Source organism: Gemmatimonadaceae bacterium (assembly GCA_036003045.1).
In the GTDB taxonomy this organism is placed as follows: Bacteria; Gemmatimonadota; Gemmatimonadetes; order Gemmatimonadales; family Gemmatimonadaceae; genus JAQBQB01.
Genome location: DASYSS010000015.1, coordinates 1 through 57,671 on the forward strand (window position 1 = coordinate 1; position 57,671 = coordinate 57,671).

The window sequence follows — 57,671 nt, forward strand, 5'->3', positions numbered from 1 at the left end:
GAGGATTCTGCGCGCGAGATGTCTATTCCCATCGAGCTGACGGTCGAAAAGCGCTACCCAGGAGCGTGGGATTTCACATGCACTCCTCTGGTAGGTCGCGTATCGAAACCGGAACCATAGGCGGCTCGGGGTTCCGGGCGCCGAGCGCCAATGCAGGGGATGTCGCGTCCGCGTTCTCTGTGACTGTATTGTGCCCGAACAGCAGGACAGGGCACACCACAACGAACAAGAGGCCGTATCGTTAAGTCCCTGCGATATGGCCTCGTGTCGTCTGCTGCTGTACGTTGTTTCTACCCTGGGAATGGACTCAAAATCCCCCGGCCTTCGGGCCTTGCGGGTTCGAGTCCCGCCTTGGGCATGTGGTACCATCCAACAGGTGAAAAGCGAAGACGGCGAGCCCTGGCGCGGCTCGCCTTGTTCGTCACGGACATATCCTTTGGCCAATGTATAGTCGGGCGTCGGCGGGCCCGCGCCGACGAACGCGGGCCTAGACCCTTGGCCCTCGCTGCACTCGGTGCTCCAGCCGACGCATCATCCCCACGAAGGTTGCGGCGATCGCGGGCTCGAAATCGACGCCGGCGCGCTTCTCGACGAAATCCAGCACCCGGTCGGCCTCCCACGCGTCCCGGTAGGGACGGTTAGTGCGCAGCGCGTCGTAGACGTCGCATACGTGGACCAGCATGCTCCCCTGGTGGCAGTCGCGGTGATAGTGGCAGCCCGGGTACCCAGAGCCGTCGAGCATGATGTGGTGCTCGTACGCCACCGCCGCGGCCAGATCCAACGCGTGGTCGCTCGTGATGATGATGCGTGCGCCGTCGACGGTGTGGCGCTGCATCACGCAACGCTCTTCGTCGCTGAGCTTGCCCGGCTTGTTCAATATCTCTAATGGCACTCGCACCTTGCCGAGGTCGTGCAGCAGTCCGGCCACGCCGAAGGCGCGCACCTCGCGCGCCGACAGCTCGAGTGACTCGGCGAGCGCCATCGTCAGCACCGCCACGTTGAGCGAGTGCGTCGTCGTGTACTCGTCGAACTGCCGCATCTCGAGCAGCGGCAGCAGCATCTCGCTCTCGGTGTGCATTGCCAGCGACAGCGACCGCACCACCGTCTCGGCCTCGGCGAGCGGCAGCCTCCCGCGCTCGCCAACCTCCTCGTGCATCCACTCGATCGCGGCCGCCTCCTCGTGCAGGGTGACGATCGTCGCCAGCGCGTCGAACGCCCCCGCGGACGCCCGCACCTCGCGCGCTTCACCCCGCACGCCGATCGGCCCGAACTTGATCGTCGTCCTCCGCGTCGTCCGCAACTCTGACGTGTCGATCGCCGTCAGGGCGAGCCGTGCCAGCACCTCCTCCAGGAACTCCACGTAATCGTCGCGCGTGACTTCCGGCTCGAACTCCAGCCGCTGCACGCCCGCGTTGCCGAGCCGCGCCGCCCACTCCCAATCACGCAACTCGCGCAGCGAAAACTGCCCGTAGATGACCTCCTCGCCGAGAAAGGTGAACTGCGGGCGCGCGTCCACGAGCTGCAGCTCGCGCAGCACGTCGAACGAACGATCGACAGCGCGCTCCCGCGCCGGATGCTTCTCCGCGTACAACGCCATCGTCGACAGCGATTGCACGAACGACGTGAGGAACCGAATGGGATCGCTCATGCGGCGCTCGTCGCCGCGTTCGCCTGCCCGCGCGCCGCGGCTCGGTACTGGGCGTCGCGGCTCTTCGTCGCCAGCGCCACCACGCGCGCCGCCGCGGGATCGTTCCGCCATCCGGCGACGATCGCCGTCACGGCCTCCACCGTCTCCGGGGTCGCCGGTAGCAACGATAGCCGTCCGAACAGACGTGACGACTTCACCACGCGCGACACGAGCCAGGCCAGCGTGTCCGCCGTGCGCACTGTCGCGGCCGCGCGAGTGCCGAGCGCGCGGAGCGATGGCGCCAGATCCCCGCGGTCGAGGCGCGCGCGGATGAGCGCGGCGACGTGAGGCGGGCATCGCTCACACGCCGCCGTGAGCCCAAGGTAGGTGATGCGCCCATCGCCGTCGTCGACCGATGCGGCCAGCGCTTCGTCGCGCCCCGGCCCGCCGGCTCTGAGCAGCAGCTTGATCGCCTCGCGCCGCACCTGCGCGTCCTGCGCGGTGAGATAGCGGAGGAGATCGACGCCCTGCGGAAGAACGCCGCTCGGCACCAGGCGGCCGAGCAACGCGATGAGATCCCGCTGCACCACGGCGCCGCCGCTGCGACGATCCAGCTCGGACAGCCGCTTGGCCACGAGCGGCGGCGCCGCATCACCCAGCGCCGCGACGAGATCGTAGACGTGCTCGCGCGAGCGCGCGTCGGCGACCGACGTTGCCACTCCGAGAATCGCCGGGATGGCCTTCACGCCCGCGCGTTCGACGATCCGCTCCGCCGTCGCGAAGTCGATCTTGTCCGCGGTGAGCAGGCGGCGCAGCCCATCGTGCCTGGCCATGTGGTGGACGACGGCGGCCGCGGCCGTCTGATCGGGCGCGTTGTCCACGAGATCGAGCACGAGGCCCGCACGACCGCCTCGCTCGAGCCGCTCCACTGCGCGCCAGAGCGTCGCGCCCACGGCGCCGATCTCCAGCGCCATCTGCACAATGCGCTCGGGCTCGCAATCCGGGGCGAGGTCGGGGACCGACTCGCCGATCGAGGGCGCCGCGCTGCGCGACGCCTCCTCGAGCACAGCGCGGTAGTGGGCGGGATTCGGATCCGCGAGCGTCCACTCGCTCAGGATTCGCATGACCGTGTCGCGAAGACTGCGGTCCGCCATCGCGCGCCGCGCCGTTCCGCCGGACTCGGCGTGCTGCGCCAGCTTCGCGAGGAGACGGACCATCGAGTGCGACACCGTCTGCTTCTCCGTCGTCGCGGCCGCCTGCATCAGGAACACGACGGCCGAGGCGCTCATCCCCCGCGTCGCCTCGAGCAGAAACCTGCGCCGCTGCGCGGCGTCGCCGCCCATGTCGAGCAGCCGCTCGAGTGTCTCCGGCTTGAGCGCGCCGAGCATCTTGGACATTCGCGCCTGGAGCGCCGCCGTCTCGAGCGACACGGCTCCAGAGCCCTGTCCGGCGCCAAATGCCGAGACCTGTGCGGTGGTCAGTTCCTCGGCGATTTGCAGCATGTAACCGACGATGACTTGATCGTACGCTCGTTCGTGCTCGTGCTCGTCGATCGCTTTGGCGACCGCCATCGGCTCGAGCGGTGTCCCGCCGTCCATCTCGCCGGCATGCACGGCCTCGGCCGCGAGGGCCGCGGTGGCGAGACCGACCCAGAGCTGCGCGCCGCGGCCGGCGGAGATCTGCCCTTCGACGGTGTCCGTCTTGTCGCTGTCAAGCAACTCGAGATGGTCGTAGGCGAGCGGAAATGCGTGGATGCGCTTCCAGCGCGTCGGCAGCGAGTCCGGGTCGAGCCCGATCGCGCCGCCGCTTCGCCCCGCGTCGACCGCGAGCGTCGCGAGAAAGTCGGCCAGCTCCGCGCGCTCCACGCCGCGCTCGAACTTGGCCGCGCCGAGGTGGTGGCGATGGAAGCGGTGCGCGAGCTCGTTGAGCAGCGGATGATTCGGATCGGTGGCGACACCCTCGATCACGAGTTGCCGGCGGGCGACGCCGATCGACAGCACCGCGCGTTCGGCGAGCAGCCCGAACAACGCGCGGGCGACGGTGTCGACCGCGCCATTGAGGAGCGGATGACCGGCGGGGTAGATCGCGTGCTTGTGCAGGGCGATCGCGAGCTCGACCAGAAAGTCGCCGAGCTCGCGCGGGAGGACCGCCGGCGCTCCGTGAGGCTCATTGATGCCATGCCCGCGCCTCCCCGCCGGGAGCTGCGCGCCCGCGGGGGCGGTGGGATCGTCATCACCGGCGTCGGCAGCACCGGCGAGGTCTGCTCGGATGAGGGACATGAGCCCCGCGTCGGGTCGGTACCCAATTCTGACGACCGAATCCCTTCATTAGCACGTCGCAAGCGCGTACCGCCTGCGAGAGCCGCCAAATTCAACTCAAAATCCCCGGCCTTCGGGCCCTGAGGGTTCGAGTCCCGCCTTGGGCATTGCAGACACGACGTTATCGTTCACGAGATTCTGCGCCGAGGAATCCCGCATGGACGTTACGATCGCCATTTGTACCTGGAATCAAGCCGGATTGCTCGATCGTACGCTGCGTCGTCTCGCGGAGCTCCGTGTCCCCGACGGACTGACGTGGGAAGTCCTCGTCGTCGACAACAACTGCACCGACGACACACCCACGGTCGTTTCCCGGTACGCCGATCGGCTGCCGGTCACCCGGCTGCTCGAGCCGGTGCAGGGCCTCTCGAACGCGCGCAACTGCGCGCTCAAGCACGCCGCCGGCGACCTCCTGATCTACATCGACGACGACGTGCTCGTCGACGACGACTGGTTGGACGCGTACGCGGTGGCGATCGCGCGATGGCCGAACGCCGCCTATTTCGGCGGCGTCATCGTGCCGAAGTACGAGGGCGAGCTGCCGACATGGTTTCGCGGCCATCACCTGCTTTCGACCAACGTCGGCGAGGCGCACGATCTCGGCGCCACGGAGCGCCAGCTAGGTCCCGGGGAGTTTCCGTGGGGATGCAACATGGCGTTCCGCCGGACGGCGGTGCAGGGATTCACGTTCCGGCCGGAGCTCGGCCGAATCGGCGACGACCGTGCGGCGTGTGAGGACGAGGTCTTTTGCCAGGAGCTGGCCGACGCCGGAATGCACGGCGTGTGGCTTCCCGCCGCCACGATACAGCACATCGTCGGCCCGAAGAGACTCACCCTTCCGTTCGTCCGGCGGAGCTTCATCGGCCGCGGGGTGACCGACGTGCGCATGTCCGGGTGGGACACCGAGGGGGTATCACTCCTCTTCGGCGTTCCGCGCTGGATGCTCCTGCCGGCCGCGAAAGCTCACGCCAGGTATCTCTGGCAGCGTGCCACACGAAACCCGGCGTGGATCGACAGCTACATCGAGGCTGCGCGCTCGTGGGGTGCGCTGAGCGAATACCGCCGATACGCCCGCGAGCGACGGATCCAGCCTTTAACTTGAAGCGATTTTCCGCGCCGCATAGCTTTCCGCGGCTCGGATCGATCCGCACTCACTCAATCGTCAATGGCGTCATACAAGCTCGCGACCGTTCCGTCGGCCGGCGAACGCATCACATACGAACGCGGCGTTCTCAGGGTCCCCGACAACCCGATCATTCCGTACGTCGAGGGCGACGGGACGGGACCAGACATCTGGCGCGCGTCCGTGCGCGTGTTCGACGCGGCGGTCGAGAAGGCCTACGGCGGCCAGCGTCGCGTTTCCTGGATGGAAGTCTTCGCCGGCGAAAAGGCGTTCACCAGCTACAAGGACTGGCTCCCGCAGGAGACCGTGGACGCGATGCAGGACTTCCGCGTCTCGATCAAGGGGCCGCTGACGACGCCGGTCGGCGGCGGCATTCGCTCGCTGAACGTCACCCTGCGGCAGGTGCTCGACCTTTACGCCTGCATCCGTCCCGTGCGTTGGTTCGAGGGCGTCGGAAGCCCGATGAAAGATCCGGGGAAGCTCGACATCGTCGTGTTCCGCGAGAACATCGAAGACGTCTACGCCGGCATCGAGTGGAAGGCCGGATCTCCCGAGGCGGAAAAGCTCCGGAAGTTCATCGAGAGCGAGTTGAAGAAAGAGATCCGCCCAGAGTCGGCGATCGGCATCAAGCCGATGTCGGCGTTCGGCTCGAAACGTCTCGTCGAGATGGCGATCAACTACACGCTGCAGCGCAACCGCCCGTCCGTGACGCTGATGCACAAGGGCAACATCATGAAGTTCACGGAAGGCGCGTTCCGCGATTGGGGCTACGAGGTGGCCCGCGACAAATTCGCCGGGCGTGTCGTGGCCGAAGCTGACCTCGCCAAAGGCGGCGCCAACGCCCGCGCCGACGCGGTCATCATCAAGGACCGCATCGCCGATTCGATGTTCCAGCAGCTGCTCCTGCGCCCCGATGAGTATTCCGTGATCGCGACCCCGAACCTGAACGGCGACTACGTCTCGGACGCCGCGGCGGCCCAGGTGGGCGGACTCGGCATCGCGCCGGGCGGCAACGTCGGCGACGGCGTCGCGGTGTTCGAGGCGACACACGGCACGGCGCCCAAGTACGCGAACCAGGACAAGATCAACCCGGGAAGCGTGGTGCTCTCGGGCGTGATGATGTTCGAATACTTGGGCTGGAACGAAGCGGCCGTGCTCATCACGCGCGGACTCGAAAACGCGATCAAGTCGAAGCGCGTGACCTACGACCTCGCGCGCCAGATGCCGGGATCGACCGAAGTGTCGACGACGGCGTTCGGCGATGAAATCATCAAAGGAATGACCGCGTGACGCCAAATCGGGCGCGAGCGCGAACCGACCTTCGCACGAACCGCGCATGAAACCAATAGTCTCAGGCGCCGCCCCTGATTTTGGAACGCTCGACGTTCCACTCCTCGTCATCGCACTGCCGTCGTCGCCCTCGTTGGCAACGGAGCTCGGCGCCGTCGACGGCGCGACCAACGGCGCGCTTGGCCGCTCGATCGCACGTCGCGACTTTCGCGGCGGGCGAGACGAGACGCTGCACCTCGCGGGCGGCGAGCGCGGGATTCAGCGTGTTCTGCTCGTTGGGCTGGGCACAGCGACCGATCGCCCGGCGGCGCTTCGTCGCGCGGGCGCCATCGCGGCACGCCAGGCCACTCGACTCGGCGTCGGACGACTCGCGTTCTACGCGGGCGCGTTGAACGCGACTGAAGTCGAGGCGGCGGGTGTCGGGCTCGGCGTCGGCGCGTGGGATTTCAAAGAGATGAAGACCGCCCCCCCGGCCGACGAACAGCGCGCGCCGCTCGACGAGGCGGTGATCCTCGCCGCCGACGCGGACGCGCGCACGACGGGCGCGCGCGTCGCGACCGCCCTCGGTGAAGGGCTGGCACTCGCGCGCAAGCTCGGGATGCTGCCCGGCAACGTGTGCACGCCCGACTATCTCGCCGACACCGCGCGCGACATCGCCAAGCGACTTGGCATGCAGACGACCGTGATGGGCCGAGCGGCGATGCAGGAAGCGAAGATGGGCTCCTTCCTCGCCGTCGCGCAGGGGACGACGCAGGAACCGCGGCTCATCATGCTCGAGTATCAGAAGGGGCCGAAGGGAGCGAAGCCGATCGTGCTCGTGGGAAAGGGTCTCTGCTTCGACTCGGGCGGCATCTCGATCAAGCCGGCGCAGGGCATGGAGTGGATGAAGTTCGACATGTGCGGCGCGGCCGGCGTGCTCGGAGCGATGGAAGCGATCGGCCGGTTGGAACTTCCCATCAACGTCGTGGGTCTCATTGGCTCGACGACCAACATGCCGTCGGGCGAGGCAATGAAGCCCGGCGACGTCGTGCAGGCATCGAACGGCAAGTACATCGAGATCATCAACACCGACGCCGAAGGACGGCTCGTGCTCGCCGACGTGCTGGCGTTCGCGAAACGGATGTCGCCCGCGGCGGTGATCGACGCGGCGACGCTGACCGGCGCCTGCGTGATCGCGCTCGGGCACACCGCGACGGGCGTGATGGGCAATCAAGAACCGTTGGTGCAGGAAGTGCTTGACGCGGCCAAGCGCGCCGGTGAACCCGGCTGGCCGCTGCCGCTGTGGGACGAATACAAGGATCTGATCAAGTCCGACGTGGCCGACATCAAGAATTCGGGCGGGCGTCCCGCGGGCACGATCACCGCCGCACTGTTCCTCAAAGAATTCGCCGACGACTATCCATGGGTGCATCTCGACATCGCCGGAACCGCGTACACCGAGTCGGATCTCGGCACGGTGCCGCGCGGGCCGACGGGAGTGCCGGTGGGAACGTTCGTCGAGTTCGTACGAGGGCGCGCACGCTGAGCCGTCTGTTGCGTCGTGTATTGCTGGTCATCGGCCTCGGCCTGTTGGCCGGGGCCGTTTCGCACCGGAGTCTCGGCGCGCAAGTCATCGACACGATCCGGCCGAAAGTGCCCCCGCCGCCGGACAGCTTGCGGCCGCGGCTCCGCACGCGCGCCGACACGGTGCGCGACAGTCTGTTCAGAGTGGACTCGATCCGCCGCGAGCGCGTTCGCGCCGACAGCATCAAGTCGCCGATTGCGCACGCCGAGAGTCCGCCGCCGCTGTCGATCGCACAACGCCTGTACTGGCCGCGCGACTCCTTGTTCGGGACCGGGTCGCTCACCGTCGCCGATTTGCTCGAGCGAGTCGCCGGCGTGTCGACATATCGGGGCGGGTGGCTGCCTCCGCCGCAAGTCGGCTCGTATCTAGGCGACGTGCGGCGCGTGCGCGTCTTTTTCGACGGGCTCGAGCTCAAGTCGATCGACCCGCGAACCGGCGGCGTGCTCGATCTCACGCAGATCAATCTTTGGTCGGCCGAAGACGCGACGGTCGAGCAGACGGCGGACGAGATCCGCGTGTACCTGCGAAGTTGGCGCGTGCGGAACACGCACACGGAAACACGCACCGACGTCAACACGGGCGACCAGCAGACGAATCTCTATCGCGCGTTCCTCGGCACGCGCCTGGACAACGGCGGCGCCTTCCAATTCGGCGCGCAGCAGTACGGCACGACGCCTCCCGCGCAATTCGGCTCGAGCAGCGACCAAGTGGGCATCGTCGTCCGGGCAGGTTGGGCGAAACAGAAATGGAGCGTGGACGCTTTCGGCACCCGAATCGGCCGCCACCGCGGCGTGATTATCAGCGAGGTGTCGCCGAACGTGCAGGGCGACTCGATTCCGCAGACGTCGTCGACGGGAACCGATGCCTACGTGCGGGTCGGCTATGCCGACCCCGACGCCGACAACATGTGGGCGCAGGTCATGGCCGGGACGTCGCGCTACAGGTATACGGGCATTCGCTCGTTCGTGGGATTGCCGGTGACGGCGGCCGAGTCGGCGTTGGTCATCGCGCCGCTCGACACGAGCAAGTTCCTCACGCAGTACGTGGCGACCGCCGGGACGGTGCAGGGGCCGTTTCGCGCGAGCGGTGCGGCGCGCGCGTTCTTTGCCGGCGGACATTCAATCTTCGCCCCGACGGCGCGCGCGAGCTTCACGACGCAGTTCGTGAGCGTGTCGGCCTATGCGGAAGCGAAGAGCGTCGATTCGATCGCGCGCGGAGACGTGACGCTGCGCTTCCAGCCGTTTCCGTTCATCTCGCTGCTCGGAAGCGCGGCCCGATCAATCGACTACCACGTGCCCGCCGGCATCTCGACGACGTACCTGCGCGGCGAAGCAGGGATTCGACTCCACCAACTCTGGCTCATCGGCGGCATCCTGCGGCGCGACAGCGCGCTCCTGGCTCCGGCTCGCGAGTACGACACGAGCTACATCGCGCAGCACGCGCCCGGCGCGACCGGATTCGAGGGCGCGGTTCGCGGACAGCTCTGGGGTCCGCTCGGCGCCGACATGTACGGCATCCGCTGGAACGACTCGACCGGCGCGTACCGGCCGCAGTATCAGACGCGCGCGGAGTTGTACGTGCGGACGAATCTCTCGAACCGTTTCCCGACCAACGATTTCGGGCTCACGGCGGCGATCATTCACGAGTACCGCTCGAACGTCCATTTCCCGTCGCTCGAGTCCACCCAACCCTCGGTCGCCACAGGATTCCGAACGATCTCCCTGCTCCTCGAGATCCGGATCGTCAGCGCTACGATTTCGTGGCAATTCCGGAACATGCTCGGCGAGCGCTACTCCCAGATCGGCGGGTTCGTCATGCCGCGGCAGATGAATTTCTACGGGGTGCGCTGGTCCTTCTCCGATTGACAAATCTTTTTGTCAGTCCGTAGTTTCGCCCCTGCGATATGATAAAGAGCATGACGGGCTTCGGCGCCGCGGACGGCGAGGTCGGCGGAGCGCGTGTCTCTGTCGAGATCCGTTCGGTCAACCACCGCTTTTTCAATCCGTCGATCAAGCTCCCGGCCGAGCTGAGCCGCTGGGAGCCGGAGGTGCGCGAGGCCCTGCGGCGCGGCGTTTCGCGCGGGCACATCGCCGTCACCGCGCGGCTCGCGCGTCACGAATCCGAAGGCACGATCGACGAAGCACGCTTCGGCCAGTACGTCGATCAGATCCGCCGATTGCAGGAGCGCTTCGCGCTCGAGGGCGCGATCGACGCCGCGACGGTTCTGCGATTGCCGCACGTCGTCGCGGCTCCCGCGGACGAAACGGCCGGCAACGCCGAAGAACTGGTGAAGATCGTCGATCGAGCCATGCAGGCGCTCGACGCGATGCGTTCGGTCGAGGGAGCGCGCCTATCCGGCTACGTCGGCGCGCGGCTCGCGGTCATCGAGCAGGCGGTCGATCGGATCGCGGCGCGCGCGCCGCAGCGCCTCGTCGAGCATCGGGAGCGGCTCCGCCAGGCGGTACACGAACTGGCGTCCGGTGTGACGGTCGACGAGCAACGCCTTGCGCAGGAGATCGCCATCATCGCCGACAAGCTGGACGTCTCCGAGGAGATCAGCCGCTTTCACACCCACGTGGCGGCCTTTCGCGCGACGATCGCCGCGCCGCCCGGAGACGGCGTGGGTAAGCGCCTCGGTTTTCTCCTGCAGGAGTTGCTGCGTGAAGCGAACACGACGGGCAGCAAGGCGAATGACGCCGCGATCGTGCAGGATGTCGTCTTGATCAAAGAGGAGCTGGAGAAGATCCGCGAGCAAGCCGAGAACCTCGAGTGAGCCAGGCGGAAGAGAGCGACGGCGACACCGGCGCCTGGGGCCAGGTGATCTTTCCGATCATCCTCTCGTCTCCTTCCGGCGGCGGAAAGACGACGATCGCGCACCGGCTGCTCGCGCGGCGGGTGGACGTTGGATACTCGGTTTCCTGCACCACTCGGGAGCCGCGGACCGGCGAACAGGACGGCGTCGACTATCACTTCCTGACGCGCGACGAATTCGTGGAACGCCGGCGGCTCGGCGAGTTCATCGAGTCCGCCGAGGTGCATGGCAACCTCTACGGCACGCTGCGGCGCGAGATCTCGCGGGTGCTGGCCGGTGGACGGCACGTCATCATGGACATCGACGTGCAGGGCGCCCGGCAGATTCGGGAGAGTTTTCCGGCGGCCGTAAGTGTATTCCTGCTACCGCCTTCGGCCGACGTGCTCTTGGAACGTCTCAGACGCCGCCATACCGAATCCCCCACGCAGCTCCTCGATAGATTACATTCTGCTCTCCACGAGCTCCGGGCCGTCAACGAGTATGACTACGTCGTCGTCAACGACGACCTCGACCAGGCGGTCGCACGCGTCAGCGCGATCGTGGACGCCGAGGTCGTGAGCCGGGAGCGGATTTTTGGATTGCAGCGCAAGGTCGAGCAGCTCGTCGGGCGGCTCGAAGCGGAAGTCCAACGACAGACCACTAGCTAGATCGGAGTTGATCGATGCGGGTTTTCACGCCGGATGAAATCGCGGGTCACGCCGCGAACAAGTACCTGGGAGTTCTCGTCGCCGCGAAGTATGCCCGCGTGCTCAACGAGTTCCCGCGCGACCGTTCGTCGTCGCGCGAAAAGAAGCTCACCACGCGCTCGCTCGAAGAGCTGGCGAAGGGTGACATCGAGTACCACGTCGTCCCGCGGCGACGCGCCGAGTAGTTCCATCCGCCCGTACGCGGGGAGTCGAATCCTCCTCGGGGTGACGGGAGGCATCGCCAGTTACAAATCGGCCTGGCTGGCGCGACTGCTCACGAAAGCGGGCGCCGAAGTCGACGTGGTGATGACGCGCGCCGCGACCGAGTTCGTCGGCGCGATCACGTTCGAAGCTCTCACGGGTAGACCGGTCCACGCCGGCATGTTCGAGCAGGGGCGCGCGCTCGACCACATCGCGCTCGCGCGCAGCGCGACGGCGCTCGTCGTCGCCCCGGCGACCGCCGACTTCCTCGCTCGCGCCGCGACCGGGCAGGCCGACGATCTACTCACGTCCGTGCTGCTCGCCACGAAATCGCCCGTGCTGCTCGTGCCGGCGATGAACGACCACATGTGGGCGCACCCACAAACGAAGCACAACGTGACCCACCTGGCGTCGCTCGGCTATCGAATTCTGAATCCGGACGCGGGCGACCTCGCGGCGGGTGAGGGAACCGGTCCCGGGCGAATGCCGGAACCCGAAACGATTTTCGCGCACGTCGGGAGACTACTCGAGCCGCGCGGGGCCCTCGGCGGCAAACGCGTTCTCGTGACCGCGGGCCCGACGCGCGAAGCGATCGACCCGGTTCGATTCATCTCGAATCACAGCAGCGGCAAGATGGGCGTCGCCCTCGCGTCGGCGGCCTGGCGCCGCGGCGCCGACGTCACGCTCGTCTCCGGTCCGATGAGCGTTGCCGCTCCAACGGCCGTTCAAGTGACGACGGTCGAGTCGACGAACGACATGAAGGTCGCGATCGACGGCGCGCTCCCGTCGACCGACGTGCTGATCATGGCCGCCGCGCCGGCCGATTTTCGTCCGTCGGATCCGGCGCAGGCAAAGATCAAGAAGACCGAGTCGCGCTCGTCGATCGCGCTCGCGCCCACACCCGACATTCTCCAATCGACGCGCGCCAAACGCCGCGGCGACTCGGTCATCGTCGGGTTCGCGCTCGAGACGAACGACGTGCTGGCCAACGGCCGCCGAAAGCTCGAGTCGAAGGATCTCGATCTGATCGTCGTCAACGACGCAACCGAGCCCGGCGCCGGATTCGGCACGGACACGAATCGCGTCACACTCATCTCGCGAGACGGCGTCGAGTCGCGGCTTCCGCTCATGTCGAAAGCCGAAGTGGCCGACGCAATTCTCGACCGCGTGGAGGCCTTGCTCGGTGGACGCTAGAGAACAGCTTCGACGGTACTTGGAGCAGCGCCGCGAGATGGGCGAGACGGAGCTCGTGCTCGATCGCATGACCGTCGACGAAGCGATGCGGCTGCTCGGCGGGACTGCGGGCGGGGCGGGAGCCCGCGCATCAGGAAAGCCGGCCTCGCCGGTTTCGGCCGGGACTCGTGGCGGTGCTGCGGCGCCGGCGGATCCGAGCGACTGGCGGGCGATTCTACGCGCGGGGGAAGAACAGGCGGGTGAACCGGTGGACCGGTGGACCGGTGGACCGGAAAAGCCGGCGGCGAAAACACCCGACGACACTTCGTTTGCGGCACCCGGTTCGGGAAGTGCCGAGCCGCCGGCGGCGCCGATCGTGTCGGTCGCACCCGGAATAACTGTTGGAACGCCGACGAGCGAGTTGTTCGGCGGACCGTTTGCGTCGCTCGAAACGCTCGAGGCACTCACGACCCATGTCGCGTCGTGCACACGATGTCCTCTCCACGCGACGGCGACGAATCCGGTGCCGGGCGAAGGGAATCCCAACGCGGACTTCATGTGCGTCGGCGAGGCACCCGGCGCGACCGAAGATCAAACGGGCCGCCCGTTCGTCGGCGCGGCCGGCCAGTTGCTCACGAAGATCCTCGACGCGATCGGCTTCAAGCGTGAAGACGTCTACATCTGCAACGTCCTCAAACATCGTCCGCCGGGAAACCGTAACCCTCTACCGGACGAAGTAAAGGCCTGTAGTCCGTATCTCATTCGACAGATCGAGCTGATTCGTCCCAAGGTGATTCTCGCACTCGGAACATTCGCCGCGCAGACGCTCTTGAATACGACGCTGTCGATCGGCAAGTTGCGCGGCCAGGTTCACCGCTATTACGGTGTACCGCTCGTGGTCACGTATCACCCTGCCGCGCTTCTCCGGAATCCGGGTTGGAAGCGTCCCACTTGGGAAGATGTCCAGCTCGCCCGTCGAATTCTCGATAGCTCCGGTACACGCGCCGACGCGTGACCCGTACCGCGATCGGCGTCCTCCATATTCGGAGGACGCCGAGCAAGCGGTGCTCTCGGCGATGTTGATCGACCAGGACGCGGTGCTCCGCGCGGTCGAATACGTCGACGATACGATGTTCTACGCCGAGCGCCATCGGCGGATCTTCCGCTCGATGGTCGGCATCGCCGAGCGCGGCGGCGTGGTCGATCCGCTCACGCTCTCCGACGAGTTGCAGCGCCGCGGCGATCTCGAAGGGTCGGGCGGCAAGGACTACATCGGCTTCCTCGTCGACGCGGTGCCGACGGCGGCGAACATCGAGTACCACGCCAAGATCGTCCGCGAGAAGGCGATCCTGCGCCGGCTGATCGAAGTCTCCACGTCGATCGTGACCGAGGCGTTCGACGGTCACGTCACGGCGCGCGAGCTCCTCGACGACGCCGAGTCGAAGATCTTCCAGGTGAGCCAGCAGCAGACACGCGAGGGCTTCACGCGCCTCAAGGAGCTGCTCTGGCCGACGATGGAGCGGATCGAGAAGCTGCACGCCGGCGGCGCGACGGTCACCGGCGTCGCGAGCGGCTTCGGCGATCTCGACGAGTTGACCTCAGGCTTCCAGCCGTCGGACCTCATCATCGTCGCGGCGCGTCCGTCGATGGGAAAGACGGCGTTCACGCTGAACGTCGCGCAACACGCGGCCATCGAGAACAAAGTTCCGGTTGCGCTCTTTTCGCTGGAAATGAGTAAAGAGTCACTCGTGCAGCGCATGCTCACGTCGGAGGCTCGCATCGACGCGCAGCGGCTGCGCAAAGGCTTGCTCCGCGACGACGACTTCCCGCGCCTCGCTCGGGCGGCGGGCATTCTCCAGAACGCGCCGGTATGGATCGACGACACGCCAGGCATGACGCTGCTCGAGATGCGATCCAAGGCTCGGCGCCTCAAGACCGAGTCGGGCATCGGGCTCGTGATCGTCGACTACCTCCAGCTCATGCAGGGCCCGAGCAACTCCGAGAGCCGGCAACAGGAAGTCAGCCAGATCTCGCGCGGATTGAAAGCCCTCGCCAAGGAGCTGAACGTCCCCGTCGTCGCGCTGTCCCAGCTCTCGCGCGCCCCCGAACAGCGCACCGGCGACAACAAGCGCCCCCAGCTCTCCGACCTCCGCGAGTCGGGCGCCATCGAGCAGGACGCCGACCTGATCATGTTCCTGTACCGTCAGGAGTTCTACGACGGCCCGACCGACAAGGACGGCAACTCGCTCGAGGGAAAGGCCGAGGTCATCATCGGCAAGCAGCGCAACGGCCCGACCGGCTTCGTGAATCTGTTCTTTCACAAGCAATACACCCGCTTCGAGAGCTACACTCAGCGGGGCTAGTTGGACTCCCCCCGAGTCCATCGTGGCGCTCGACGGTCCTCGCGCCAATTGGAGCTATACGACACGATACTGCAACGATTACGCGGAAACACCACGGATTCCGCGGAGAAATGCTTTTGGGAACTGCTCGAAGCGCGGCTTTCGCTTTCTCGTCGCGACGCTTCCACCGCCGTGTGTTCTTCCAAGAAGCCTTTGATGTTTCCGCGTAATCCGTGGTTTTTCCGCGAAAATCGTTGCAGTACCGTTTCGTAAAGGCCCGCTCGCCAAACATCCCTCGCCCAGCAGCGATCCTCATCGGTAGTTCCTCGCTAAGCTTCGAACCATGGCCAAGGTGAAGACCGCCTACCGCTGCACCGAGTGCGGAGGCGAGCATTCGAAGTGGCAGGGACGCTGCGACCAGTGCGGCGAGTGGAACACTCTCGTCGAAGAGATTGTTGCGCCGCGCGTCGTCGCCGGAACGGCGAGCGCTCGGCGCGCAGCCGGCGCGCGCGGGTTGGCGGAGGGCGGGAGCGTCGCGGTCGCGCCGCGACTGCGCGACGTGGCTGGATCGCAGACGGATCGGTGGCGGACGAACCTCGACGAGTTCGACTTCGTGCTGGGCGGTGGGATCGTTCCCGGATCGATGATCCTCGTCGGCGGCGAGCCGGGCATCGGAAAGTCCACGCTCCTGCTGCAAGTCGCGGCGCGTCTCGAGCAGTCCGGTCGCCCGGTGCTCTACGCCACCGGCGAAGAATCGGCGCTGCAAGTACGGCTGCGCGCGGATCGGCTTGGCGGAAATGCCGGCGACGTCGCGCTGTTGAGCGAGACGAATCTCGAGACGGTCCTCGCGACCGCCGCGTCGGCGCCGCCGGCGGCGCTCATCGTCGACTCGATTCAGACCGTCTTCACGACCGATCTCGAAGGCGCTCCCGGAAACGTCGGCCAGGTGCGCGAGTGCGCCGCGCGGCTGATGCGCTTCGCCAAAGAGAGCGGCACGACGGTGTTCGTCGTCGGGCACGTGACGAAGGGCGGTGGCATCGCGGGCCCGAAGACGCTCGAGCACATCGTCGACACGGTTCTCTACTTCGAGGGCGAGGGTACGCTCGACCATCGCGTGTTGCGAGCGACGAAAAACCGTTTCGGCAGCGTCGACGAGATCGGCGTCTTCCGCATGACGGAGCAGGGACTCGATCCCGTCGCGAACCCCTCGGAGCTGTTCGTCGGCGACCGCACGCTGACCGCGTCCGGTTCGGCGCTCACCGCGCTCCTGGAAGGATCGCGGCCGGTACTCGTCGAGATTCAGGCGCTCGTGGCGAAGGCGGGATTCGGCACCCCGCAGCGCGTCGCCACCGGCTTCGACGGACGCCGCCTCGCGCTGCTGCTCGCCGTGCTCGACAAACGCGCGGGACTTTCGTTCGCGCAGCTGGACACGTTCGTCAACGTCGTCGGCGGAATTCGATTGCAGGAGCCGGCGGGGGATCTCGCCGTCGCCGTCGCGCTGGCATCGAGCGTGTACGATCGCGCGCTCCCGCGCGACGCTGTCTTCGCGGGCGAGCTTGGACTCGGCGGTGAGGTCCGCGTCGTGTCTCAGGCCGAGCGGCGGATCGCCGAGGCGGCGAACCTGGGGATGCGGCGGATCTACCTCGCCGAGCGCGCCGTGCCGAAGCGGGTGACGAGAGACATCGAGGTCGTCGGCGTGAGAACGATCGGCGACTTGTTTCAGCGTGTGTTTGGATGAGCGGCAATGAGCGGTCACAGGTCCCAGTTCACCGGGGAGACGGTGAGACAACGCGCGACGTCGGCGTGGTCATCGTGGCCGGAGGAAGCAGCAGCCGAACCTCAGGGAAAGAACTGAAGCAATTTCGGTGGGTCGCGGGAAAGCCGGCGTTGCTGCATAGCCTGCAGACGTTCATGGCGCGTCCGGACGTCGTCGGGGTCGTCGTCGTGCTGCCGCGCGACCACGTCGCCGATCCGCCGCCGTGGTTGTTCCAATGCGACGTCGATCGGCTCATGGTCTCGATCGGCGGCGCGACTCGCACCGAGTCCGTGCGCAATGGTCTCGAGGATCTGCCGGACGAGGCGGCGATCGTTCTCGTGCACGACGCCGCGCGTCCCCTCGTCGGCGACGCGACGATCGACCGCGTGGTCGCGTCTGCTCGAGAAGGCGTCAGCGCGATCGCCGCGCTCCCGGTCGTCGACACGCTGAAACAAGTCGACGAGCGGGGAATGATCACGAGTACCGTCGATCGCGAACGGCTCTGGCGCGCCCAGACGCCCCAGGGTTTTCCGCGCGACGTGATCGAGCGCGCGCACCGCCACGCCAAGGCCAACGGGATCACGGCGACCGACGACGCGGCGCTCTGCGAGGCCCTCGGCGCGCCGGTACGAGTCGTGCGCGGGAGCGAGCGCGCCATGAAGATCACCGAGGATGCTGATTTCGATCGCGCGGAGGCGTTCTTTCCGCTCGCCGAATGAGAATCGAGGCACTCTCGGTCCCATTCTGGTCCGCCGACGAAGTCGGAGCGGCCATCAAGCCGGCGCTGGAGCAAATCGCGGCGCGCAAAGTCCTCGCGTATCCGACCGAGACGGTCTACGGGTTCGGCGGCGGCATCGATCGCGACTCGGTCGACGCGTTGGTCCGGCTCAAACAGCGTCCGCCGGGAAAACCCTTTTTGCTGCTCATTTCGGGACCGCAGATGATCGAGCGTCTCGATCTGCGCCTGCCGGCCTACGCGGCGAATTTCGTGACGCGCCACTGGCCTGGGCCGCTGACGCTCGTGCTCGCCGGCGGCGAGCGTCGCGTTCCCGATCGCCTTCGCGGTCCGGAAGGGGGTGTCGCGGTTCGCTGGACGAGTCACGCGGCGATGACCCGGTTGATCCACGCGCACGGCGAGGCGATCACCTCGACGAGCGCCAACCGTCCGGGGGTTCCCCCGGCGATGCGCGCCGCTGAGATTCTCTCGCAATGGAGCGACGCGGTGACACGCGGGGAATTGCGAGTGCTCGACGGCGGCACACTGACGCCATCGAAGCCGTCCACGGTGCTCGATTGTACCGGGCGGCGGCCGCGGGTCATTCGGCCCGGGGCGATCTCGGCGGCGACGCTTCGCGAGAGCGTGCCCAATCTGATCGGAGAAGTGTGAGCGCATGAAGATTCTCTTCGTCTGCACCGGCAATACGTGTCGCAGCCCAATGGCCGAAGCGATCGCGCGGAAGATCGCCATCGAGCGCGGCCTGCTCGACGTCGAAGCGATCAGCGCCGGCACGAGCGCGCAAACAGGTGCGCCGGCCAGCGACGGCGCCTTGCTCGTCGGGATGGAGCGGAACATGGACCTCAGCGCGCACCGGGCACAGACGCTCACGCGCGAGTTGGTGCAGAGCGCCGACCTCGTTCTCGCGATGGGGCCGCACCATCTCGAGCGCGTCGAAGCGCTCGGCGGCAGCGGCCGCGCGTATCTGCTCTCCGACTACGCGTCGCATGGCGCTTCGGTACGTCCAATCAGCGATCCGGTCGGCGCGGAGCTCGACGTCTACCGCGCGACCGCGAACGAGCTCGAAGAGGAGATCCGCCGAGTGCTGGACCGCATCACCGCGGAGCGAGGTAGCGGAGCGGCTTGATGCGGCGTCCACCCGAGCGACTCGTGCTGCTCGGGCATCCGGTCGCCCACTCCCGCTCACCGCAGATGCACAACGCGGCGCTCGCCGCCGCCGGCATCTCCGCGCGATACGAAGCGCTCGACGTCGCCCCGGAGCGCTTTCATTCGACCGTCGTCGATCTGGCTCGCGAAGGCGCGGCCGGCAACGTCACGATTCCGCACAAAGAGCGGATGTACGCCGCGTGCTCGACGCTTTCACCGATCGCGCGGCGCGTCGGCGCGGTGAATACGTGGTGGGTCGGCGACGACGGCGCGCTCTCGGGTGACAACACCGACGTGGGCGGCGTGGACGAAGCGGTTCGCCGGCTGTTCGACGACGCGGCGATTCCACCGAACTTGAAGGTCGGCGTGCTCGGCGCGGGAGGATCGGCCGCCGCGGTCGTCGCCGCCGCCGAATCCTGGCCCTCGGCAACCGTGCGTATCTACAACCGAACCGGCGCGCGCGCCCGCGCGCTCTGCGAACGGTTTGGTGCGTTCGCGCAACCGATCGATGACGCCCGAGCCCTCTCGGATGCCGATCTTCTCGTCAATGCGACGTCCATCGGCATGCGCGACGAGGCTGCTCCGTTCGACGTCGCCGCTCTTCACGACGGAGCGCGCGTCTTCGATCTCGTGTACCGGCGCGGTGAAACGCGGCTCGTGCGCGCGGCGCATGCGCGCGGGCTCGCCGCCGCCGACGGACTGGCGATGCTCGTCGAGCAGGCAGCGCTGGCATTCGAGCGATGGTTTGGCGTAGCACCGGATCGCGCGACGATGCGGCGCGCCGCGGAGAGCGGCTAGCTCCGCACCTCCATCGGCTCGCGGCCGAGGTGAAGCCGGCCGCCGCCGCGATCGCCGATTTCCTGTTGCCGCGCGCGTGCACCGTGTGCGAGCGACCGCTCGCATATGGCGAGCGTGGTCTCGTGTGCGGACGATGTTGGGCGTTGTTGCCGGGGCTGCCATGGCCGCGCTGCGATCGTTGCGGACATCCGACGTACGGCGAATCCTGCCGGTGGTGCGAGCTGCTGCCGCCGTTCGTCCGCGCGGCGCGGAGCGTGGCCTGGGCCGCCGGTCACGTGGGCCTCGGCGTGGTTCACGCGCTCAAGTACGGCGGTTGGCATCGCGTCGCCGGCGAGCTGTCGGCGCGCATGGCTCGATGCGAGTGGCCGCGCGACGTCGTCGAAGAACGCGCCGCCATCATTCCGGTACCGCTCTCCGAGAAGCGTCAGCGGGAGCGCGGGTACAACCAGAGCGAGCGCCTGGCGCGCGGCTTGGCCGACGCGTGGCGAATTCCGCTGTGGAACGACGTCCTCACGCGAACTCGTCACACCGAGACTCAGACGCGTCTTGCGCCGGACGAGCGCTTTCGGAACGTCACGGGCGCCTTCAGCGCGCGGGTGGCGGCGCGCGATGCGCTGCGCGGCGCGCACGTCGTACTCGTCGACGACGTCGTTACGACCGCGGCCACCCTGAACGCGTGCGCGGCGGCGCTCTGCGCCGGGGGGGCAAGAATCGTTAGCTTTGTCACCTTCGGGAGGGCGCCGGCATTGGGCGACCGCTTGTAACCACCACTGAGGGTTCGGAATGGCGATTCGTGTTGGAATCAACGGCTTCGGCCGCATCGGACGACAAGTCCTGCGTGCGGCCTGCCTGCAAGGTGTTGCGGACATCGAGATCGTGGCGGTCAACGACCTCACGGACACGAAAACGCTGGCCCATCTGTTCAAGTACGACTCCGTCCACCGCACCTATCCCGGCGACGTGTGCGCCGAGGATGGTTCGATCAGCGTCGACGGCCGCGAGGTCCAGGTGTTCGCTCACAAGGATCCGGCGGCGCTCCCGTGGAAAGATCTCGGTGTCGAGCTGGTGCTCGAATCGACCGGGCGCTTCACCAACGCCGCCGACGCCAAGAAGCACATCGACGGCGGGGCGAAAAAAGTCATCATTTCCGCGCCGGCCAAGGGCGAGGACCTCACGATCGTGATGGGAGTGAACGAGTCGAAGTACGACTCCGCGAAGCACACGATCATCTCGAACGCGTCGTGCACCACCAACTGCCTCGTTCCGATGGTGAAGGTGGTGAAGGACGCGTTCGGCTTCGTTCGCGGCTCGATGGTCACGATCCACAGCTACACGAACGACCAGCAGGTGCTCGATCTCCCGCACAAGGATCTGCGCCGCGCGCGCGCCGCGGCGATGTCGATCATTCCGACGACCACCGGCGCAGCCAAGGCGACGTCACTCGTTCTGCCCGAGCTCAAGGGCAAGATCGACGGAATCTCCGTCCGCGTTCCGACCCCGGATGTGTCCTTCACGGACCTCGGCGTCGTCGTCGAGAGGCCGGTGACCGTAGCCGAGGTGAACGCCGCATTCAAAGCGGCCGCCGACGGACCGATGAACGGCATCCTCGCGTACACCGAGGAAGAGCTCGTCTCGTCAGACTACATCGGCGATCCGCACTCGTGCATCTTCGACTCGAAGTGCACGAACGTCATCGACGGCTTGCTGCTCAAGGTGCAGGGCTGGTACGACAACGAGTGGGGCTACGCGTCGCGCTGCGTCGATCTGCTCCGGTACGTCGGCGCGCGCCTGTGACGATGAACAAGAAGACGATCCGCGATCTGTCCGACCAAGAAGTGAAAGGCCGGCGCGCGCTCGTCCGCGTCGACTTCAACGTCCCGCTCGAAAAAGGGCGCGTGACCGACGACACGCGCATCCGCGCCGCGCTTCCCACCATCGAAGCGCTGCTCGACCGCGGCGCGCGTGTCGTGCTCTTGTCTCACCTCGGACGACCGAAAGGAAAACCCGAGGCGAAGTACTCGCTCGAGCCGGTCGCTCGCAAGCTCGCCGAGCTGATGCCGAAACAGCATGTCACTTTCATCGAGTCCACGGACACCGACGAGGCGGTGAAGGCGACGCACGATCCCAAGTGTCCCGTCGTCGTGCTCGAGAACACGCGCTTTCTCGACGGCGAAGAAAAGAACGACGAGAACGTTTGCCGCGAGCTCGCCGAACTCGGCGACTTCTTCGTGAACGACGCGTTCGGATCCGCGCATCGGGCGCACGCGTCGACGGAAGGGATCGCCCACTGCCTCCACCCGGCGGTTGCCGGCCTGCTGATGCAACGCGAGCTCGACTATCTCGGCGCCGCGTTGAGCAATCCGGGCCGTCCGTTCGTCGCGGTCCTTGGCGGCGCCAAGATCTCGGGGAAAATCGACGTCATCGAACAGCTGCTGCCGCGCGTCGACCGGCTCGTGATCGGCGGCGCGATGGCGTGCACGTTCTACAAGGCGATGGGACTCGAGGTCGGAAAGTCGCTCGTCGAGAACGATCGCGTGGAGATGGCCAAGGATCTGCTCGACCGCGCCGGCGCGAAGCTGCTGCTCCCGTCGGACGCGCTCGTCGCGACGTCGCTCGACGCAGCGCAATCCGCGCACGCCGTCTCGTACAAGGCGATCCCCGCCGATGAGGCGATGTTCGACATCGGGCCGGAGTCCGCGGGTCAGTTCGCGGGGATCATGGAAGGCGCGAAGACGGTTCTGTGGAACGGACCGATGGGCGTCTTCGAGACCAAACCGTTCGACGCGGGGACGCGTGCGGTCGCCGAGGCGATGGCGACGGCGACGCAACTCGGCGCGACGACGATCGTTGGCGGTGGTGACTCGGCGGCGGCCGTCGCGGGTCTCGGTCTCGAGGCGGCGATGAGCCACGTCTCGACGGGCGGCGGAGCGTCGCTCGAGTTTTTGGAAGGGAAGACGTTGCCCGGAGTCGCCGCGCTCGACGACAGAATCTGAATGCAGCGCCCGGTCTTCGCGGCGAACTGGAAGATGAACCACGGCCCGAGCGCGGCGCGTGCGTTCGTCGCCGAGTTCACCGCGAAATGGTCACCGCATGCCGACCGCACCGTGCTGCTGTTCCCTCCGGCGCTTTCGGTCTCCACGGTGGTCGAGGCGCTTTCGTCGCGGTCGGACATCGGCGTCGGCGTGCAGAACATCTGGACGGAGGACAGGGGCGCGTTCACCGGCGAAAACTCGGCACCGATGGCACGCGACGCGGGCGCGCGATTCGTCCTCGTCGGCCACTCGGAGCGGCGCCACGTCTTCGGCGAGACAGACGAACAGGCCGCGCTCAAATGCGCGGCCGCGGAACGCAGTCAGCTGACGCCAATCCTTTGCGTCGGCGAATTGCTCGAGCAGCGGCAGGCCGGCGAGACCGAGTCCGTCGTGTTGCGCCAGCTGAAGGCGGGACTCGCAAAACTTTCGTCCGCCGCGATCGGATCCATGGCCGTCGCGTACGAGCCGGTCTGGGCGATCGGCACGGGAAAGACGGCGACGCCCGGCGATGCGTCAGTGGTTCACGCCGAGATTCGGAAGGCGCTCGAGACCCGCGTCGGCGCGGCGGCGGGGGCGATTCCCATTCTGTACGGCGGCAGCGTCAGCACGGGGAACGCCGCCGCGCTACTCGCGGCGAAGAATGTGGACGGTCTGCTCGTCGGCGGCGCGAGCCTCAAGGTCGACGACTGGGCGCTCATCTGCGGCACTTGACGCACAGCGCTAAGTGTCGTGATATTTTAGGCTTACACTCCGTCATATCGAGCAGCCGAACATGTTGTACACGTTCCTTCTCATCCTGCTGATCCTCGACAGCGTCCTGCTGGTCGCCGCGATTCTTCTTCAATCGGGCCAGGGCGGCGGCATGGCCGCGTCGTTCGGCGGCGTGAGCAGTTCGGCGAGCTCCTTCATGGGCACGCGCCAAGCCGGCAACCTGCTCACCAAGGCGAGCTGGTGGTGCGGCGGCCTGTTCCTCGGACTGTCATTCCTGCTCGCGATTGCGTCGACTCGCAGCCGCGCACCCAAGTCGGTCCTCGACCAGACGTTCCAACCCGCTCCCGTGACGGCGCCGGCTCCGGTGAATGCACCGGCTGGCGGCGCGAACGCGGTTCCGGGTCTGACGCCCGCGAATCCGGCGCCGACGAATGCCGCACCCGCCGCACCAGGCGGTGCCAAGCCGACGACGACGACTCCCAGCACCAAGACGCCGGCCCCGACGACACCAAAGCCGGCGCCGAAAAAGCCGTGAGCACGCGGTGAAGCGTTCTTCGAGCAACACCCCGGGGTTCCTTCTTCTCGAAGACGGAACCCTTTTTTCTGGTGAGTTGGCCGCGTCAAGTGAAGCGCCGACGGTCGCCGAGGTCGTGTTCACGACCAACATGAGCGGCTACCAGGAGGTGTTCACCGATCCGTCGTATCGCGGGCAGATCGTCGTGATGACCGCGCCCATGATCGGCAACTACGGCGTGAACTCCGACGATCCCGAATCCGCGCGACCGCAGATCGCGGGCGTAGTGGTGCGCGAGCTGTCGCGCAGCTATTCGAATTGGCGCGCCGACGGCGATCTCCTTTCGTGGCTCGAGCGCGCGGGCGTGCCGGCCCTCGAGGGCGTCGATACGCGACGGCTGACGCGGCATCTGCGTAGCGCGGGTGTCATGCGTGGCGTCGTCGCTCGTGGCAGTCAGCCGACTCGCGAAGCATTGCTCGCGCTCGACTCATGTCCGCCGATGGAAGGGCTCGATCTCGCGTCGGTCGTGTCGACGCCGGATCGCTACGACTGGGGCAAGGCCGACGCGCCGTACCACATCGTCGCGTACGACTTCGGCATCAAGCGCAACATCTTGCGGCTCTTCGAGGAGCACGGATGCCGCGTCACGGTCGTGCCGGCGAAGACCTCGGCCGACGAGGCGCTCCAGCTCGAGCCGAACGGCGTCTTTCTATCGAACGGACCGGGAGACCCCGCGGCCGTGGACTACGCACCCGAGACCGTGCGGCAGATCGCCGACTCCGGCGTGCCGATTTTCGGGATCTGCCTGGGGCACCAGATCCTGGGTCTCACCTACGGCGCCCAAACGGTGAAGATGCCGTACGGTCACCGCGGCGGAAATCACCCGGTGAAAGAGCTAGCCACCGGACGGGTCCTCATCACCTCCCAGAACCACGGTTTCGCCGTCGAGGGCTCGAATGCGGGGATCCCGGGGGCCCCGGAGCTCGAATTGACCCACGTCAACTTGAACGACGGGACGGTCGAGGGTCTGCGGCATCGAAACAAGCCCATCTTTGCCGTTCAGTACCACCCCGAGGCGGCACCCGGACCGCACGACGCCAGGCCGCTGTTCGACGAGTTCCTTGAAACGGTCCGTTCCCACGCCGGCCCCGCTACGGGCTCAGGTGGTCCAAACTCTTGACACACAAGAGTTAACGGCGATAAGTTCGGTCTGTCTCCGCCACCCCACGGGCGTCAGCACACCGAGGCTTTTCAATGACCAAAGCCGACCTGGTCGAACGGGTCACAGCCCAGATTTCACGCACCGCTGGGCCGATGATCTCAAAGAAAGATTGTGCTCGAGTCGTGGACGCGTTTCTCGACTCGATCAAGGAAGCACTGCAAGCGCAGAAGAACATTGAAGTTCGCGGCTTCGGAACGTTCAAGATCCGCCACCGCAAGACGCGGATGGCGAGAAATCCGCGGACGGGCTCGCCTGTCGAAGTGTCCGCACGGCCGGTTCCGGTGTTCAAGCCCTCGAAAGAATTGCGCGCGATGGTCGCCGGACTTCCAGTCGACGAGATGGACGCCGACGAAGAGGAAATGACGGAGGCATAAGCACTTCGCTGTGGGGACTTCGCGCGGCTCGACGCAACGATTGCGTCGGGCCGTTGTCGTCTCCGGTCGTTTAGGTCGCTAAGCTACGATATCGGTTTTCTCGTTCGGAGATGCCTGCTCGACAATGACAGTGACCGTGTTGCTCTTCGCGTCGTACGCCGACGCACTCGGTGAGCGCAGAATGCCAATCGATGTCCCGGACAGTTACACCGTCGGGGACGTCGTTCGTCGCGTCCGCGCGATGGCGGGTTCGGCGCGACTACCCGCGGAGCCGATGGTCGCCGTGAACGAGGAGTACGCCAAGTCCGATCGTCGTTTAGCGGCGGGTGACGAGGTGGCCATCATTCCTCCGGTCGCGGGGGGCTGATGCGGAGCGCGATCGTCGATCACGTCATCGATCCCGCGGCGCTGACCGCCGAGGTCGCGCACGACCGAAACGGAGCGACGGTGCTGTTCCTGGGAACGGTCCGCGAGACGAACGACGGGCGCTCGGTCACCGGCATCGAGTACTCTGCCTACCGCTCGATGGCGGAGCGCGAGTTGGCGGCGATCGTCGCCGAGGCGACCGGAGAGTTCGGCACGCCGGACATCGTCGTCGAGCATCGGGTGGGAACGCTCGAAATCGGCGAAGTGAGCGTGGCGATTGCCGTCGCTCATCCTCACCGAGGCGCCGCGTACGATGCGAGCCGCTACGTGATCGAGCAGATCAAGCGGCGCGTGCCGATCTGGAAATGCGAGCATTACGCCGACGGAACGCGCGAGTGGGTCGACCCCACGGCGCGTCGGGCCGTCGCGGAGGCGGCACGCTGATGTCCGCGCAGCGGTCGGTCGACCAGTTCGGGCGGAGCATCGAGTATCTCCGCATCTCCGTCACGGACCGGTGCAACTTCCGGTGCCTTTACTGCATGCCGCAGGAAGGGCTGGCGTGGCTGCCGAAGTCCGACATCCTCTCGTACGAAGAGATTACAGGGATCGTCCGCCAGCTCGCGCCGCTCGGTCTGCGCCGGCTGCGCATCACCGGCGGCGAGCCGACCATCCGCCCACAGATCCACGAGTTGGTTCGCATGCTGCGGGCTGTTCCCGAGATCGAGGACATCGCGATCTCCACGAACGGCGTGCGACTTCCCGAAATTGCTCAGACGCTTCGCGATTGCGGGCTCGACCGGGTGAACATGAGCGTCGACAGCCTGCGTCCGGAGCGGGTCGCGACGATCGCCCGGCGCAACCTCGGGTTTGATCCGGTTCGCTCGGCGCTGGCCGCGCAGGACGCTGGTCTCGACCCGATCAAGTTGAACATGGTCGTGATGCGCGGCATCAATGACGACGAGATTGAAGATCTCGCTCGTCTGACGCTCGAGCATGCGTGGCACGTCCGGTTCATCGAGTTGATGCCGGTCGGCGACATGCGTGAGCTGACCTGGGAGCACATCGTGCCGAGCGACGAGATTCTCGCCCGGCTGAGCGTGGTCGCGCCGCTCACGCCGGCGTCGGGGCCGGCGCGCGGCAACGGTCCCGCGGCCTACTACAGCTGGCCCGGCGCGGCCGGAACGATCGGCGTCATCACACCGATGACGCACACGTACTGCGCGTCGTGCAACAAGGTGCGCCTCACCGCCGACGGCCGTCTTCGCACGTGTCTGTTCGGCGACCACGAAGTGGATTTGCGCACGCCGCTGCGCGCCGGGCAGCCGCTCGAGCCGATCTTCCGCGACGCGCTCGCCAACAAACCGAAGGAGCACGAGCTGCTTCAGATGCGCGTCGGCGGATTGCGCGCGCTCTCGCAAGTCGGCGGCTGAGCGCCGCCGAGCGGGGCGTCTTAACTTTCGTTGTTGGGTACTCACCTCACAGCGAAATCACTCACTGACATGGTCAACAAGATTACGGTCGTCGGCGCCGGGAACGTGGGCGCGACGACCGCGCAGCGTGTGGCGGAGAAAGAGCTGGCGAACACCGTCGTGATGGTCGACGTCGTGGAGGGAATTCCGCAGGGGAAGGGGCTGGACCAGTGGCAGTCGGCGCCGATCGAGGGCTTCGATTCGCGCATCATCGGCACCAACGGCTACGACGAAACGGCCGGCTCGGACGTCGTCATCATCACCGCCGGGATCGCGCGCAAACCGGGCATGTCGCGCGACGACCTGCTCAACACCAACGCCGGCATCGTCAAACAAGTCGCCGAGCAGATCAAGGCGACGTCGCCGAGCGCGATCGTCATCGTCGTCTCGAACCCGCTCGACGTGATGTGCTACGTCGCGAAGGAAGTCACGGGCTTCCCGCGCGAGCGAGTCATCGGGATGGCGGGCGTGCTCGACACGGCGCGCTATCGCGGGTTTCTCGCCGAAGCGCTCGACGTTTCGGTGCGCGACATCCAGGCGATGGTGCTCGGCGGCCACGGCGACACGATGGTGCCGCTCATTTCGTACACGACGGTCAGCGGCATTCCCGTCACGCAGCTCATCGACAAGGCGAAGCTCGACGCGATCGTCGACCGCACGCGCAACGGCGGCGCCGAGATCGTGAAGCACTTGAAGACCGGCTCGGCGTATTACGCGCCATCGGCCGGCGCGGTACAGATGGCCGAGGCGATCGTCAATGACCAGCGCCGCATTCTTCCCTGCGCGGCGTGGCTCGAGGGCGAGTACGGCATGAAGGGGCTCTTCCTGGGCGTGCCGTGCAAGCTCGGACGCGGCGGCCTGCAGAAGGTTATCGAGGTCGAGCTCACCGCCGACGAGCGCACCGCGTTGGCCAAGAGCGCCGAAGCGGTCCGGGAACCGATGCGCACCGTGAAACTGTAGGGTCGTTCAGCCGCCAGCCGGAACGAGATGTCCGTAAGCGCGTTTTATCGTTCGACGATCGGAAAGAAGATCATCATGGGGGTCACGGGGCTGATCGGCATCGGCTTCGTGATCCTCCATGTCGCCGGCAATCTCCAGGCGTTCCAAGGCGCGGCGAAGTTGAATGCGTACAGCGCGATGTTGCACGGGCCGCTCAACGAGTTGTTGTGGGTGTTGCGGATCGTGCTCATCGTCGCCGTCGTCTTGCACGTGATGATGGCGTATCAGCTGACGGTGCGCTCGACGGCCGCGCGGCCCATCGGCTACCAACATCGCGAGCCGCAGGTTTCCACGCTCGCCGCACGCACCATGAAGTGGGGCGGCGTGCTGATCCTCGTCTTCATCGTATTTCACATTCTGCATTTCACGACCGAGACGTTCGACCCGGGACACGCCGCCGGCATGATCGACGTCCGCGGCGACCACGACGTGTACGGCAACATCGTCGCGAGCTTTCACGTGTGGTGGGTCTCGGCGTTCTACCTGGTGGCGATGATCGCCCTCGGACTGCACCTGTATCACGGCGCGTGGAGCTCGGTCCGCACACTCGGCTGGGCGAAATCCTCCGAGCATCCGCTTCGCCGCCGCATCGCGCTCGTCGTCGCGGTGGCCGTCTGGCTCGGCTTCAGCCTTCTGCCGCTCGGCGTCATCGCCGGCGTGATTCATTGAGGCATCGATGGCCGAGCTGAACGCCAAGGTTCCTCCGGGGCCCCTCGAGCGGAAGTGGGAGCGGCACCGCGCGGAGATGAAGCTGGTCAATCCCGCGAACAAGCGGAAACACACCGTGATCGTCGTCGGGTCGGGGCTGGCCGGCGCGTCGGCCGCGGCGTCGTTGAGCGAACTGGGGTACAACGTGCGCTGTTTCTGTTTCCAGGACTCGCCGCGCCGCGCGCATAGCATCGCCGCGCAGGGCGGCATCAACGCGGCCAAGAACTACCAGAACGACGGCGACAGTGTTTTCCGCTTGTTTTACGACACGATCAAGGGCGGCGACTTTCGATCCCGTGAGGCGAACGTGTACCGCCTCGCCGAAGTGAGCGTGAACATCATCGACCAGTGCGTGGCGCAGGGCGTGCCGTTCGCGCGCGAGTACGGTGGGCTGCTCGCCAATCGTTCGTTTGGCGGCGCGCAGGTCTCGCGGACTTTTTACGCCCGCGGCCAGACGGGTCAGCAGCTGTTGCTGGGTGCGTACCAGGCGCTCGAGAAGGAAATCGCCAAAGGCGGCGTGACGATGTTTCCGCGCACGGAGATGCTGGACCTCGTCGTCGTGAATGGTCGGGCGCGCGGCATCGTGACACGCGACATGGTCAGCGGCGCGATCGAGACGCACCTCGCCGACGACGTCATCCTCGGCACGGGCGGATACGGCAACGTCTACTTCCTGTCGACGAACGCGAAGGGATCGAACGTCACCGCGATCTGGCGCGCGTACAAGCGCGGGGCCGCATTCGCGAATCCGTGCTATACGCAGATTCACCCGACGTGCATCCCGGTGAGCGGCGAACATCAGTCGAAGCTGACGCTGATGAGCGAATCGCTGCGCAACGACGGCCGGGTCTGGGTGCCCAAGCGACAGGAAGATTGCGCCAAGCCGCCGAATCAGATTCCCGAATCGGATCGCGACTACTACCTCGAGCGAAAGTATCCGGCGTTCGGCAACCTGTCGCCGCGCGACATCGCGTCGCGCGCCGCGAAAGAAGTCTGCGACGAGGGACGCGGCGTGGGGCCCGGCGGTCGAGGCGTCTACCTCGACTTCGCCGACGCGATCACGCGCCTCGGCCGCAAGACCATCGGGGAGCGCTACGGGAATCTCTTCGAGATGTACCAGCGCATCACCGACGAGAATCCGTACGAAGTACCGATGCGCATCTACCCGGCCGTGCACTACACGATGGGCGGCCTCTGGGTGGACTACAACCTGATGAGCAACGTTCCCGGACTGCACGTGATCGGTGAAGCCAACTTCTCCGACCACGGCGCGAACCGGCTGGGCGCGAGCGCGCTGATGCAGGGGCTGGCCGACGGCTATTTCATCGTGCCGCTGACGATCGGCGACTACCTCGGCTCGACGAAGCTCGAGCGCGTCGCCGAGGACCATCCCGACGTGCGGGCGACGGAGGAGGCGGTTCGCGAACGCACGGCGCGACTGCTCGCGATCAACGGATCGCGTACGGTGATGTCCATTCACCGCGAGCTCGGGAAGCTGATGTGGGAGTACTGCGGCATGTCGCGCGACAAGGCCGGCCTCGCGAAGGCGCTCGTCGAAATTCCGAGGCTGCGCGAGGAGTTCTGGCACGACGTCCGCGTCCCGGGCACGGGCGCGGAGCTCAACCAGTCTCTCGAGTACGCGGGGCGCGTCGCCGACTTCCTCGAGCTCGCGGAGCTCATGTGCCTCGACGCGCTCGATCGCGAGGAGTCGTGCGGCGCGCACTTCCGCGTCGAGCATCAGACGGCGGACGGTGAAGCGCTTCGCAACGACGATGAATTCGCGTACGTGGCGTCGTGGGACTACGCGGGGGCGGGGAAACCGCCCGTGCTGCGCAAGGAGCCGCTCGTGTTCGAGAACGTGCACCTCTCGCAACGTTCGTACAAATAGGAGGCGCGCGTCTTTCCATGCACGTAACTCTCTTCGTGTGGCGGCAGGCCGGCCCCGACGCGTCCGGCGCGATGCAACGCTACGAGACCGACGACGTCAGCCCCGACATGTCGTTCCTCGAGATGCTCGACGTGGTCAACGAAACGCTCGTCGGCAAGGGGGAGCAGCCGATCGCCTTCGATCACGATTGCCGCGAGGGCATCTGCGGCTCGTGCGGCATGATGATCAACGGCGTCGCGCACGGGCCGATGAAGGGCACGGCGACCTGCCAGCTCCACATGCGGAGCTTCGCCGACGGCGCGACGATCCACGTCGAGCCGTGGCGCTCGCGGGCGTTCCCGGTCATCAAGGACCTCGTCGTGAATCGCGCCGCCTTCGACCGGATCATCGCCGCGGGCGGGTTCGTCACGGCGCCGACCGGCGCCGCGCAGGACGCCAACAACATTCTCGTTCCCAAGCACGAGGCCGACGCCGCGATGGACGCCGCGGCCTGCATCGGCTGCGGAGCGTGCGTCGCCGCTTGCCCGAACGGCTCGGCATCCCTGTTCACGGCCGCGAAAATTTCGCATCTTGGGCTCCTCCCGCAGGGCCAACCGGAACGCCGGCGTCGCGCGCTTCGGATGGTGGCACAGATGGACGAGGAAGGCTTCGGGCACTGCACGTTCTACGGCGAATGCCAGGAGGCGTGCCCGAAAGAGATCAGCATCGACACGATCGCGCGGATGAACCGCGATTACATGATCGCCACGATGTCGCACCGCGATGAGCGCGTGCTCGGAGGGACCGGATGACCGTGACGAGAATTCCGTCGGTGCGAGAGTGGACCGAGAGCGCCCGCACCGAACGACCTTAGTCATCGGCGCCGGCCCCGCCGGCCTAACGACCGCGTACCTGCTCGGTAAGGCCGGGCACGACGTGGTCGTCCTCGAGGCGGACCGCGACTACGTCGGCGGCCTTTCGAGAACCGTCGCGTACAAGGGTTTCCGCTTCGACATCGGGGGGCACCGCTTCTTCTCCAAGTCGCCGGAGGTCGAGGCGCTGTGGACCGAGCTTCTCGGCCACGAGATGCTCGAGCGTCCGCGGCTCTCGCGGATCTACTACAACGGCAAGTTCTTCGCGTATCCCGTGCGCGCCGGGAACGCCCTCAGAAACCTCGGCCCGGTCGAGGCGGCGCTGTGCGCGCTCTCGTACCTCAAGGCCAGCCTCTTTCCCGTGAAAGACCCGCGCTCGTTCGAGGACTGGGTCTCGAATCAGTTTGGCTGGCGGCTGTATCGCATGTTCTTCAAGACCTACACCGAGAAGGTGTGGGGCATGAAGTGCAGCGAGATCTCCGCCGACTGGGCGGCGCAGCGCATCAAGGGCCTTTCGATGGCGACGACGATTCGCCGCGCGATATTCCGGCGCGAAAACGGCGACAACTCGGTTCGAACGCTCATCGAGTCGTTCCGCTATCCGCGGCTCGGCCCCGGCATGATGTGGGAGGCCTGCCGCGACGCGATCGTCGCGCAGGGAGGGGGAAACGCGGTGCTCATGGGACGCCGCGTCGTGCGGTGCCGGTTCGACGCCGGCGAAGGCGCTTGGGAAGTCACGGCGCGCACCGACGCCGGCGCCGAGGAGGTATTTCGCGCGAGCGACGTCGTGTCGTCGGCGCCGATGCGCGAGATCGTCGAATCGATCGAACCACCCGCGCCGGCGGCCGCGCGCGAGGCGGCGCGCGGACTGCGATACCGCGACTTCATGGCCGTCGCGTTGATCATGAAAGAGCGGGCGAATCTTCCCGACAACTGGATTTACGTCCACGATCCGTCGGTGCGCGTCGGGCGCATTCAGATTTTCAAATCCTGGTCGCCCGACCTCGTCCCGGACCCGTCGCTCTGCTGTTTCGGTATGGAGTACTTCTGCTTCGAGGGCGACGAGCTTTGGTCGAAGCCCGACGCGGAGGTCATCGCCGCGGCGACGGACGAGTTGGCGCGCATCGGTCTCGGTCGACACGAAGACGTCGTGGACGGTTGCGTGGTCCGCGCTCGGAAGGCGTATCCCGTATACGACGGCGACTACGCGGACCGCGTGGCTCGGATCCGCCGCGAGATTGCTCATTCATATCCCGGGATGCACTTTGTCGGGCGCAACGGGATGCACAAGTACAACAATCAAGATCACGCGATGATGACCGGGATGTTGACGGCGCGAAACATCATCGCGGGCACGACGCTCTACGACGTGTGGGCGGTGAACGAGGAAGCCGAGTACCTGGAAGCAGCCACTCTCGGAGGGGCCACAGGTGAAAGACTCGTTCCGCAAGCGATCCGCGCACGACCGCTCGCCGAGGGAAAAGAGAGCGGCGCAGGGAAGGCGGGCGGCGCGTAAGCGCCGGCGCGACGACGCGGCCGCCTCGCTCGGCGGCGGGTCCACTCTCGCGCGTGCGAGCGCCGCCTTGCTCGCCGTCGCCTGCGTCGCGCCGTTCGCGCTCACGGGAAGTCGTTACCCCGACGAGGTCCTTGCCTACTGGCTGTTCGGTGGACTCGTCGTGGCGGCCGTGTTCGTCGGTGCGGCGCTGACCGGCGGCGACCGCGAGGTCGATCTTCCCGCGTGGGCCGGCCGGGTCCTCACACGCGCACGGCCCGTCGTCTTCGGTGTCATCGTCGCCGCGGCGGCGACGGGGCTCAGTCTCTTCTTCGCTCGATTTGCATTCGAGAAATCGGCGAGCACGCCCGACGAAATCGCCCAGCTCTGGCAGGCGAAGATTCTCATGCACGGGCATCTCTCGCTGCCCGTCGATCCGAACCGCGAGTTTTTTGGATTGGAAACGGTGGTGGACGTCGGCCGATGGTACTCGCAGTTTCCGATCGGCGGACCGCTCGCGATGGTTCCCGGCGCGCTCGTCGGCGCGCCGTGGCTCGTGAATCCGGTGCTCCTCGGCGCCGCGACGCTGCTCCTGTATTGGTTCGCGCGGCGAGCGTACGGCGAGATGCAGGGGCGCGCGATCGCGGCGCTCTTCGTCGCGGCGCCGATGGTGCTCATTCTGGCTGGAACGTGGATGAACCACGTTCCGGTCCTCTGTCTGACGGCGGCGGCGCTCGCGCTGTTGGTCGCGTGGGATGGCGCGACGTCGCCCACGCGCTCCTTGTGGCTGGCCGTCGCCATCGGCGGCGTGCTCGGGCTCATCGCGACCATCCGCCCGCTCGACGCGGTGGCCGTCGCGCTCGCGGTCGGCCTCTTTCAAGTTTCCGTCGCCTGGACGCGGCCCGCGAAGTGGCGCGACGTGCCGGGGCAGATCGGCGGAGGCATTCTCGGCGCGATGCCGTTGCTCGTCGCGAATCACGCGACGACGGGCAGCATGTGGCGATTCGGCTACGACGTGTTGTGGGGAGCGGGACACCGCATGGGCTTTCACGCCGATCCGTACGGAAACACGCACACGCTCGCCCACGGGCTCGATCTGACGACGTCGTATCTCGGCGAATTGAACGTGTTCCTGCTCGCGTGGCCGGTGCCGGCCATGCTGATTCTGATCGTCGCGCTGTTCGCGATGCGTCGACTGTCGCGATGGGACGGGCTGATGCTCGCCGTCGTCGGCATGCAGCTCGCCGCGTACACCGCGTACTGGGGAGAAGGCGAGTTCCTCGGCCCGCGGTTTCTCTACACGGCGATGCCGGCGCTCGTCGTCCTCGTCGCGCGGACGCCGTTCGTGCTCGCCGAACGATTCGATCGCCGGATGTTGCGCGGAACCGTCGGGGCGATATTCGCCTGTCTGGCGATCGCGTGGCTCATCCCGCGGCTGCCGTTCAGCGTGCTCGGCCTCGCGGCGCAGGCGCGTAGCGCGCGACAGACACTCAAGGTGGACATCGCCGGCGCGGTGAAGGAAGCAAACGCGCACCACGCGCTCGTGTTTCTCCGCGAGCCCTTCACGATGCGCCTGGCGCGCCGCCTCTGGGGGATCGGCATGACGCGAAGCGACGCCGCGCAACTCATCGCTCGCAGCGACGCGTGTTCGATCCTCACCGCGCTCCGGCGCGTCGAGGACGACTCGGTCGCGCTCGACACACGCGCAGCGCGCGTCCGTGCGGCGGTCATCCCGCTGCCGCGTTCGCGCGAACCCGAACAACAGGGCTCGAGCGCCGGGCCCCAGGTGCGTCTCGCGTCCCGCGCCTCGCTCACGCCAGAGTGCCAGGCCGAGCTGGATGGAGACCGAAAGTGGGGCGGAGCGCCGTTCGGCCCGGCGCTGCCGCTCGAGGAGATCGGGGCCGACGGCCGCATCGGCGGCGACGTCGTCTATGCGGCCGACCTCGGCGCCCGGAACGAGGCCCTCCGCGCGCGGTTCGGCGACCGACGTTGGTATCGTCTTTCGCTGCACCCGGTGGGGCGCGGGAGACTCCGGGCGACGGTCTCGCCATATTAAAGACCGTCGCGGCGGGTGAGAGCGGGCGTTTCGACGCTCGTGAACCTTTTGCGCGCGCGGCCGTAAGACAGGGAGAACCCCTCGGAACAGGGAGCTTTTCCGTGATGTCATCGACTCGATTCGCCGCCTTGCGCGCCATCGGCTTCGCCGTGGTCGTCTCTTCCGCTGCTGCGCCGGCCCTCGCACAAATGTCCGGTCACGACATGGCCGCCATGGATCACTCCACGGCCGTGTCGTCCAAGGCGCAGAAGGAAATCGCCGGCGTCGCCAAGGCTACCAGCTCGCTCGGCACGTCGGCCGCGGCGACGAGCGCGGGCTACCAGCCGGTGTTCGGCTGGATACCGACGATGGGCGTGCACTGGGTCGACCGGTCGCGCATGGTCAAGGACAAGCAGAGCGACGTCACCGCACCGGACAATCTGATGTTTTCAAGAATCGGCGGAAAAGACTCGCTGGTCGGTGCGGCGTGGGCGTACTTCGCCCCGGTCGCCGATTCGACGCGGCCGCACTTGTTCGACGGCTCGCCGCCGTGGCACGAGCATCAGAACCTCGCGCCGCCGGGACAGACGCTCGTGATGTTGCACGTGTGGTTCGTGCCGTCGCCCGACGGGCCGTTCGCGGGGACGAACCCAAACCTCCCGTTCTGGGCCGCGGGGCTCGACGCGCCCGACGCGTCGCGCATGCGCGATGCTGCGTTCAGCTCGCGCGTGCGTCGCGCGTCGTTGGCGCTGTCCGAGGTGATCGACACGGCCGCGATCTTCGCCAATCTCGAGTCGCGCCCCGCGGTGCGCGCCGTGCTCGTCGCGCGACGCGATTCGGTGCGAGCGCTGATCCCGCAGTTGCTCGCCGCGGAGAAGGCGAAGAATTCAGCGGAATGGGATCGCGTCGCCGAGCGTTTGGCCGCGCAGTGGGACGCGATGCAGACCGCGTACTACGACAGCGCCCTCACGCCGGCGGGAAAGGAGCGGATGGAGCGATTCGTCGCGATGCTCATGGGTCAGCACGGAGAGCGGTAGGCCCGTAAGCCGGTAAGCCGGGAGGCCGGTACGACAGACTCCGGTCCACCGGTCCACCTACAACTTCGGCAGCGTCACTCCGACCTGGCTCTGGTATTTTCCGCCCTTGTCCTTGTACGAGACTTCCGGCTCCTCTTCGCCGCGGAAGAAGAGCACCTGCGCGATGCCTTCGTTCGCGTAGATCTTGGCGGGCAGGGGCGTGGTGTTCGAGATCTCGAGCGTCACAAAGCCTTCCCACTCGGGCTCGAAGGGCGTGACGTTCGTGATGATCCCGCAGCGCGCGTAGGTCGACTTGCCGACCGTGACCGTGAGAATGTTTCGCGGGATCCTGAAATACTCCACCGAGCGCGCCAGTGCGAACGAGTTCGGCGGAACGATGCAGATGTCGCCCTCGAACTCGACGAACGATTTCGGGTCGAACGCCTTGGGATCCACGATCGAGCTCAGGACGTTCGTGAAGATCCTGAACTCGCGCGCCACGCGCATGTCGTAGCCGTACGAGCTGACGCCGTACGAGACGACCCCTTGACGCACCTGACGGCCTTCGAAGGGCTCGATCATGCGGTGCTCGTGGGCCATGCGGGTGATCCAGCGGTCCGACATGATCGTCATCGGGCGGGCATCCGGTCGAAGTGGTTGAGCTCGGGAGTCGTACGGGTCGGGGGTCGGGGAAGCGCGCGGGCAAACACAGCCGCGGCGCGCGGAAGTCTATTCGCGCTCGTTCACCGCGCCAAGCGCGGCGCGCCACGCCACGCCACGCCACGCCACGAAATGCCGAGCAACGTGTCGTGCACGGATGTGCGCGCCGTTGACCCACTCTCAGACGACGGATAACTTTCCGCGGCTGGACTTAGTGAAAGTTTTCACGAAGTGGGAGATCGATGCTTCGTACGTACTTCCCAGTCCTGCTCTTACTCGGCTTCGTCATCGCGAACGCGGTGCTGATGCTGGGCCTCTCCCACCTCACTCTTCGTCCGCGGCCCACTCCGGTCAAGCAGACCCCGTACGAGTCGGGAATGCCGCCCCTCGGCGACGCGCACGAGCGCTTCTCCGTGAAGTTCTACATGGTGGCGGTGCTCTTCATCATCTTCGACATCGAAACGGTCTTCATGATTCCGTGGGGCGCGTACTTCCGCCAACTGTCGTGCACGGTTCCACTCGCCGACAACGCGTGCCCGGCGGGGCACGTCTCGTTGTTCGGCCTCGCTGAGATGATCGTGTTCATGATCATCCTGCTCGTGGGCTTCGTGTACGTGTGGAAGAAAGGAGCGCTGCAATGGGATTGAGTCCGCGTCCCGAACCCAAGTTGATCCAGACCACCAGCGAAGAGCCGTGGGTCACCACGCGTCTGGATGCGTTCATCAACTGGGGTCGTAAAAACTCGCTTTGGCCGATGCCGTTCGGCACCGCGTGCTGCGCGATCGAATTCATGGCGACCGCGGCGAGCAAGTACGACCTCGCGCGATTCGGCATGGAGCGGCAGGCCTTCTCGCCCCGCCAAGCCGACCTCTTGATCTGCGCCGGACGCGTGCCGTTCAAGCTCGCGCCGGTGCTGCGGCGAATCTGGCAGCAGATGCCGCAGCCCAAGTGGTGCATCTCGATGGGCGCGTGCGCGTCGAGCGGGGGCATGTTCGACAACTACGCGGTGGTCCAGGGCATCGACACGATCATCCCGGTCGACGTCTACGTCCCGGGCTGCCCGCCGAGGCCGGAAGGGCTCCTCTACGGCATCATGATGCTGCAGAAGAAAGTGGAAAAGGAGCGCATGGCCGATCGCTCGCTGCGCGACGAGATGGAGCCGGATCCGGAAAGCCAACTGTTCATCGCCCCGTCGGAGATCGACGAGGTGTCCGAGCCGTTCGGCAACTCGGTTCAACAGACGCGATCCGGCCTGTGAGCGGAAACGGTTCCTTCAAGCCGGTCGTGGCTGGAAGCGCGCTCGTCGCCGGAGCGCCCTCGCCGACGACGCCGCGCAAGGTCGCCCGCACCGGCACGCATCCGAATCCGTCGGCCGACGCGGCGCGCGCGCAATTCGGCGACGTCGTCACGCGTGTCGACGTCGTGTGGGGTGAGACGACGGTCGTCGTCGACCAGTCGAGCGTCCACGACGTCATCCAGTGGCTGCACGACGACGAAGGGCAGCGCTACGACTACCTCTCGGACGTCACCGCGGTGGAGTACCGGGATCTCGAGCGGCCGCTCGAAGTCGTGTGGCATCTGCGGTCGCTGCCGTTTCGCCGCTTTCTCCGCGTGAAGGTGGCGATTCCTCGCGGCGCGACGTTGGCCGTGCCCAGCGTGTGGGACGTGTACAAATCCGCCGATTGGCTCGAGCGCGAGTGCTACGACATGTTCGGCATCGAGTTCACCGGCCACCCGGACCTGCGCCGCATCCTGATGTGGGAGCAGTACAAGGAAGGGTATCCGTTGCGAAAGGACTTCCCGCTGCGCGGCCGGTTCAGCCGCTCGGAACAGCTTCGCCAGGCGCTGGCGGCGAACCCGGAAGCGCGCTACTCGAAGGACGAGCTGACCATCGCGCAGGCGCTCGAAGATCTGCCGGCCGACATGCGGCGGCGTCTCACGTCCGGCGAGCGGACGGGCGAGTAAGATGGCGACGACGAAACGCACGATCGACGTCGAGTTGTCGACGACCGGGCTGGACGCGCAGGGTCGCCCGCGCCGCGTCCCGCTCGCCGTGGACGAAGCCGGCAACACCGTCGCGGTGGCCGAGCCGCCCACGATGGAGCCGGATCTCGAGGGTGAGCACATGCTCATCAACATCGGGCCGCAGCACCCCGCGACGCACGGCGTGCTCCGGCTGGTGCTCGAGCTCGACGGCGAGACGGTGGTGCGCTGCATCCCGCACGTCGGCTACCTGCACTGCGGCTTCGAGAAGATCGGCGAGTACCGCCAGTACAATCAGATCATCCCCTGGACGGATCGTGAGGATTATCTGAATTCGCCGGGGAACAACGTCGCCTTCTCCCTCGGCGCGGAGCGGCTCTTCGGCATCGAGATCACCGAGCGGTGCAAGGTTCTGCGGGTCATGGCGTGCGAGCTGTCGCGCATCATGTCGCACCTCGTGTGGCTGGGCACGACCTGCATCGACATCGGCGCATATACGCCGTTTCTGTGGGCGTTCCAACAGCGCGAGAAGATCTACGAGATGCTCGAGGCGTGGATCGGCGCCCGGCTCACGACGACGCTCACGCGCGTCGGCGGCATGGGCGCCGACATCCCGGACAATTGGATCGAGCAGCTCACGGCCTTCACGAAGGAATTCCCGCGCGTCGTCGACGAGATCGACCGCGTCATCACGCGCAACGGCATCTGGGTCGGGCGCACGGTGGGCCTCGGCGTGATGTCGGCCGAGGAAGCGGTCAACTACGGGTTGTCCGGCCCGATGGTCCGCGCATCGGGCGTCGCGTTCGACGTGCGCCGGGATTTCCCGTACCTCGACTACGAGACGTACGACTTCGACGTCCCCGTCGGCACGAACGGCGACGTGTACGACCGCTTCCTGGTTCGCATGGAAGAGCTGCGGCAATCGACGCGGATTCTCACGCAGGCGATCGGCCGGCTTCCGGACGGACCGGTGAACGTGGACGACCACCGCGTCATCCTGCCGCCGAAGAGCAAGGCGACCAGCGACATGGAGTCGATGATCCACCATTTCAAGCAGGTCATGGAAGGCCCGCGTCCGCCGATCGGCGAATGCTACGTCGCGCTCGAGAGCCCGAAGGGAGAGAAGGGGTACTATATGGTCTCTGACGGGACGCCCAAGCCCGTCCGCTGGCGAATCCGTCCCCCGTCGTTCGTGAACCTCTCGGCGATTCCGCGCATGGTCGAGGGGCATCTGCTCTCCGACGTCATCGCGATCAACGCGTCGATCGACATCGTGATGGGGGAGATCGACCGGTGAGCGCCGTGCGGAGTGCGGGGACCAACAGCTCTTCCGCGAGGGCTCTCTCGTGAGTCACGCCCATGCCGAGCAATACGCGCCGGTGTTCACAACCGGCAGCGCGCGGCGGACGGAGCTCGACGAGTTGCTCACGCGCTATCCGACGAAAATGGCGGCGCTTCTGCCGGCGCTGTGGATGGTGCAGCACGAGCGCGGCTGGGTGAGCGACGAGGCGATGGCGGAAGTCGCCTCGGTGCTCGACCTCACGCCTGCCTACGTGAAGGGTGTGGTCACGTTCTACACGATGTACCACCAGCATCCCGTCGGCCGGCACTTCATCCAGATCTGCACGACGTCGCCCTGCAACGTGTGCGGCGCCGAAGCGGTCGTCGACGCGTTTCTCAAGCACACGGGCTGCTTCGAGCTGGGCCAGACGTCGCCCGACGGCAAGTACACGGTGATCGAAGTCGAGTGCCTCGGCGCCTGCGGCTTCGCCACGCCGATCATGATCAACGAGGACTTCATCGAGTCGGTGACTCCGGAGAAGGTGCCGGAGATTCTTTCCGGCCTCGCCTGACGCATGGGATATCCGCACGCACCGCACCGTCGCGAAGCGCTCGTTCTCTCCAAGCATTTCGGGGAGAAGGACGCCGTCACGCTCGCCGGCTGGAAGAAGCGCGGCGGCTACGCGGCGCTCGAAAAGGCGCTCGGCATGCCGCCCGCCGACATCGTGAACGTCGTGAAGGACTCCGGGCTCCGCGGGCGCGGCGGCGCCGGATTCCCGACGGGTCTCAAGTGGTCGTTCATGAAGATCGGCGACGGCAAGCCGCATTACCTCTGCTGCAACGCCGACGAGTCCGAGCCGGGTACGTTCAAGGATCGCGAGATCATGCGGTGGACGCCGCACGCGCTCATCGAAGGCTGCGCGATCGGATCGTACGCGATCGGCGCCGAGACGTGCTACATCTACATCCGCGGCGAATTCACGGAGCCGATCGCGCGCGTCGAGGCGGCACTCAAGGAGTGCTACGACGCCGGCATCCTCGGCAAGAACGCGATGGGCACCGGCAAAACGGTCAACGTCTGGGTGCACCGCGGCGCGGGCGCGTACATCTGCGGTGAAGAGACCGCGCTGATGAATTCGCTCGAGGGAAAGCGCGGCAACCCGCGCATCAAGCCGCCGTTCCCGGCGGTGTCGGGCGTGTTCGCGCAGCCGACGACGATCAACAACGTCGAGACCCTCGCCGCCGTCCCGGCGATTCTCAACAACGGCGCCGCGTGGTACAAGCAGTGGATGCGCGCCGACAACCCGAAGAGCACCGGCACCAAGCTCTACTCGGTGTGCGGCAACATCCAAAAGCCCGGCAACTACGAAGTGCCGATGGGCTTCCCGTTCAAAGAATTCTTGTACGACCTGTGCGGCGGTCCGCCGCCGGGGCGAAAGTTCAAGGCGATCATCCCCGGCGGCATCTCCGTGCCGATCCAGACGGTCGACGAGGCCGAAGCGAGCCTCATGGACTACGAGGGCTTCGTCGCCGAGGGCACGATGCTCGGCTCGGGCGGCGTGATCTGCATCGACGACTCGCAGAATCTCGTGAAGCAGATCGCGCGCGCCGCGCGCTTCTTCGCTCACGAGAGCTGCGCGCAGTGCACGCAGTGCCGCGAAGGCACCGCGTGGACGACCAAGATCCTCGAGCGCATCGTCGCCGGCGAGGGTACGCCCGAAGACCTCGACACATTGCTCTCGATCGCCGACAACATGACGGGTAAGACGATCTGCGTGCTCAGCGACTCGTGCGCGACGCCGGTCGTGTCCGGACTCAAGAAATTCCGCGCCGATTTCGAGGCGCTCATCAAGTCGAAACGGACGATCCTCGTCCCGGCGGTGGCCTAGTGGCAGATACACCTGTGGGCGTAACGCTCACGATCGAGGGACGGCAGGTTACGGTCCCCGCGGGTACGTCCATTCTCGAGGCGGCGAAGCGCGCCGGCGTGCTCGTGCCGCACTACTGCTACCATCCGGGGCTGCCGGTCGCCGGCGTGTGCCGGATGTGCCTCGTCGAGGTCGAAAAAGCGCCCAAGCTCGCGCCGTCGTGCGCGACGGCCGTGGCCGAGGGCAACGTCGTCCACGTCCACTCGGAGAAGTCGATCGAAGCGCGCAAAGGCGTGCTCGAGATGCTCCTCATCAACCATCCGCTCGATTGCCCAATCTGCGATCAGGCGGGTGAGTGCGAGCTGCAGGACTACACGTACATGGAAGGGCGCGGCGAAGGCCGCTACCGCGACCCGAAGCGGTTCAACCCGGTCGAGGATTTCGGCGGCGACGTGATGTACACGCCGAACCGCTGCATCCTCTGCACGCGCTGCGTGCGGTTCATGGAAGACGTGGCCCACGACCCCGTGCTCAACGTGAGCGAGCGCGGCGACCGCGCCGTCATCGGGAAGTTCGAGGGGCAGGACCTCACGCATCCGTGGGCGGGGAACGTCATCGACCTCTGCCCGGTCGGCGCGCTGCTCTCCAAGGATTCGTTGAACAAGGCGCGGTCGTGGGAGCTCGATCGAACGGCATCGGTTTGCCCGAACTGTTCGCAGGGCTGCAACATGATCGTCGAGACGCGCGACAACGTCGTCGTGCGGCTCCGTCCGCGTCCCAACGAGGACGTGAACTCGTACTTCATGTGCGATCACGGCCGGCTCAACTACCGCTGGATGAACCGGCAGGACCGCGTGGACGTGCCGATGGTGCGCCGCGGTGCGGGTGGCGGTCTTTCCGGAATCGACTGGCCGATCGCCATCGCCGAAGCCGCTCGCGCGCTGAAGGGAAAGAAGGCGTTCGTCCTCGCGTCGCCGAATCTCTCGAACGAAGCGCTCTTCCTGCTGTCGAAGCTCGTCAAGGAAACCGGCGGCCGCGGCGTGTTCCGCGTACAGCAGGGCGACGAGGCGCCGCTTCCCGGCGTCGAGGATCTCTCGCTCCGGAAAGATCGCGCGGCGAATGGGCGCGGTGCCGAGCTGCTCGGCTTCAGGCAGAGCGCGACGCCGCTCGCCGACCTCGCGGCCGGCGACGTGCTCGTCGTGGCGGACGAAGAGCTCGTCGGTGCCGACGCGGAGGGCGTCGCGAAGGCGAGCGCGATCGTCGTCGTCTCGACCACGCTCCCGCCGTGGGCGCGTCATCTCGCCGCCGCGGTTCTGCCGATCGCCAACTTCACGGAAGAAGAAGGGACCTTCACGAACCTCCGCGGCCGCGTGCAACGTTTCATGCAGGCGAAGGCCGCGCCGGGCTTCGCCAGGCCGAGCTGGTTCGTGATCGCCGACCTGCTCGCCGCGCTGGGCACGCCCGAGGACTACTCGCTCGCCAGCGACGTGTTCAAGGCGCTCGCCGGCGCGCAGTCCGAGTTCGCGGGAATGTCGTACGACACGCTCGGCTTGCGAGGACGTCAGATCAGCGGCGCCAAGACCGCCGGAGCGAACGCGTGATCGGGTCCTTCCTGTTGCAGGCCGCGACGCAGGCGACGACAGGCGCCAATGGACTGAACGTCCTGCCGGCGCCCGAGGGCGGCGGCGCGTGGTTCCTCGCGACCGTCGTGAAGATTCTCCTCATCTTCACGATTTACATGGTTGGCGTGATGCTCGTGATCTGGGCCGAGCGTCGCATCTGCGCGTTCATTCAGGATCGCCGCGGGCCCAACCGCGTCGGGCCGTTTGGTCTCCTTCAGTCCGTCGCCGACGGCGTGAAGAACATCATGAAGGAGGAGACGTATCCCGGGCAGGCGTATCTGCCGCTCTTCATCTTGGCTCCGGTGATGTCGTTCGTCCCCGCGCTCCTCACGTGGGCCGTCATCCCCTACGGGGCACCCTGGGACTCGAAGTGGGGAACGATCGACACTGCCATCGCGCCGCTCCCGATCGGCTACCTCTTCATTCTCGCGATCTCGTCGCTCGGCGTGTACGGCATCGTGCTCGCCGGGTGGTCGTCGAACAACAAGTACGCGCTGCTCGGCGGGCTGCGGTCGAGCGCGCAGATGATCTCGTACGAGATCTCGATGGGCATGTCGACCATTCCGGTGATCATCCTCGCCGGGAACGTGTCGCTCAGTCAGTTGGTGCAGCAGCAGGCCGGGACGGGGCTCCACTGGAACGCGATCAACACGACGGTCGCGTTCTTCGTGTTCATCGTCGCCGCGTTCGCCGAGACGAACCGCGTGCCGTTCGACCTGCCCGAAGCCGAGTCGGAGCTCGTGGCCGGATACCACTCCGAGTACAGCTCCATGAAGTTCTCGATGTTCTTCATCGCCGAGTACGCGAACGTGATGACGGCGAGCGCGCTGATGTCGGCGCTGTTTTTCGGCGGCTGGGACATACCATTCACAATGTGGGACAACGTCGCGCCCCACACCTTTCTCAAAACGATCGTGACGTTCGGATTCTTCTGGTCGAAGATCCTGTTCTTCGTCTTCGTGTTCATTTGGGTGCGCTGGACGCTGCCGCGCTTCCGCTATGACCAGCTCATGTCGCTCGGCTGGAAGTTCATGCTCCCGACGGTGCTGTCGTACATCGTGATCGTGGCGGCGGCGACGCTCGGGCTGGATGCGGCGGGATTCCATCCGTCGTCGTGGCAGTTCGCCGTCGCGATGTTGGTGCTCAACATCGTGCTGCTCGGGGTGCTGTTCGGCGTGATCGATCGCGGGCGCCTCGTGAGCCCGGCGTACTCGCGGCTCGACAAGCGAAATCTCGACAAGCTGCGCCGCGCGACGTTCGAGCGTGAGCGTTATTCGGACGCGCGCACCGCCGTCGGCGCGGGCGTACACGGAGGAACCGACTGATGGCCATCGGCGTGAAAGTGCTCGAGCGGCCGATCCACCAGACCAGCTACGTCCGCGCCTCGCTGCAAGGCATGGCGCTGACGCTTCGCCACCTGCTGCGGCCGATGTCCGAGAAGGTCACGATCCAGTACCCCGAGGAGAAGTACACCATCTCCCCCCGCTGGCGCGGCACGCACCGGATGCTGACGACGGAAGACGGCAAGGCGAAGTGCGTCGCGTGCGGCCTGTGTCCGACCGTGTGCCCGGCGAACTGCATCAAGCTCGTCCCGGGCGAAGACGAGAACGGCAACCGGTATCCGCTCGTGTTCGAGATCGACGAGTTCCGCTGCATCTTCTGCGGCTACTGTCAGGAGGTCTGCCCGGAAGAAGCGATCCACCTCGGCCGGCACTACGAGAATTCCGAGTACAGCCGCGACGGATTCGTCTACGATCTCGAACGGTTGATGGCGCAAACGCATCCCGTGTCGGAGCTGTGGGACCCGGCCGAGCCCAAGGGCGAGTGATGCTCGTTCCACAGCAAGCACCGTCGATGCCGCACGGAACGTTGTCGTTGCTCTACACGTTCCATTTCTATCTGTTCGGGCTGATCGCGATCGTGTCGGCGCTCTTGTTCGTGACGCGCAAGAGTCCCGTCGCCGCCGCGCTCTGGCTCGTCAACACGATGTTCTGCCTCGCCGCGCTGTTCGTGCTGCTCGACGCGCAGTTCATCGGCGCGCTGCAAGTCATCGTCTATGCCGGCGCGATCATGGTCGTGTTCCTGTTCGTGATCATGCTCCTCAATCTGGGGAAAGCGCCGCCGGCCGACATTCGCGGCATCGGCTGGAAGCTCGCCGCGGGAGCCGTCGGCATCGCGATCGTCGCCGACGTGTTGGCGGTGACCCGCGCCAAAACGCCCGCGCTGCTCACGCTGCCCGCCGGGTTCGAGGCGAATCAGATCGCGACGACCGGCGCCGTGGCGCCGATCGCCCTTCCGTTGTTCAATCAGTATTTGTTGGCGTTCGAGATCACCAGCGTTCTGCTGCTCGCGGCCATCGTCGGCGCCGTGGTCGTTGGACGCCAGCGCGGAGAAGACCTTGCTCGCTGAGGCCCTCTTTTTCTCGGCCGTGTTGTTCGCGATCGGCGTGTTCGGCGTGCTGATTCGCCGGAACGCGATCATCGTGTTCATGTGCGTCGAGCTGATGCTCAACGCCGTGAATCTGTCGTTCGTCGCGTTTGCGCAGTCGTACGGCGCCACCGGCCAGGTGTTCGTGTTCTTCGTCATGACCGTCGCCGCCGCCGAGGCGGCCGTCGGACTGGCGATCATCATCGCGCTCTTCCGCCACCGGCCAACCGTGGACCTCAAGAACATCAACCTCCTCAAGGGCTGATGCACTCGCTCCTTCAAGCGGCGGCCGAGACGGCCCAGGCGACGCACCCGCTCAGTCACACCGCGGCGGCGTGGCTCTGGCTCGTCCCGCTGCTGCCGTTGCTCGGCTTCGCGATCAACGCGCTGCTGTCGATCGTCGCCGCCTACCAGCCGGGACCCGCCGATCCGTCGGCCGCGCACGGCGAGGAGTCGCACGCCGGTCACGGAGAAGGTCACGACGACGCCGGCAAGCACGAGCATCATGCGGTCCCGCGTCACCGCTTCGCCGGCCTCACGAGCCTCGTCGGCCCGGGCGTTCTGATTCTCGCCTTCTTCGTCGCCGTCGCGATCTTCTTCGCGATGCGCGCCGCCGGCGGCGGAGCGATGGAGCACCCCCTCGTCCAGCGCTACTTCTCGTGGATGCCGGTCGGTGACCTGCAGATCGACGCCGCGTTCCAGCTCGACCAGCTGTCGATGCTGATGGTGCTGATCGTGACGGGCGTCGGCGCGCTGATCCACGTGTTCAGCGTCGGCTACATGCGCGACGATCCGGGCTATCCGCGCTACTTCGCCTATTTGAACCTGTTCGTCTTCTTCATGCTGTTGCTGGTGCTCGGCGCGAACTACCCGTTGGTCTTCGTCGGGTGGGAAGGCGTCAGCCTCTGTTCATACCTGCTCATCGGCTTCTGGTTCAGCGACAAGGCGAACGCCGACGCCGGCAAGAAAGCGTTCGTCGTGAACCGCGTCGGCGATTTCGGGTTCCTGGTCGCGATGTTCCTGTTGTTCGCCAACCTCGGCACGCTCGACTTCGTCGGTGTCGGCGAGGCGGCGAAAGGATTGGCGGTCGGCGGCCCGGTCGTGACGGCGATCTGCCTCTTCTTGTTCCTCGGCTGCGCCGGCAAGAGCGCGCAGATCCCGCTCTACATCTGGCTGCCCGACGCGATGGCCGGCCCGACGCCGGTCTCGGCGCTGATCCACGCGGCGACGATGGTGACGGCGGGCGTCTACCTCATCGCGCGCAGCGCGATGCTGTTCTCCCTCGCACCGGTGGCGGAGCTGGTGGTGGTGCTCATCGGCGCGCTGACCGCGATCTTCGCGGCGTCGATCGGCCTCAAGCAGTGGGACATCAAGAAGGTCCTCGCGTATTCGACCGTCTCGCAGCTCGGCTACATGTTCATCGGCGTCGGATCGGGCGCGTACGTGGCGGGCATGTTCCATCTTGCCACGCACGCGTTCTTCAAAGCGCTCCTGTTCCTCGGATCGGGCTCGGTGATCTACGCGATGCACGCCGCGTATCACCACACGGGGAACCACGACGACGCGCAGGACATGCGCAACATGGGCGGCCTGCGGAAGTACATGCCGACCACGTTCATCCTGATGTGGATCGCGACGCTCGCAATCGCCGGCATTCCGCCGCTCGCCGGCTTCTTCTCCAAGGACGAAATCCTCGGCTCGCTGTTCGCGCGTGCCCAAGGATCCACGATCGCGCAGGCGCACCTGTTCGGAATTCCCGGAACGGCTTGGCTCTACGTCGCCTGGGTGCTCGGCCTCAGCGCCGCGCTCATGACCGCGGTCTACATGACGCGCATGATGTTGTACACCTTCCACGGTCCGAACCGCACCGGCGAAGCCGAGCGGCCGCATCTCGCCGAAGCGCCGTGGGTAATGACCGGACCGCTGGTCGTGCTCGCGGTGCTCACGGTCGCCGGCGGGTGGTTGAACCTCCCGGAGTTCGCGCCGCTCGGACCGGTCGGCGGATTGGATCGCTGGCTCGAGCCGGTGGTGGGCGACGCGACCAAGCGCGTGATCGGCGGATCGCCGCCGGTCGCGCCGGGATTGGAGTTGGGCCTCGTCGCGCTGGCCGTGCTGATCGCCGTCGTCGGCATCGTGATCGCGGTGATGCGCTTGAAGCCGGCGACGCTCGTGCCGAAGAGTCGGTCGCCACAGGAAGAGGGCTTCGAGAAGGTGCTCGTCAACAAGTACTACGTCGACGAGATCTACGACACGGCGATCGTGAAGCCGGTCGTCGGCACCTCGCGCGGCCTGCTGTGGCGCGGCGTCGACGCCGGTTTGATCGACGGCCTCGGCGTGAACGGAGCGGGGTACCTGACGCGCTTCGTCGGCTGGGTTGGATCGCAGTTCCAATCGGGACAGCTCGGTACGTACGCGTGGGTGCTGGCCATCGGAGTGCTCGCGGTACTCGGCGCGGTGACCGCGCGTTGATTCGCTTCCAACACCGGACTTCATGCTCGGCTTTCTGACCGCGATCGGCTATCAGCAGTGGGTGCTTCCCGCGCTCCTCGCCATCCCGTTGATGGGCGCGGCGGGGATCTGGGTGCACAGCATCGGACGATCGACCCACGGCGAAGACGAAGTCGCGACGGGCGCGGCCAACGTGCCCCGCATGCTGGCGCTCGTGATGTTCGCGATCGAGTTCGTGGTGTCGCTCGGCCTGTGGTGGAGCTTCGATCCGTCGGCCGCCGGCTGGCAGTCGGTGGTCGATTTCTCGTGGATTCCGTCGTGGGGCATTCGGTTCACGCTCGGCGTGGACGGGATCGCCGTGATGATGATCCTCCTCACGACGTTCATCATGCTGACGGCCGTCGGCGGGAGCTGGACCAGCATCCGCGCGCGGTCGCACAGCTACTATGCGCTCATGCTCATCCTCACGACGGGGATGCTGGGCGTCTTCATGGCGCTCGATCTGTTCCTGTTCTACGTGATGTGGGAAGTGATGCTCATCCCGATGTACTTCATCATCGGCGTGTGGGGCGGCGACCGCCGCGTCTACGCGAGCATCAAGTTCTTCCTGTACACGATGGTCGGCTCGATGCTCATGCTCGCCGCGATCGTGTACCTCGGCTATTCGGCGCGCGACCCGATGACCGGCATCGCGAGCTTCAACTACGACTACGTGCTGCAACACGCCGCCATTACCTCGACGGCGGCGAAATGGCTCTTCGGCGGATTCTTCCTCGCGTTCGCGGTGAAGGTCCCGATGTTCCCGTTCCACACCTGGCTGCCCGACGCGCACGTCGAGGCGCCGACGGCCGGGTCGGTGGTGCTGGCGAGCATCATGCTGAAGCTCGGAACGTTTGGATTCATCCGGCTCGCCGTGCCGCTGTTCCCGACGGCCGCGATGAACCCGACGATCCGGTCGATCATCCTGTCGCTCGCCGTCATCGGCATCGTCTACGGCGCGCTGGTGTCGCTCGTGCAGCCCGACTTCAAGAAGCTGGTCGCCTATTCGTCGGTGAGCCACTTGGGCTTCGTGATGCTCGGCATCTTCGCGCTCACCGTGCAGAGCGTCCAGGGCGCGCTCATGGTGATGATCAACCACGGCATCTCGACCGGCGCGCTGTTCCTTCTCGTCGGCATGATCTACGAGCGGCGGCACACGCGGTTGATCGAGGCGTATGGCGGCATCGCGCGCGTCGTACCGATGTTCGCGGCGATGCTGACGATCGTCACGTTCAGCAGCATCGGCCTTCCCGGCACGAACGGCTTCGTCGGCGAATTCCTCGTGTTGGTCGGCGCGTTCCGCACGCAGCCCATCTTCGCGGTCGTCGCGACGACGGTGGTGATCATTTCCGCCGCGTATCTCCTGTGGGCGATCCAGCGGATCCTCTTCAACCGGCTCGACAAGCCGGAGAACGAGCACATTCCGGATCTCAACCGGCGTGAGCTCGCGATCATGATTCCGCTCGTGGCGGCGATCGTGTGGCTCGGCGTCTACCCGGCCCCTGTGCTCAACCGGATGCAGACTGCCGCGGCGCGCTTCGTGACGCAGGTGGATCGCGGCCGCCAGAGGGAACTGCCCGAGGCGACGCTGGTCGGAGGCAGGGAATGAGCCCGCGCGCGCTCGACGTCTCGATCCCGGCTGAGTTGACGCTCGCGCTGGTGCCCGATCTGATACTGATGGGCGGGGCGATGGTGCTGCTCGTATGGTCGGCGTGGCGGCGCGACAGCGACCGGCATCAGCGCGATATCGGGCTCGCCAGCATCGTTCTGGTCGGCGTGACGATGTTCGCAGTGCTGTGGTTCGCCGCTCGGTTCGTCTCGGTGCCCGGCCCGGGCGTGATCGCGCTCGACAACTTCCGTTGGTTTGCGGACGTCGTCATCCTGCTCGGCACGCTGTTCACGATCGCGCTGAGCATGGACGACAACATGCGCTCGGGCATCACCGCCGCCGAGACGCACGTGCTCGTGCTGCTCGCGTCGTCGGGCATGATGCTGTTGGTCGCCGCGCGCGACCTGATGATCGTCTTCCTCGGCATCGAGCTGATGTCGATCTCCGTCTACGCGCTGTCGGGCATCAACCGCCGGAGCGAGCGCTCGGCCGAGGGCGCGCTCAAGTACTTCCTGCTCGGCGCGTTCTCGACGGCGTTTCTCCTCTACGGAATCGCGCTCATCTACGGCGCGACCGGAACGACGAGCCTCGTGACGATCGCCGAGCGTACGGTGCAGTACGACTTGATCCACAGCCCGTTGCTCGTCGCGGGAATCGCGTTGATGCTGGTCGGCTTCGGCTTCAAGGTCGCCACCGTGCCGTTCCACATGTGGGCGCCGGACGTGTACGACGGCGCCCCCACGGCGATCACGGCGTACATGGCGGCGACGGTGAAAGCGGCGGCGTTCGTCGCGTTCCTGCGCGTCTGGCTCGAGGCATTCCCGACGAGCTTCGCGACTTGGCAGCCCGCCGTCGCCGGGCTGGCGATCGCCACGATGATCATCGGCAACGCGATCGGCATCGTGCAGAAGAACCTCAAACGAATGCTCGCCTACTCGAGCATCGGCCACGCGGGATATCTCCTCGTCGCGCTCGCGTCCGGCACGTTCCAAGGTTCGTCGGCGATGCTGTTCTATCTCTTCGTCTACACACTGGCGACGTTCGGCGCCTTTGCCGTCGTCGTGACGCTGACGCGCGAAGGGCAGGGCACCGTGATGCTCGACGACCTCTCGGGGCTGTACAGCGTGAGCCCCGGTCTGTCGGTGTGCATGGCCGTGCTGATGCTCGCGCTGATGGGCTTCCCGATCTTCGGCGGCGCGGGGTTCTTCGCCAAGTGGTACGTGCTCCAGGCGGCACTCCAGGCACCGACGAAGCAGACGACGCTCGCCGTCGTGCTCGTGCTGACGACCGTGGTCTCGGCGGGCTACTACATGTACGTCGTCATGCTGATGTTCATGCGGCCGCGCCCCGACAACGTGCCGGCACCGGAGCGGCCGGGCGGGCTCACGCGCGTGGTCCTCGGACTCAGTGTCGGACTGATCTTGTTGTTCGGGTTCTTTCCCGAGCAGGCGATCGCGATCGCGCGGCTCGCCCGCCCCCGAGTGGAGATGGTGCCGCAAACTTCGTCGACCGCGCCGCCGGCTCACGACTTGCCCGCGGGCTCCGGCTCGATCCGATGAACGACGGGGCCGCAATACGGCCCCGTTCTATTTTGTAGCATGGCCATCGCCCCCGGGATCTTTCGACAGTACGACATTCGCGGCATCGTCGATCGCGATCTCACCACCGAAGTCGCGCACGCCCTCGGCGGCGCATACGCGGCGTATCTCGCCGAGCATCAGGTGAGAGGCGCCGTCGCCGTCGGATGTGACAACCGGCCGAGCGGCGCGAGTCTACGCGACGCCCTTGTCGAAGGGCTCACGAGAGCCGGGGTGGACGTCGTGGACATCGGCGTCGTGCCAACTCCGCTCAACTACTGGGCGCTCAACAAGCTTCCCGTCGTCGGCGGCATCCAGATCACCGGGTCACACAATCCGCCCGAGTACAACGGCTTCAAGCTGTCGGTCGGAACCGGCTCGCTGCACGGTGACGAAATTCAGCATCTCTATGTGCTGACGCAACGGCCGGCTCCCGCGGCGGCACGGCGGGGCACCCTACGCCAAGAGCCGGTCATCGACCGATACGTCGACGACATCGTTCAGAGAATCGGAAAGCTCTCGCGCCCCATTCGCGCGGTGTACGACTGTGGCAACGGAGCGGGCGCGCTCGTCGCGCCGCAGCTTTTGTCGCGGCTTGGGCTGGCGCCGGGAAGCCGCGGTCTCTTCTGCGAGAGTGACGGGACCTTTCCGAACCACCATCCCGATCCGACCGTCCCCGAGAATCTCGAGGATCTGATCCGCGCCGTGAAAGAGGATGGCGCCGAGATCGGCATCGCGTTCGACGGCGACGCGGACCGCATCGGAGTCGTCGACGGCAACGGCGGCATCGTCTGGGGCGACCGGATTCTGATCCTCTACGCCCGCGACGTGTTGAAGCGGACGGGCCCGGGCCAGCCGATCATCTTCGACGTGAAGTGTTCGCAGTCGCTCTCCGACGCCGTCGCGAAAGCCGGCGGCAAACCGCTGATGTGGAAGACCGGACACTCGCTCATCAAGGACAAGATGCGCGAGACGCACGCCCCGGTCGCCGGCGAGATGTCCGGCCACATGTTCTTCAGCGAGGGGTTTTACGGCCACGACGACGCGCTCTATGGCGCCGCGCGGCTTCTGAGAATCCTCGCGGATTCGAAGCAGACCGTCGCGCAGGCGCTGGCCGACGTGCCGGAGCTGGTCGCGACGCCGGAGATTCGCATCGAGGTGCCCGAGGAGCTCAAGTTCGGCCTCGTCGACCGCGCGGTCGAGCATTTCCGCGCCAAGCACGACGTGATCGACGTGGACGGCGTGCGTGTGCTCTTCGGCGACGGCTGGGGACTGATTCGCGCGTCGAACACGCAGCCGGTCATCGTGGCGCGCTACGAGGCGGCGAACGCGGAGCGGCTCGCGGCGATCCGCGGCGAGATGGAGGGGTGGCTGCGCGCCCAAGGCGTGCACGTCTGACATGACGACGCGGCGCTGGTTCGTGGCGGTGCTGGGCGCGGTCGCGATCCTGCTGCTCGCCGGCCGCGCGCTGTCGGCGATCTACGCCGACTATCAGTGGTACGAGGCGCTCGGCGCGGGTGCGCTGTGGCGCCTGCGCACCGGAGCCATCGCCGCGATCGACGCGGGCGCGTTCGCCGCGACGGCGATCTTCGCGTACGTGAATTTCTACGCGGTGCGGCACTCGGTCGTGTCGCTCGTGTTTCCGCGCCGGGTCGGCAATTTGGAGATCGGCGAGGAGGTGCCGGGCAGGTATTTGATCGCCGCCGCCGCCATTCTCGCCGTTCTCATCGGGGTGCTGCTCCTGCCGTCGGGAGAAAGCTGGACGTCGGCGATTCTCGCCCGCTCCGGCCAACTGTTTGGGGAACCGGAGCCGAATTTCCGAACCGACCTCGGATTCTTCGTCTACTGGCTTCCGTTCGAGAACACGCTTTGGGACTGGGCGTTCGTCGGCGTCGCCGTCATCGGCCTCGCGGTGATCTTGCTCTACGCGTTGACGCCGAGCCTTCGCTTTCAACGCGGCACGGTCCACATGACCGGCTACGTGAAGCGCCATCTCACGGTGCTCGCCGGCGTTTTGCTCCTCCTCGCCGCGTGGAGCTTCCGTCTCGACATGTACGCGCTCGTCACGTCGGGCACGGGGCCGGAGGGTCTCTTCGGATTCGTCGACGACAAGGTCGGCGTGACGGGAGATCTCGTGTTGGCGCTGGCGACGCTCGGCGCGGCCGCCGTCGTCATCTGGGGCGGATTCGCGGGGCAATTTCGTCTGGCCGGGGTCGCCGTGCTCACGATCGTCGTGCTCGGATTGCTCGTGCACGAGGTCGCGCCGTTTGCGGTGGACCACGTCGGACCCGACGCCTATCGGCGCGGCCGCGACGCCGACTACGTGAGCACTCGCGCCGCGTTCACCAAACGCGCGTTCGGCATCGACTCGATCGTCCTCGACTCGGCGCACGTATACCCGACGCTCGCCGCGGCGTTACCGTGGGTGCCGGTCTGGGACGCCCCGTCGCTCAATCGCGCGATCGACCTCAATCGTCCCGACGACGCAAGCTCGGCAATCGGCTGGCGGACGTCGCCGCAGGGACTCGTGGCGAACGTCGTGAGCGCGCCGCCGTCCGGTGCGTCGCCGCATGCACCGTGGACCGCGGCACGCGTGCTCGCCGCCGACGCCGACGAGCGGGGAGCGCCGATGCGCGTCGCGGGAAGCGGCGCGTCGGCGACGGACGACAGCCCGCTCGACTTGCCGATCGTTTTTCCCGGCGCGTCGCCGATGGCCGTCGTGTCGGACTCGCTCACGCACACGACCGGCGTCGCGCTCGACACGTTCCTCGCGCGCCTGACCGCGGCATGGTCGCTTCAGAATTTGCGAATACTGTCGCGCGACGTCGCGCAGCCTCACCCCACACTGATCACGCACCGCGACATCCGCGACCGGCTTCACCGCTATGCGCCCTTCTTCTTTCAGGGCCGGCGGGTCGCGCCCCTCCTCTCGGGCGACACACTGTACTGGGCAGTGGATCTCTATTCGGCGACGGCGGACTATCCGCTCAGCCGCCGCGTCCAGATCGGCACCGACGAGTTCAGCTATTTGCACCACGCGGCGACCGCCGTAGTTCAGGCGTCGACGGGGGAAGTCATCCTCGTGCGCGATTCGGTGCTCGACCCGGTCGCGTCGACCTGGGTTCATCTGCTCCCGTCGATGTTCACGACGTGGCAGTCGCTTTCGCCGGGACTGCGCTCGCTCCTCGGCCCGCCGCTCGACGGTCTCTACGCGCGCGCGACGTCGTTCGGCTGGTACGGACCGGGGCCCGGTATCGGACGACGCGTTCCGCTGTTGAACGGCGCCGACAGCGCGCTCGCCGGCGACGAAGTGCCGATCGCGCTTCGCGGAGGCAGCTCGACCGCCGTGGCGCTCCCGCTGGTGGACGAGAACGATCGGTTGCGCGGATTGATCATCGGGCTCGGCGGAGCATCCGACGCCATGCTCTGGTATCCGCTGCCGATGGCCGGCCCGCGGTGGGGAGCGGTGCTCGACCGACTTCGCTCGGTGGACAGCGCGGGCAACACGGGGCGCGACGGCACCGTGGAGAGCGGCCGTGTCCGCGTCGTGCCCGTGCGATCCGGCATCGCGTTCCTTCAACCGTCGTATCGTTGGCGCGGTCAAAGCGCGCCGTCGATCGGCCGCGTCGCGTTGTTGTCCGACGACACGGCGCGCTCGGTCGCGCCGCCGTTCGGGCTCGTGCCGCCGGTGCCCGCTTTGCCCGCCACGGCGTCGCCGGAAGTGAAGAGCAGCGCGAGCGCGCTCTACGCGGCGATGCGCGACGCGCTCCGCCGAGGTGATTGGGTCGCCTTTGGCCACGCCTTTGATGCCCTGGGCAGATTGCTCGCGCCGGAGAAGCGCAAGTGAACGGACTGGCGCCAAAGGCAGGGAGCCGCGTCGCGGTCGTCGCGCTCGGCGGCAACGCCCTCGCGCCGGCCGGTGAGACGGCGACCATCTACAATCAGTTTCGGCATACGCGCGAAAGCCTCGCGCCAATCGTCGAGCTGATCCACGACGGTTGGAACGTGTGCGTGGTCCACGGCAACGGTCCACAAGTCGGCGACGAGATGGTGCGCAACGAGGCGGCACGCGAGGAGGCAAGCCCGCTGCCGCTCGGTGTCCTCGTCGCCGCGACCGCGGGCTGGATCGGCTACATGATCCAGCAGTCGCTGGAGAACGCATTGATGCGCGAGCCCGGCGCGCCGCGCATCGCGCGAAGCGTGGCAACCGTGATCACGCAGGTGCAGGTCGATCCGAACGATCCCGCGCTCAGGCATCCCACGAAGTTCATCGGTCACGCGCTTTCGCCCGAGCGGGTGACAGAGCTCGAGCACGAGGGCTACGTGATCAAGGCGGACGGGCACGGCAACCATCGACGTGTCGTAGGCAGCCCGGTACCGCTCGGCATTCGCGAGTTGGACGTCATCCGCACGCTGGTGGACGCGGGAACCCCGGTCGTGGCGTGCGGCGGCGGCGGCGCGCCCGTGTATCGGCATCCGACGCTCGGTTGGGAGGGAATCGACGCCGTCGTCGACAAGGACCTCGTGGCCGCGGTGTTGGCTCGCGACCTGGGCGCCGCCCTCCTCCTGATTCTCACCGACGTCGAGGCGGTGTACGCCGACTGGGGTACGCCGCGCCAGCGGCCGGTCGCGACGCTCACCGCCGACGAAGCGAGCAACATGGACCGGCAGAAGGCTTTCGGCGAGGGAAGTATGGCGCCGAAGATACGTGCGGCGATTGATTTCGTGCGCCGCACCGACGCCGCGCGGTCCGCAGAACCTCCGCGCGCGATCATCACGTCGCTGGCGCGCGGACGGGAGGCGGTGCACGGCGAAGCGGGAACCACGATCACGGCATAACGACACGACGCATACGGAGAACGCGTGAACATTCACGAGTATCAGGCGAAAGAGCTGCTGCGAAAGGAGGGCGTGCCGATTCCGCCGGGCGAAGTCGCGCGGAGCGCGGCCGACGCCGAGGCGATCGCGCGCAAATTCGGCACGACGGTGGTGGTGAAGGCGCAGGTCCACGCCGGCGGCCGCGGAAAGGCGGGCGGTGTGAAGCTCGCCAAGACTCCCGAGGAGACGCGCGAGATCGCGAGCAAAATCCTCGGCATGCAAATCAAAGGACTCACCGTCGAGCAGGTGCTCGTCACGCCGGCCGCGGACATCGCGACCGAAGCGTATGCCGGCATCATTCTCGACCGTGCGTCGAAGAAGCCAGTTTTCATGGTGAGCCCGGCCGGCGGCATCGACATCGAGGAAGTCGCCGCCAAGACGCCGGACAAGATCCTCAAGCTCCCGATCGATACACGGTACGGATTGCAGCCGTACCAGGCCAGCCGACTCGGCTTCTTCCTCTATAACGACGTCAAGCAAGTGCGCGCGGCGGGGAAGATCATGCAGCAGCTCTACGCCGCATTCATGAAGAACGGATGCTCGCTGGCCGAGATCAATCCACTCGTCACGACGCCCGCCCCGGCGGGCGACGTCGTCGCACTCGACGCGAAGATGGTGATCGACGACAACGAGCTCGATCGGCATCCCGAGATCGCCGCGTTGCGCGACGAGAGCGCCGAAGCGCCGAGTGAAGTGCTGGCGCGCAACGCGAACCTCACGTTCATCAAGCTCGACGGCGACGTCGGCTGTGTCGTGAACGGCGCCGGGCTGGCGATGGCGACGATGGACTTGGTGAAGTACTACGGCGGCGATCCGGCCAACTTCCTCGACATCGGCGGCTCGTCGAATCCCGAGAAAGTCGTGAACGCGCTCAAGATCATCACGGCTGACAAGAACGTGAAAGCGATTCTGTTCAATATTTTCGGCGGTATCACGCGCACGGATGACGTGGCGAACGGCATCGTGACCGCCACGAAACAGAATCCGCTCAAGGTGCCGCTGGTCATCCGCCTCACCGGAACGAACGAAG

The 57,671-nt window shown here is 66.5% G+C and carries 53 protein-coding genes (1 of these 53 running past the window's edge); 50 read left to right on the forward strand and 3 right to left on the reverse strand.

All coding sequences use genetic code 11. The features are described from left to right. Nucleotides 1–487: 487 nt before the first annotated feature. The gene (locus VGQ44_01815; GenBank protein ID HEV8445518.1) at nucleotides 488–1,648 is read right to left on the reverse strand and encodes an HD domain-containing phosphohydrolase; all 1,161 of its coding nucleotides are present in this window, start codon (nucleotides 1,646–1,648) and stop codon (nucleotides 488–490) included. Next, nucleotides 1,645–3,906, reverse strand: a complete 2,262-nt coding sequence (locus tag VGQ44_01820; GenBank protein ID HEV8445519.1) for a hypothetical protein — start codon at nucleotides 3,904–3,906, stop codon at nucleotides 1,645–1,647. Before VGQ44_01820 ends, VGQ44_01815 begins: the two co-directional genes overlap by 4 nt. A gap of 196 nt (nucleotides 3,907–4,102) precedes the next feature. Between VGQ44_01820 and VGQ44_01825 the strand changes: the two genes are divergently transcribed. The 32 genes from VGQ44_01825 to VGQ44_01980 all read left to right on the forward strand — a co-directional run bounded on the left by VGQ44_01825 (nucleotide 4,103) and on the right by VGQ44_01980 (nucleotide 36,270). Next, the gene (locus VGQ44_01825; protein HEV8445520.1) at nucleotides 4,103–5,047 is read left to right on the forward strand and encodes a glycosyltransferase; all 945 of its coding nucleotides are present in this window, start codon (nucleotides 4,103–4,105) and stop codon (nucleotides 5,045–5,047) included. A 63-nt stretch (nucleotides 5,048–5,110) separates the two neighbouring features. Then, nucleotides 5,111–6,358 carry an isocitrate dehydrogenase (NADP(+)) gene (gene icd, locus VGQ44_01830; protein ID HEV8445521.1) on the forward strand — a complete coding sequence of 416 codons (1,248 nt, stop codon included), beginning with the start codon at nucleotides 5,111–5,113 and terminating at the stop codon, nucleotides 6,356–6,358. Between the two features lie 46 nt (nucleotides 6,359–6,404). Further along, entirely contained in the window at nucleotides 6,405–7,883 is a 1,479-nt protein-coding gene (locus tag VGQ44_01835) for a leucyl aminopeptidase (protein ID HEV8445522.1), read from the forward strand. A gap of 8 nt (nucleotides 7,884–7,891) precedes the next feature. Beyond that, nucleotides 7,892–9,787 (forward strand): hypothetical protein, encoded by a 1,896-nt coding sequence (locus VGQ44_01840; GenBank protein ID HEV8445523.1) that lies wholly within the window; start codon nucleotides 7,892–7,894, stop codon nucleotides 9,785–9,787. Between the two features lie 50 nt (nucleotides 9,788–9,837). Then, nucleotides 9,838–10,695, forward strand: a complete 858-nt coding sequence (locus tag VGQ44_01845) for a YicC/YloC family endoribonuclease (protein ID HEV8445524.1) — start codon at nucleotides 9,838–9,840, stop codon at nucleotides 10,693–10,695. Beyond that, a complete protein-coding gene (gene gmk / locus VGQ44_01850) occupies nucleotides 10,692–11,381 on the forward strand; it encodes a guanylate kinase (GenBank protein ID HEV8445525.1) in 690 nt (229 codons plus the stop codon). Before VGQ44_01845 ends, gmk begins: the two co-directional genes overlap by 4 nt. A 14-nt stretch (nucleotides 11,382–11,395) precedes the next feature. Further along, nucleotides 11,396–11,605: a DNA-directed RNA polymerase subunit omega gene (locus VGQ44_01855; protein HEV8445526.1), complete on the forward strand. Its 210-nt coding sequence runs from the start codon at nucleotides 11,396–11,398 to the stop codon at nucleotides 11,603–11,605. Continuing rightward, nucleotides 11,562–12,815: a bifunctional phosphopantothenoylcysteine decarboxylase/phosphopantothenate--cysteine ligase CoaBC gene (coaBC, locus tag VGQ44_01860; protein ID HEV8445527.1), complete on the forward strand. Its 1,254-nt coding sequence runs from the start codon at nucleotides 11,562–11,564 to the stop codon at nucleotides 12,813–12,815. The genes VGQ44_01855 and coaBC overlap by 44 nt, the downstream gene beginning before the upstream one ends. Further along, nucleotides 12,805–13,809 (forward strand): uracil-DNA glycosylase, encoded by a 1,005-nt coding sequence (locus tag VGQ44_01865; protein ID HEV8445528.1) that lies wholly within the window; start codon nucleotides 12,805–12,807, stop codon nucleotides 13,807–13,809. The genes coaBC and VGQ44_01865 overlap by 11 nt, the downstream gene beginning before the upstream one ends. Then, nucleotides 13,754–15,157, forward strand: coding sequence for a replicative DNA helicase (gene dnaB, locus VGQ44_01870; GenBank protein HEV8445529.1), 1,404 nt, complete (start codon nucleotides 13,754–13,756; stop codon nucleotides 15,155–15,157). The genes VGQ44_01865 and dnaB overlap by 56 nt, the downstream gene beginning before the upstream one ends. Before the next feature lie 322 nt (nucleotides 15,158–15,479). Further along, complete coding sequence (gene radA / locus VGQ44_01875) at nucleotides 15,480–16,874, forward strand: DNA repair protein RadA (GenBank protein ID HEV8445530.1); 1,395 nt, start codon at nucleotides 15,480–15,482, stop codon at nucleotides 16,872–16,874. Continuing rightward, the gene (ispD, locus tag VGQ44_01880; GenBank protein ID HEV8445531.1) at nucleotides 16,871–17,611 is read left to right on the forward strand and encodes a 2-C-methyl-D-erythritol 4-phosphate cytidylyltransferase; all 741 of its coding nucleotides are present in this window, start codon (nucleotides 16,871–16,873) and stop codon (nucleotides 17,609–17,611) included. The genes radA and ispD overlap by 4 nt, the downstream gene beginning before the upstream one ends. After that, nucleotides 17,608–18,279: an L-threonylcarbamoyladenylate synthase gene (locus VGQ44_01885; GenBank protein HEV8445532.1), complete on the forward strand. Its 672-nt coding sequence runs from the start codon at nucleotides 17,608–17,610 to the stop codon at nucleotides 18,277–18,279. The genes ispD and VGQ44_01885 overlap by 4 nt, the downstream gene beginning before the upstream one ends. A gap of 4 nt (nucleotides 18,280–18,283) precedes the next feature. Then, a complete protein-coding gene (locus VGQ44_01890) occupies nucleotides 18,284–18,754 on the forward strand; it encodes a low molecular weight protein arginine phosphatase (protein HEV8445533.1) in 471 nt (156 codons plus the stop codon). Beyond that, nucleotides 18,754–19,572, forward strand: coding sequence for a shikimate dehydrogenase (gene aroE / locus VGQ44_01895; protein HEV8445534.1), 819 nt, complete (start codon nucleotides 18,754–18,756; stop codon nucleotides 19,570–19,572). Before VGQ44_01890 ends, aroE begins: the two co-directional genes overlap by 1 nt. Continuing rightward, nucleotides 19,515–20,336 carry a double zinc ribbon domain-containing protein gene (locus VGQ44_01900; protein ID HEV8445535.1) on the forward strand — a complete coding sequence of 274 codons (822 nt, stop codon included), beginning with the start codon at nucleotides 19,515–19,517 and terminating at the stop codon, nucleotides 20,334–20,336. The genes aroE and VGQ44_01900 overlap by 58 nt, the downstream gene beginning before the upstream one ends. 19 nt (nucleotides 20,337–20,355) lie before the next feature. Next, nucleotides 20,356–21,366, forward strand: a complete 1,011-nt coding sequence (gap, locus tag VGQ44_01905) for a type I glyceraldehyde-3-phosphate dehydrogenase (GenBank protein HEV8445536.1) — start codon at nucleotides 20,356–20,358, stop codon at nucleotides 21,364–21,366. Nucleotides 21,367–21,368: 2 nt separating this feature from the next. Then, a complete protein-coding gene (locus VGQ44_01910; GenBank protein HEV8445537.1) occupies nucleotides 21,369–22,565 on the forward strand; it encodes a phosphoglycerate kinase in 1,197 nt (398 codons plus the stop codon). Beyond that, on the forward strand, nucleotides 22,566–23,315 hold the full coding sequence (tpiA, locus tag VGQ44_01915) for a triose-phosphate isomerase (protein ID HEV8445538.1): 750 nt from the start codon (nucleotides 22,566–22,568) through the stop codon (nucleotides 23,313–23,315). Nucleotides 23,316–23,376: 61 nt separating this feature from the next. Next, the gene (secG, locus tag VGQ44_01920; GenBank protein HEV8445539.1) at nucleotides 23,377–23,850 is read left to right on the forward strand and encodes a preprotein translocase subunit SecG; all 474 of its coding nucleotides are present in this window, start codon (nucleotides 23,377–23,379) and stop codon (nucleotides 23,848–23,850) included. A 7-nt stretch (nucleotides 23,851–23,857) separates the two neighbouring features. Beyond that, nucleotides 23,858–25,009, forward strand: a complete 1,152-nt coding sequence (gene carA, locus VGQ44_01925) for a glutamine-hydrolyzing carbamoyl-phosphate synthase small subunit (protein HEV8445540.1) — start codon at nucleotides 23,858–23,860, stop codon at nucleotides 25,007–25,009. A gap of 74 nt (nucleotides 25,010–25,083) precedes the next feature. Next, nucleotides 25,084–25,425, forward strand: coding sequence for an HU family DNA-binding protein (locus tag VGQ44_01930; protein ID HEV8445541.1), 342 nt, complete (start codon nucleotides 25,084–25,086; stop codon nucleotides 25,423–25,425). Nucleotides 25,426–25,549: 124 nt separating this feature from the next. Beyond that, on the forward strand, nucleotides 25,550–25,792 hold the full coding sequence (locus VGQ44_01935; GenBank protein ID HEV8445542.1) for a MoaD/ThiS family protein: 243 nt from the start codon (nucleotides 25,550–25,552) through the stop codon (nucleotides 25,790–25,792). Then, entirely contained in the window at nucleotides 25,792–26,235 is a 444-nt protein-coding gene (locus VGQ44_01940; protein HEV8445543.1) for a molybdenum cofactor biosynthesis protein MoaE, read from the forward strand. Before VGQ44_01935 ends, VGQ44_01940 begins: the two co-directional genes overlap by 1 nt. Then, nucleotides 26,235–27,221 (forward strand): GTP 3',8-cyclase MoaA, encoded by a 987-nt coding sequence (moaA, locus tag VGQ44_01945; protein ID HEV8445544.1) that lies wholly within the window; start codon nucleotides 26,235–26,237, stop codon nucleotides 27,219–27,221. The genes VGQ44_01940 and moaA overlap by 1 nt, the downstream gene beginning before the upstream one ends. Before the next feature lie 69 nt (nucleotides 27,222–27,290). After that, entirely contained in the window at nucleotides 27,291–28,220 is a 930-nt protein-coding gene (mdh, locus tag VGQ44_01950; GenBank protein HEV8445545.1) for a malate dehydrogenase, read from the forward strand. Between the two features lie 27 nt (nucleotides 28,221–28,247). Next, nucleotides 28,248–28,928: a succinate dehydrogenase cytochrome b subunit gene (locus VGQ44_01955; GenBank protein ID HEV8445546.1), complete on the forward strand. Its 681-nt coding sequence runs from the start codon at nucleotides 28,248–28,250 to the stop codon at nucleotides 28,926–28,928. 7 nt (nucleotides 28,929–28,935) lie between these two features. Next, nucleotides 28,936–30,855 (forward strand): fumarate reductase/succinate dehydrogenase flavoprotein subunit, encoded by a 1,920-nt coding sequence (locus VGQ44_01960; GenBank protein HEV8445547.1) that lies wholly within the window; start codon nucleotides 28,936–28,938, stop codon nucleotides 30,853–30,855. A 17-nt stretch (nucleotides 30,856–30,872) separates the two neighbouring features. Continuing rightward, a complete protein-coding gene (locus VGQ44_01965; GenBank protein HEV8445548.1) occupies nucleotides 30,873–31,646 on the forward strand; it encodes a succinate dehydrogenase/fumarate reductase iron-sulfur subunit in 774 nt (257 codons plus the stop codon). Beyond that, on the forward strand, nucleotides 31,618–33,222 hold the full coding sequence (locus VGQ44_01970; protein ID HEV8445549.1) for an NAD(P)/FAD-dependent oxidoreductase: 1,605 nt from the start codon (nucleotides 31,618–31,620) through the stop codon (nucleotides 33,220–33,222). The genes VGQ44_01965 and VGQ44_01970 overlap by 29 nt, the downstream gene beginning before the upstream one ends. Further along, nucleotides 33,137–35,254, forward strand: coding sequence for a hypothetical protein (locus tag VGQ44_01975; GenBank protein ID HEV8445550.1), 2,118 nt, complete (start codon nucleotides 33,137–33,139; stop codon nucleotides 35,252–35,254). The genes VGQ44_01970 and VGQ44_01975 overlap by 86 nt, the downstream gene beginning before the upstream one ends. Nucleotides 35,255–35,358: 104 nt before the next feature. Beyond that, a complete protein-coding gene (locus VGQ44_01980) occupies nucleotides 35,359–36,270 on the forward strand; it encodes a hypothetical protein (GenBank protein ID HEV8445551.1) in 912 nt (303 codons plus the stop codon). 57 nt (nucleotides 36,271–36,327) lie between these two features. On the opposite strand, the gene dcd is transcribed toward VGQ44_01980, so the two are convergent. Continuing rightward, nucleotides 36,328–36,882, reverse strand: a complete 555-nt coding sequence (gene dcd / locus VGQ44_01985; GenBank protein HEV8445552.1) for a dCTP deaminase — start codon at nucleotides 36,880–36,882, stop codon at nucleotides 36,328–36,330. A 269-nt stretch (nucleotides 36,883–37,151) separates the two neighbouring features. Here dcd and ndhC point away from each other — a divergent pair, with 269 nt between their 5' ends. The 18 genes in view from ndhC to sucC are tightly spaced (at most 49 nt apart) and all read left to right on the forward strand, a layout consistent with a single transcriptional unit that may run on beyond the window. After that, nucleotides 37,152–37,556: an NADH-quinone oxidoreductase subunit A gene (gene ndhC, locus VGQ44_01990; GenBank protein HEV8445553.1), complete on the forward strand. Its 405-nt coding sequence runs from the start codon at nucleotides 37,152–37,154 to the stop codon at nucleotides 37,554–37,556. Next, nucleotides 37,547–38,167 (forward strand): NADH-quinone oxidoreductase subunit NuoB, encoded by a 621-nt coding sequence (nuoB, locus tag VGQ44_01995; protein ID HEV8445554.1) that lies wholly within the window; start codon nucleotides 37,547–37,549, stop codon nucleotides 38,165–38,167. The genes ndhC and nuoB overlap by 10 nt, the downstream gene beginning before the upstream one ends. After that, nucleotides 38,164–38,874, forward strand: a complete 711-nt coding sequence (locus VGQ44_02000) for an NADH-quinone oxidoreductase subunit C (GenBank protein ID HEV8445555.1) — start codon at nucleotides 38,164–38,166, stop codon at nucleotides 38,872–38,874. The genes nuoB and VGQ44_02000 overlap by 4 nt, the downstream gene beginning before the upstream one ends. Nucleotide 38,875: 1 nt before the next feature. Then, on the forward strand, nucleotides 38,876–40,189 hold the full coding sequence (gene nuoD / locus VGQ44_02005; GenBank protein ID HEV8445556.1) for an NADH dehydrogenase (quinone) subunit D: 1,314 nt from the start codon (nucleotides 38,876–38,878) through the stop codon (nucleotides 40,187–40,189). A gap of 49 nt (nucleotides 40,190–40,238) precedes the next feature. Continuing rightward, nucleotides 40,239–40,745 carry an NADH-quinone oxidoreductase subunit NuoE gene (gene nuoE / locus VGQ44_02010; GenBank protein HEV8445557.1) on the forward strand — a complete coding sequence of 169 codons (507 nt, stop codon included), beginning with the start codon at nucleotides 40,239–40,241 and terminating at the stop codon, nucleotides 40,743–40,745. A gap of 3 nt (nucleotides 40,746–40,748) precedes the next feature. Continuing rightward, a complete protein-coding gene (nuoF, locus tag VGQ44_02015; GenBank protein HEV8445558.1) occupies nucleotides 40,749–42,062 on the forward strand; it encodes an NADH-quinone oxidoreductase subunit NuoF in 1,314 nt (437 codons plus the stop codon). Beyond that, nucleotides 42,062–43,642, forward strand: coding sequence for a 2Fe-2S iron-sulfur cluster-binding protein (locus VGQ44_02020; GenBank protein ID HEV8445559.1), 1,581 nt, complete (start codon nucleotides 42,062–42,064; stop codon nucleotides 43,640–43,642). Before nuoF ends, VGQ44_02020 begins: the two co-directional genes overlap by 1 nt. Then, the gene (gene nuoH, locus VGQ44_02025; protein HEV8445560.1) at nucleotides 43,639–44,988 is read left to right on the forward strand and encodes an NADH-quinone oxidoreductase subunit NuoH; all 1,350 of its coding nucleotides are present in this window, start codon (nucleotides 43,639–43,641) and stop codon (nucleotides 44,986–44,988) included. The genes VGQ44_02020 and nuoH overlap by 4 nt, the downstream gene beginning before the upstream one ends. Beyond that, nucleotides 44,988–45,491 carry an NADH-quinone oxidoreductase subunit I gene (locus VGQ44_02030; GenBank protein ID HEV8445561.1) on the forward strand — a complete coding sequence of 168 codons (504 nt, stop codon included), beginning with the start codon at nucleotides 44,988–44,990 and terminating at the stop codon, nucleotides 45,489–45,491. Before nuoH ends, VGQ44_02030 begins: the two co-directional genes overlap by 1 nt. Beyond that, nucleotides 45,491–46,072, forward strand: coding sequence for an NADH-quinone oxidoreductase subunit J (locus tag VGQ44_02035; protein HEV8445562.1), 582 nt, complete (start codon nucleotides 45,491–45,493; stop codon nucleotides 46,070–46,072). The genes VGQ44_02030 and VGQ44_02035 overlap by 1 nt, the downstream gene beginning before the upstream one ends. After that, nucleotides 46,062–46,355, forward strand: coding sequence for an NADH-quinone oxidoreductase subunit NuoK (nuoK, locus tag VGQ44_02040; GenBank protein ID HEV8445563.1), 294 nt, complete (start codon nucleotides 46,062–46,064; stop codon nucleotides 46,353–46,355). The genes VGQ44_02035 and nuoK overlap by 11 nt, the downstream gene beginning before the upstream one ends. Next, entirely contained in the window at nucleotides 46,355–48,559 is a 2,205-nt protein-coding gene (gene nuoL, locus VGQ44_02045) for an NADH-quinone oxidoreductase subunit L (GenBank protein HEV8445564.1), read from the forward strand. Before nuoK ends, nuoL begins: the two co-directional genes overlap by 1 nt. Before the next feature lie 22 nt (nucleotides 48,560–48,581). Continuing rightward, nucleotides 48,582–50,186, forward strand: a complete 1,605-nt coding sequence (locus VGQ44_02050) for an NADH-quinone oxidoreductase subunit M (GenBank protein HEV8445565.1) — start codon at nucleotides 48,582–48,584, stop codon at nucleotides 50,184–50,186. Then, entirely contained in the window at nucleotides 50,183–51,745 is a 1,563-nt protein-coding gene (locus VGQ44_02055; protein HEV8445566.1) for an NADH-quinone oxidoreductase subunit N, read from the forward strand. The genes VGQ44_02050 and VGQ44_02055 overlap by 4 nt, the downstream gene beginning before the upstream one ends. A gap of 39 nt (nucleotides 51,746–51,784) precedes the next feature. Further along, nucleotides 51,785–53,161 carry a phosphomannomutase/phosphoglucomutase gene (locus VGQ44_02060; protein ID HEV8445567.1) on the forward strand — a complete coding sequence of 459 codons (1,377 nt, stop codon included), beginning with the start codon at nucleotides 51,785–51,787 and terminating at the stop codon, nucleotides 53,159–53,161. A gap of 1 nt (nucleotide 53,162) precedes the next feature. Beyond that, nucleotides 53,163–55,610, forward strand: coding sequence for a UPF0182 family protein (locus tag VGQ44_02065; protein ID HEV8445568.1), 2,448 nt, complete (start codon nucleotides 53,163–53,165; stop codon nucleotides 55,608–55,610). Then, complete coding sequence (locus VGQ44_02070; protein ID HEV8445569.1) at nucleotides 55,607–56,602, forward strand: carbamate kinase; 996 nt, start codon at nucleotides 55,607–55,609, stop codon at nucleotides 56,600–56,602. The genes VGQ44_02065 and VGQ44_02070 overlap by 4 nt, the downstream gene beginning before the upstream one ends. 24 nt (nucleotides 56,603–56,626) lie before the next feature. After that, a protein-coding gene (gene sucC / locus VGQ44_02075) for an ADP-forming succinate--CoA ligase subunit beta (protein HEV8445570.1) crosses the window boundary here: on the forward strand, nucleotides 56,627–57,671 show its 5' portion. The gene runs 107 nt beyond the window's last position; 1,045 of the gene's 1,152 nt are visible here — the first part of the coding sequence; its start codon is at nucleotides 56,627–56,629; its stop codon lies off the right edge, out of view.

Bases quoted from the DNA above. Each gene is read 5' to 3' on its own strand.
- VGQ44_01815 (HEV8445518.1), bottom strand. From the start codon at position 1,648: ATGAGCGATCCCATTCGGTTCCTCACGTCGTTCGTGCAATCGCTGTCG.
- VGQ44_01820 (HEV8445519.1), bottom strand. From the start codon at position 3,906: ATGTCCCTCATCCGAGCAGACCTCGCCGGTGCTGCCGACGCCGGTGAT.
- VGQ44_01825 (HEV8445520.1), top strand. From the start codon at position 4,103: ATGGACGTTACGATCGCCATTTGTACCTGGAATCAAGCCGGATTGCTC.
- icd (HEV8445521.1), top strand. From the start codon at position 5,111: ATGGCGTCATACAAGCTCGCGACCGTTCCGTCGGCCGGCGAACGCATC.
- VGQ44_01835 (HEV8445522.1), top strand. From the start codon at position 6,405: ATGAAACCAATAGTCTCAGGCGCCGCCCCTGATTTTGGAACGCTCGAC.
- VGQ44_01845 (HEV8445524.1), top strand. From the start codon at position 9,838: ATGACGGGCTTCGGCGCCGCGGACGGCGAGGTCGGCGGAGCGCGTGTC.
- VGQ44_01855 (HEV8445526.1), top strand. From the start codon at position 11,396: ATGCGGGTTTTCACGCCGGATGAAATCGCGGGTCACGCCGCGAACAAG.
- dnaB (HEV8445529.1), top strand. From the start codon at position 13,754: ATGTCCAGCTCGCCCGTCGAATTCTCGATAGCTCCGGTACACGCGCCG.
- radA (HEV8445530.1), top strand. From the start codon at position 15,480: ATGGCCAAGGTGAAGACCGCCTACCGCTGCACCGAGTGCGGAGGCGAG.
- ispD (HEV8445531.1), top strand. From the start codon at position 16,871: ATGAGCGGCAATGAGCGGTCACAGGTCCCAGTTCACCGGGGAGACGGT.
- VGQ44_01885 (HEV8445532.1), top strand. From the start codon at position 17,608: ATGAGAATCGAGGCACTCTCGGTCCCATTCTGGTCCGCCGACGAAGTC.
- VGQ44_01890 (HEV8445533.1), top strand. From the start codon at position 18,284: ATGAAGATTCTCTTCGTCTGCACCGGCAATACGTGTCGCAGCCCAATG.
- aroE (HEV8445534.1), top strand. From the start codon at position 18,754: ATGCGGCGTCCACCCGAGCGACTCGTGCTGCTCGGGCATCCGGTCGCC.
- VGQ44_01900 (HEV8445535.1), top strand. From the start codon at position 19,515: ATGGTTTGGCGTAGCACCGGATCGCGCGACGATGCGGCGCGCCGCGGA.
- gap (HEV8445536.1), top strand. From the start codon at position 20,356: ATGGCGATTCGTGTTGGAATCAACGGCTTCGGCCGCATCGGACGACAA.
- VGQ44_01910 (HEV8445537.1), top strand. From the start codon at position 21,369: ATGAACAAGAAGACGATCCGCGATCTGTCCGACCAAGAAGTGAAAGGC.
- tpiA (HEV8445538.1), top strand. From the start codon at position 22,566: ATGCAGCGCCCGGTCTTCGCGGCGAACTGGAAGATGAACCACGGCCCG.
- secG (HEV8445539.1), top strand. From the start codon at position 23,377: ATGTTGTACACGTTCCTTCTCATCCTGCTGATCCTCGACAGCGTCCTG.
- VGQ44_01930 (HEV8445541.1), top strand. From the start codon at position 25,084: ATGACCAAAGCCGACCTGGTCGAACGGGTCACAGCCCAGATTTCACGC.
- VGQ44_01935 (HEV8445542.1), top strand. From the start codon at position 25,550: ATGACAGTGACCGTGTTGCTCTTCGCGTCGTACGCCGACGCACTCGGT.
- VGQ44_01940 (HEV8445543.1), top strand. From the start codon at position 25,792: ATGCGGAGCGCGATCGTCGATCACGTCATCGATCCCGCGGCGCTGACC.
- moaA (HEV8445544.1), top strand. From the start codon at position 26,235: ATGTCCGCGCAGCGGTCGGTCGACCAGTTCGGGCGGAGCATCGAGTAT.
- mdh (HEV8445545.1), top strand. From the start codon at position 27,291: ATGGTCAACAAGATTACGGTCGTCGGCGCCGGGAACGTGGGCGCGACG.
- VGQ44_01955 (HEV8445546.1), top strand. From the start codon at position 28,248: ATGTCCGTAAGCGCGTTTTATCGTTCGACGATCGGAAAGAAGATCATC.
- VGQ44_01960 (HEV8445547.1), top strand. From the start codon at position 28,936: ATGGCCGAGCTGAACGCCAAGGTTCCTCCGGGGCCCCTCGAGCGGAAG.
- VGQ44_01965 (HEV8445548.1), top strand. From the start codon at position 30,873: ATGCACGTAACTCTCTTCGTGTGGCGGCAGGCCGGCCCCGACGCGTCC.
- VGQ44_01970 (HEV8445549.1), top strand. From the start codon at position 31,618: ATGAGCGCGTGCTCGGAGGGACCGGATGACCGTGACGAGAATTCCGTC.
- VGQ44_01980 (HEV8445551.1), top strand. From the start codon at position 35,359: ATGTCATCGACTCGATTCGCCGCCTTGCGCGCCATCGGCTTCGCCGTG.
- dcd (HEV8445552.1), bottom strand. From the start codon at position 36,882: ATGACGATCATGTCGGACCGCTGGATCACCCGCATGGCCCACGAGCAC.
- ndhC (HEV8445553.1), top strand. From the start codon at position 37,152: ATGCTTCGTACGTACTTCCCAGTCCTGCTCTTACTCGGCTTCGTCATC.
- nuoB (HEV8445554.1), top strand. From the start codon at position 37,547: ATGGGATTGAGTCCGCGTCCCGAACCCAAGTTGATCCAGACCACCAGC.
- nuoD (HEV8445556.1), top strand. From the start codon at position 38,876: ATGGCGACGACGAAACGCACGATCGACGTCGAGTTGTCGACGACCGGG.
- nuoF (HEV8445558.1), top strand. From the start codon at position 40,749: ATGGGATATCCGCACGCACCGCACCGTCGCGAAGCGCTCGTTCTCTCC.
- VGQ44_02030 (HEV8445561.1), top strand. From the start codon at position 44,988: ATGGCCATCGGCGTGAAAGTGCTCGAGCGGCCGATCCACCAGACCAGC.
- VGQ44_02035 (HEV8445562.1), top strand. From the start codon at position 45,491: ATGCTCGTTCCACAGCAAGCACCGTCGATGCCGCACGGAACGTTGTCG.
- nuoL (HEV8445564.1), top strand. From the start codon at position 46,355: ATGCACTCGCTCCTTCAAGCGGCGGCCGAGACGGCCCAGGCGACGCAC.
- VGQ44_02050 (HEV8445565.1), top strand. From the start codon at position 48,582: ATGCTCGGCTTTCTGACCGCGATCGGCTATCAGCAGTGGGTGCTTCCC.
- VGQ44_02055 (HEV8445566.1), top strand. From the start codon at position 50,183: ATGAGCCCGCGCGCGCTCGACGTCTCGATCCCGGCTGAGTTGACGCTC.
- VGQ44_02060 (HEV8445567.1), top strand. From the start codon at position 51,785: ATGGCCATCGCCCCCGGGATCTTTCGACAGTACGACATTCGCGGCATC.
- VGQ44_02065 (HEV8445568.1), top strand. From the start codon at position 53,163: ATGACGACGCGGCGCTGGTTCGTGGCGGTGCTGGGCGCGGTCGCGATC.